The following is a 57,262-nucleotide window of genomic DNA, read 5'->3' on the forward strand; positions in this document are numbered from 1 at the left end:
GGACCCCAGAGTGGCTGAAGATATCTCCCAACGACCCGCAGGCAGGTGATGGCGCTGGCTGCCGAGCTGGACCCTGGTCGGTCGGGCTGAAGCCTGTTTCCTCCCCCCTTCTCCCCGGGAGCGCGATATGCCCGCGCCGACGATGCTCGCACGAGCAGTCATCGGGCCACCGCGTCCTGGCACGACAAAGATGACAGAGGCTGTGCTGCGGCGCCGTCTCACCATCCCTCCCTCACCCCGCCCGGCCCCGAGCGCCACCAGCGGGTCGTGCAGGCGAAAAAAAACCGGCCCCAGGGAGCCGGTTCGCACAGCGCAAGAAGCGCGGGCGCAGATCAGTAGCGACCGCCGCCGAAGCCGCCGTTGCCGTAGCCGACATCGGCGCGGCCGCTGGCGCGGTAGCCGTCGCCGCCGCCCGTGTTGGCTTCGCGGGGGCGGGCCAGGTTCACGACGATGGAGCGGCCGTCCACGGACATGCCGTTCAGGCCGGTGATGGCGGCCTGGGCGACCTCGGCCGAGACCATTTCCACGAAGCCGAAGCCCTTGGAACGGCCGGTTTCGCGGTCGATCATGACCTTGGCGGAAGAAACGCCGCCGAATTCGGAGAAGTTGCTGCGCAGGGCGTCGTCGTCAACGGAATAGGGCAGGTTGCCCACGTAGATTTTGGTGCTCATGGTGGAGTCTTTCTAAAGATGGTGCGCAACGCGGCGCGCCGTTGGAAACCGGCTGGCGGATGGCCCGCATGCCCCTGCCGAAGCAGGTGCGGTGCGGGCGCCGCAGCCCGTGGTGAAAGCGAAGGCCGGTGCTGTCAGGTGTTTCAGCACGCAGGCGGGTGGGCCATCGAGGTCTGCAGCCAGCCCTGGGTGACGGCGAAGAGCCGGGCGGCTTCGCGCGAGGCGAAGAATTTGTCGAAACGAAAGATGCGGCAGTAGCTGCCGTTGCCTTGGGATCGCTGGACCGAGAAGGAGGCGCGGAAGCGTCCGCAGTCGGTCGGGTGTGTCGTGGGCGAAACGACGTATCGGCCCATGGAGATGGCGAGAGAGGAAATCAGGGGCAATCAGGAGTCGCAGGCCGTTGGTGGCGAGCCGGCGTGAGCATCGAACAACTCGGCGGGCTGCAGCTCGGCAGTCCCGCAAGGCGGCCTGGGGCCGCGAAAAAGGCGTGGGGTGAAAGCCGGCGGGTCATCCCGCAAGGCCGCTCCACGCGGTAACGGCTGCGATCGCGTCGCTGCCGTCTGGGGCGGATTATATCACCCAGCAGAATTTAAGTCACCATCTATATACCGCATGGTTTTAATAGCGGCCTGGCATGGTGGCTCTGCCAGGAAGATCAGGCCGGCTTGTTCTTCAGTTTCCCCTTTGGCAGAACGGACGTCGTCGGCGGGGTGGGACGCGACGAGCCGGAAGACGCGCCAGGCAGCGCTGCGGGCAGGCTGGTGCCCTTCTTCGGTTTCTTGGTCATCTTGTTGCTGCGTTGATCGCCCTTGGCCATGGCTTGCTCCTGATGCGGGTGGTGGTGATCCCGGGAGTATGCGGGCTCGGCAGCGGGTGTGGCGGCTTCAGGCCTGTTGCGGCGCTGCCTGCCGCCGCCACAGCCGCCAGCCCAGGTAGGCCACCACGGCCGCATTGAGCAGCACCACGGCGCTGGCCGCCCAGGTCGGCCGGTGCAGCCAGTGCCACAGCTCGAACGGTATGTAGAGCCCGCCGGACAGGGCGCCCAGCCATTCGCCCCAGGCCTTGTCGCGCCAGAGCCCGTAGGCCTCGGCAAACCGCAGCGCCGCATAGGCGGTGGCCATGGCGGTCAGCAGCTGCCAGTCGCCATGGCCGGACCAGCGGTCGATGCCGGCCAGCAGCAGCGCCGGGTAGTGGGCGCCGGGGCTCAGGCCCACGTGGCCAATCAGGGCGGTGGCGATCTGGTGCAGGTCGCGGTGCAGCAGCCCCAGCACGCCCACGCCTGCGATCAGCGCGAGGCTGCCCTTGAGCGCCTCGAAAACGGCGATGGTGCGCAGCGTGCGGCGGGCGGCCGGCGTGTCGGTGGGTGCCGGGTCGGGACGGGCGGCGGTGGAGAGCATGGTTTCTTCGGCCGGAAAGGATGGAGCGCGGTTGGTGCTGGGGCGCAGTATCCACCGACTCCTGTGCCCCGCCGCGCCACGGCGCACCCAGACACCCTGGGCCCTGGCGTGCGCCGCTGGCGTCAGGCCCGCCCTTTGCGGCCGGTCAGCCAGAGCGTGCTGGCGACGATGAGCGCGCCCCCCAGCCATCCCGCGCTGCCCAGCGTTTCGCCCAGCCACAGCGTGGCGAAAAGCGCACCCCAGACGGGCTCGGTGCCCATCAACAGGCTGACCCGGCTGGGCGAGTGCAGCCGCAAGGCCCAGTTCTGCACGGCGAAGGCCAGCGCCGAGCAGCCCAGCACCAGGAACAGCGTGGCGCCCCAGAAAGCCGGTGCGCGCGGCAGCGGCGGCAAGTCCTGTATGGCGGCGGCCCAGGCCAGGCAACCCAGCCCCACGACGGCGGCCTGCACCGCCGTCAGGTGCAGCGTGGGCACCTGCGCATGGCGCCGGGTGAGCCGGCTGGTCACGCACACCATCATGGCGCGCAGCCCGGCGGCCGCCAGCATCAGCCATTCACCCAGGCCCCATCCCAGCCCGCCTGCGGCCCATTCGGAGGGCCAGCCGCCGGTCAGCAACGCTGCCCCCGCCAGCGACACGCCCGCAAAGCCGAACACCGCGCGCGCCGGGCGGCGGCCCAGCAGCAGCCATTCGGCGAACGGGGTGAACACCACGCAGAGGCTGATGAGCAGGGCCGCACGGCCCGCCGGCGTGTGCGCCACCCCATAGGTTTCGCAGACGAAGATCGCCATCAGCAGCCCGCCCAGCGGCAGGCCGACCGCCAGCGCCGCCGCCCACTGCGCCCGGCTGGCACCGCAGCAGGCCGGCGCCAGCAAGACCGCAGTCAGCAGAAAGCGCACCGCCAGGAACGCCAGTACCGGGTAGTAGGCCAGCGCGGACTGGGCCACGCCGTAGCTGGCGCCCCAGCAGGCGGCCACCAGCAGCAGGGCCGCATCGGCGGACGGGGCAAAGCGGGCGGCGGGCATGGCATGGGTGGTCATGAAGGGCAGTGTCCACTTGCGCTGGCCGATTGATAATCCGCCGCATGCGCACATCATCTGTTCCGCAATTGCACGAATGAACGACGCGTTGGACAGCCTGCACGACATGGCCCTGTTCGCCCGGGTGGTGGCCGCCGGCAGCTTTTCGGCGGCCGCGCGCGGCCTGGGCCTCACCCCCTCGGCCGTCAGCCGCCAGATCGCACGGCTGGAGGCGCGGCTGGGCGTGCGCCTGCTGGAGCGCACCACGCGCCAGCTGCGCCTGACCGCCGCCGGCCATGCCGCGCATGCGCGCTGCCAGGCGCTGGAAGCCGCTGCGCGCGAGGTGCTGCAGCTGGCGCAGGCGCACCGCCCCGGCGCCGAGCCCCGCGGCCGCGTGCGCATGAGCGTGCTGAAGGCCTACGGCGTGCAGCGCGTGCAGCCGCTGGTGGCGCCGTTCCTGGCCGCGCACCCCGGGGTGCAGCTGCAGCTGGTGGTGACCGACCGGGTGGTGGACCTGTTTGCCGAAGACATCGACCTGGCCCTGCGCGTGACGGATACGCCGCCGCCCGGCCTGGCCGCGCGCCCGCTGGAGGTGGTGGAGCACATCGTGTGCGCCAGCCCGGCCTACCTGGCCGAGCGGGGCGCGCCCACGGCGCCGGACGATCTGGCGCGCCACGACTGCCTGTGGCTGGGCGAGCATCCGCAGGACGCCCGCTGGCGCTTCACGCGGGGCCGGGGCGCGCAGGCCGAGGCGGTGACCGTTCCGGTGAACGGCCGCTACGCCGTGAACCACAGCGGCATGCGGTGCGAGGCGGCGCTGGCGGGGCTGGGCGTCGCCAGCCTGCCGGGCTTCATGGCCGATGAGGCCCTGTCGTGCGGCAGGCTGGTGCGCGTGCTGGCCGACTGGCGGCACGAGACGGCCTACTCGGGCACGGCCTGGCTGCTGTACCCGGCGCAGCGCTTTCTGCCGGCGGCGGTGCGGGCGTGGATCGACCATCTGGCCAGGGGGCTGGCGGGGGCCTGAGCCTGCGCTCCGCGCCAGCGACCCGCGCGCGCCCGCCTCCTGGCGGCCCCCGCCTGGATCAGTCCTCGTGCGTGTCGTGCGTGGCCGCGCTGCCCCGGCGCCAGTAGCCCGAGGCGCGGATCCATTTCGGGTGCACGCCGCGCTCGCCCACCAGGTGGGTGCGCAGCGCCTTGGCCACGGCCGATTCGCACGCCACCCAGGCGTGGATGTCGCCGGCGGGCAGCTCCAGCGGCCTCAGCGCGTCGAGCAGGACGGACGCCGTGCCGGGTTCGGCGCACTGGCGGTGCACCCAGTGGATGCGGGCATCGGCGGCAGTGGGCAGGGGCTGCTCGTCGGCCGGGCCGTCCACCTCGGCCAGTACCAGCACGGGCGTGCCGGCGGGCAGCTCGGCCAGCCGGCGCGCGATGGCGGGCAGCGCGGTGTCGTCGCCCACCAGCACATAGCCGTCGAAGGCCAGCGGAACGACCATGGAGCCGCGCGGGCCGGCCACGCCGATGGGCTGGCCAGGCGCGGCCTGCAGCGCCCAGGCGGTGGCGGGGCCGGCGTCGTGCAGGGCGAAGTCGATGACCAGCGTGCCGGCGGCTGCGTCGTAGGCCCGCGGCGTGTAGTCGCGCATCGTGGGGCGCGGCGCGGTGGGCGCCGGAGCGCCCGCTTCGTCCGCGCCGCCCGCTTCGCCAGGCCGCGAAAACGCGATGGCGCCGTCGGCGCCGGGCAGCACCAGCTTGACGTGGTCGTCGAAGCCGGCGCTGGTGAAGCCGTCCAGCTCGGCGCCTTCGAGCGTGACGCGGAGGCAATGCGGGGTGGCGCGCTCGGCGCTGCGCACGGTGAGCGTGCGCAGGCGCAACTCGTGCCGCACGCGCTGCGGTGCACGGGCGGCGAGCTGCTCGGCGGTGGGCGACGGCGTGGCGGCGGAATCGGGGAGGGAAGTCATGGCAAAAGGCTTTCTGCCGGCGCGGGCCGGCGGTGACGGAGCGACGTGGAGAGGTCGTGGGGCGTGCTCCGGAAAGGTCGGTGTGCGCCGGGCGGGTCAGAAGGTGTGAATCAATCCGGCACGCCCGAGCGGGCCGCACAAACGCGGCCCATCCAGGCGCAGAGCGCAGCCATGGCGCAGGCTATGGCGGGCACTGGCAGGGCAGAGGGGGCGCGTTTGTGCGGTGCGATCAGGCATGGCGGGTTCTCTCGCACCTTCTCAGATCCGCTCGATCTGCCGCGCCGCCGCATCGAGCGCATCGGCGATGGCGTGGATCTGTTCGGTCTGCAGCGGCTCGCCGGCCAGCCGCAGGTGCAGCGCATGGCGCAGGTTGTGCACCGCGCGTTCGATGGGCGCGGGACGCGTGGGGCGCGGTGCGGCCCCTTGCGCGGCGCGGGCGAGCAGCGCATCGACCTCGCCCTGGCGCTCCCGCAGGTGCGCGTGGCCGGCGTCGGTGGCGGTGTGCAGCTTGCGCCCGCCCTCGGCAGTGACGGTGACGTAGCCCAGCTCTTCCAGCAGGGTGAGCGCCGGGTAGATCACACCCGGGCTGGGGCTGTAGCTGCCGCCCAGCTGTTCCTCGATGGCCTTGATGAGTTCGTAGCCGTGGCGGGGTTTGCCGGCGATGAGGCGCAGCAGCACCAGCCGCAGGCCGCCATGGCCGAAGATGCGGGCGCCGCCGCCCCGGCGGTGACCGGGTGCGGGGTCGCGGGGTTCCCAGGAGTCGGTATCATTCATGCGATTTAGATATATCTGAATCGCCAAAGATATATCTTTTGCGGTCGGCGCTCTGGGGGTGGGCGAGAAGCCCATGCCGCCGACAGGGTCGGCGCTGCGTCAGGCGACGGCCAGCCCTGCGGCGTGCCCGCGCGTGAAGGCCTCCTCGAACACGGAGTAGCCCGACCAGTCGGCATGCGCGAAAGCCAGCCGGGAGGTGGCGGGCGTGGGCAGCGGCACCACGCGCTCTCCGTTGGATAGCACCCTGCGCTGGTCGGACAAGCGCTGGAGGCCGATTTGGCTCAAAAAAGCCTGCAAGCCCGGCGTGGGAATGGCCATGGCGTGCCCGTACCGCGTGATGTCCATCCGCGTGGCGCGCTCGGCAATGTCCGGGTGCGGCACGGCCAGGCTCTGCAGGATGCGGTCGCGCCACTGCGCCCACGGCTGCTCGGCCAGCTGGCGGCGGCCGTCCGGCACGTCGCCCAGCGCCTGGTAGTAGCTCAGCACCGTGGGCGCGGGGCGCGGGTCCAGCCGCTGGTGGCCGGCATCCACGTAGCCCAGGCCACCAGGGGTGGGGTCGGCGTAGAGCACGTTGTCCCAGGCGGGCGCTGCGCCTTCGCGGTCGGCCAGCGGCGCGTCGATGTGGAGGTTGGCGACCAGCCAGGGCGCCCACGTCAGGCGCTCGGCCGCGTTCCGCAGGAAGTCCGGCAGCGGCTGCACCACGCGCGCCGCCATGAACACGGGCAGCGCCACCACGCAGCGCCGGGCCTGCCAGCGCTCCACGCTGTCGCTGGCATGGTGGAACACGTCCACCTCCACGCCGTGCCGCGTCTCGGCGATGCGCAGCACGCTGCTGCCGGTGCGCAGCTGCCCGCCCTGGGCGAGCGGCGCGGCCAGTTGCTGCGTGAGCCAGCCATTGCCCTGGGGCCAGGTCAGCACGCCCTCGCGGTCGTCGGCGCCGCCCCCGCCGCCGCCGCTGGCGTCTCCCGGCGCATGGAAGCCGTGGCGGCTGGCGAAGTAGTGGATGCCGGCCCATGCCGAGACGCGCGCCAGGCCGGCGCCATAGTCGTCGCGGCAGCAGTAGTCCAGGTACCAGCGCAGATGGGCATCGTCCAGGCCCTCCTGGCGCAGCCATTCATCAAAAACCATAGCATCCAGCGCTTGATGGATGGGCGCGAGAGGCTGATTTCGCTTCCAAACGCTGAGCGCCGGCATGGCAAAGGGCGCCGCGCGCGACAGCTCGGCCACCCGGGCGGCGAAGCGGCGGTACTGCGCCAGCGTGGCATCGCCCACGCCCTGGGTGGGCAAGAGCCCTTCCTGCCAGGCACCCTGGAAGTACAGCCGCTCCTGCGGGCTGTGGCACAGGTGCCGCTCGTCGTAGCGCCAGCGGCCGGCCTCGCGCCGCCGCAGGCCCAGCTCTTCCAGCAGGTCCTGCACGGCGCGGGCATGGTCGCCCGGCACCGGCAGGTAGTGCGCGCCCAGCGGGCAGGCGATGCCGTTGACCTCGCCGCCCCGGCTGTTGCCGCCGGCCGTGTCCTCCATTTCCAGCACCACGCAGTCGTCGATGCCGGCCAGGCGCAGCGACCGCGCCGCCGCCAGCCCGGCCACGCCGCCCCCGGCAATGACGACCTGGGTGCGCCGCACCACGCTGGGCGCCAGCGCGTCGCCGCCGCGCGCCAGCCGATCGCGCAGCGCGTGGCCGCGCGCCATGTCGATGCCGGTGAAGCCGCCCGCCGCGCCCGGCGGCGGCTGGCAGCCGGCGGTGAGCAGGCCGCCCGCCGCGCCCAGCACGAAGCTGCGGCGGTTCAGGGACCGGTGGAGGGGGTCGGAAAGGAACGGATGGGACACGGGGCGACGCCAGGCGGAAGGCGGAAGGCGGAAGGCGGAAGGCGGAAGGCGCCCCGACTCTACGCCACTGCCTGCCGCGCACCGCGGGGCGCTGCCGGTGCTCGGTTCAATCGGCCCAGCGGGCCTGGATTGCCAGAATCTGCGGCTTCAGCGCCAGGAAAGGCGCGACCAGCGACGGATCGAAGTGCCGGCCGGACTGCGTGCGCAGGTAGTCGAACGCCTCTTCCAGGCTCCACGCCTGCTTGTACGGGCGCCGCGTGGTGAGCGCATCGAACACGTCGGCGATGGCGACGATGCGTGCCTCCAGCGGAATCGCCTCGCCGGCCAGCCCGAACGGGTAGCCGCTGCCGTCCCACTTCTCGTGATGCGCCAGCGCGATGGTGTGGGCGGTGCGCAGCAGGCCCGGGGGATGCTCGCCGATGATCTCGGCGCCGATCATGGGGTGCTTCTTCATCACCTCCCACTCGTCGGGGTCGAGCTTGCCGGGCTTGCGCAGCACAGCGTCGGGCACGCCGATCTTGCCCACGTCGTGCATCGGCGCGGCGTGCAGCAGCTCCTCGGCCCAGGCCTCGCCCATGCCCAGGGCCCGCGCCAGCATCTGCGCGTAGAGGCTCATGCGAATGACGTGCTTGCCGGTCTCGTCGTCCTTGTACTCGGCCGCCCGGCCCAGGCGCTGCACGATCTGCAGGCGCGACTCGCGCAGTGCCTCGGTGCGCACCAGCGACAGGTGGTTGCGCACGCGCGCGCGCACCACGGGCGCGCTCACGGGCTTGGTGATGTAGTCCACCGCACCCACCTCGAAGCCCTGGGTCTCGTCCACCACGTCGTTCAGCGCCGACACGAAGATCACCGGCATGCAGGCCAGCAGCGGATCGGCCTTGAGCTGGCGGCAGACGCTGTAGCCGTCCATGTCCGGCATCATCACGTCGAGCAGCACCAGGTCGGGCCGCTGCTGGCGGGCGATCTCGATCGCCTGGGCCCCGGCCGTGGTGAAAAGCAGGCGGTAGTCGTCCTGCAGCACCTGGCGCAGCACCTGCAGGTTGGTGGGTTCGTCGTCCACCAGCAGCAGGCGCGGGCGGCGGTCTTCGTGGGGCGAGGGAGTCATGGCTCGGCCGTTTCCTGGCGGGCGTGGGCAGCGCGCAGGTCCTGCAGGCAGGCGCGCGCCGCGACGAAGTCGAAGCGATTGAGGATGTCCTGCAGGCGGTCGGCGTCGGCGGCGGGCAGGGCCGCCAGCAACTGGCTGAGCGGCGCTTGCGCGATCTCGAACCGGGCGAGCGACTGCTCCAGCGCGTCGATCGCTTCTGCGGTCTGCGCCGGGTCGGCCGCCGCCGTGCGGGTTGGTGCGGCGTTGTCGGGCACTGCGGGCGGCAGCGCCTCGCGCACCGACTCCAGGGCGGGCGCGATGGCGGCGAGCGCATCGCGCGCCAGCTCCGCATCGCCGCTCTGCGCGGCCCGCTCCAGGCCCTCGGCCGCGGCCTGCAGGCGCACCAGGGCCAGGTTGGCGGCAGCACCGCGCAGCCGGTGGGCGACGGCGCTCAGCCGCGGCCAGTCGCCGGCCCGGTCGGCGGCCTGCAAGTCGGCAACGCCGTTCCAGGCGTCGGGCAGGAACCGGTCGATCGCCTGGCGCAGGGCCTGCGGCTGGGTCCACAGCCGCAGGCCGCGTTGCCAGTCGATGGCTGGCGCAGGGGTGGCGAGCGACAGGGGCCCCAGCGAGGGCAGCGACAGGGGCAGCGGCGGCGGCAACACGGGCGCCAGCGCCAGGGCCGCCGGCAGGGCCGAGCCGCCCGGTGGCCCCTCGGCCAGGCTCAGGACGCGCGCCATCTCCTGCAGCAGCCGCGGCGGCTCGACCGGCTTGCCGGCGAAGCCTTCCATGCCGGCGGCGCGCGCGTTGCGGCGGTCCTGGTCGAGCACGCTGGCCGACAGCGCGATCACCGGGGTGGGCCGCAGCCCGCGCTCCACGTCCTGGGCATGCAGCCGGCGGGTGGTTTCCAGGCCATCCATCTCGGGCATCTGCAGGTCCATGAGGGCGATGTCGAAGCGCTGCCGCGCGGCGGCCTGCAGCGCCTCGGCGCCGCTCGCCGCGCAGGTGACGGTGTGCCCGCCCTGGGCGAAAACGACCTGCAGCAGTTCGAGGTTGGCGGGCACGTCGTCCACCGCCAGGATGCGCAGCGCGGGCAGCTCCACCACCTCCTGGGTCAGCTGCACTTCCACGGCCGCGGTGGTGGCCTGCGCCAGCGGCAGCCGTACCGTGAACACGCTGCCCTGCCCCGGCGTGCTCTGCACGGCGATGCTGCCGCCCATGAGTTCGGCCAGCTGCCGCGCGATGGTGGTGCCCAGCCCCGAGCCGCCGTAGCGCCGCGTGGTCGAGGCATCGGCCTGCGCGAAGGGGTCGAAGATGTGGCTCAGCCGGTCCGCGTCGATGCCGATGCCGGTGTCCACCACCGCCAGCTCGACGCAGCCGTCGGCCTGCCGCACGCGCAGCGTCACGCCGCCCTGGTGGGTGAACTTGAGCGCGTTGCCGAGCAGGTTGAGCAGGATCTGCTGCACCCGGAAGGCGTCGCCATGCCAGAACTCGGGCACGTAGGGCGGATAGTCCGTGCGGAGCGCCAGCTGCTTTTGCTCCGCCTGGATGCGCAGCGAGCCGACGATCTGATCGCACAGCGCCCGCAGGCTGAAGTCGCTCTGCTCGAGCAGCACGGCGCCCTTTTCGAGCTTGGCGGTGTCCAGGATGTCGTTGAGCAGCCGCAGCATGGAACGGGCGGCGCGGTGCACGGTGGCCAGGTGGCGGCGCTGGGTGGCCTCCAGCGGGGTGTCGAGCAGCGCCTCGGTGAAGCCGATGATGGCGTTCATGGGCGTGCGGATCTCGTGGCTCATGTTGGCCAGGAAGGTCGCGCGCGCGAGGGCCGCCGCTTCGGCGGCTTCCTTGGCGGCGCGCAAGTCCTGCTCCATCGCCCGCCGCCCGGTCAGGTCGGTGGCGAACTTGACGATCTTGATGGTGCGGCCCTGCGCATCCAGGATGGGGTTGTACGTGGCCTGGATCCACACCTCGCGGCCGCTCTTGCCCACGCGCTGGTATTCGCCGGCATCCAGCTCGCCGCGCGCCAGGCGGTCCCACAGCGCGACATACGCGGGGTCCTGCACGTATTCCGGCGTGCAAAAGAGGGCGTGGTGCCGGCCCTGCACCTCCTCCAGCGTGTAGCCGAACAAGGTCAGGAAGTTGGCGTTCGCGGTGATCAGGCAGCCGCAGAGGTCGAATTCAGCTACGGCCTGTGCGCGGTCCAGCGCCCGCACCACGCCGGCGAATTCGGCATTGCGGGTCTTCAGCTCGGACACATTCATCACCACGCCATCGATGTAGTCCACCCGGCCCGGCGTGTCCGAGCCGCCGCGCCCGGTTTCCGACACCCACACCACCGCCCCGGAGCGTGCGATGAGGCGGTATTCGATCTGGTAGCTGCGGTTCTCGTGCATGGCGGCGGACACCTCGCTCCACACGTTGCCTGCGTCTTCCGGGTGGATCAGGCTGCCGAAGGTGGTGGGGCCGCTGACCAGTTCGTCCGCCGTCCAGCCGGTGAGGCTTTCCACCGCCTCGCTGATGAACAGCATGGCCCAGTCGCTCTGGAAACGGCAGCGGAAGGCGACGCCCGGAATGTTGCGCACCAGCGAGCGCAGCTGCGCCTCGCGCTGATGCCGCTCGGCCTCCAGCGCCCGGCGCTCGGTCAGATCGACCAGGAAGCCCACGTAGAGCGGCATGCCCGGCTGCTCCACGCGGCCCACGGCCAGGCGGATCATCACGGGGCTGCCGTCCTTGCGCTGCGCCTCCACCTCGCGGCTGCTGCCGGTCATGCGGCTGAAGGCCGTCTCGCCATGGCGTCGCCGGTACGCCTCGTGGTCCGCGCGGTAGGCCGGCGAAACGATCATGACGACGTCGCGCCCCAGGACCTCGTCCTCCCGCCATCCCAGCAGGCGCTCGGCGGCCTTGTTGTAGGAGCGGATCACGCCGTCCGCCCCGATGGTGATGATGCCGTCCACCGCGGTTTCCAGCACCGCGCGCAACCGCGATTCGTTGGCCATGGCCCGCCGGTACAGCAGCCGGTGGCGCAGCGCGGTGTTGGCGACGCCGACCACCACCATCAGCAGCACGGACACGGCCGCGATGGCGAGCGACAGGCGCCCCTTGAACGCAGCGATGTCGTGCGACGGCGCAGTGACCGCCCCGACCAGGCGCACCGCGTCGACGCTGATGTAGTGCATGCCGGCAATCGCCACCCCCAGAACGGCGCCGCCCGCCACGTCGGCCAGCCAGATGGACAGCCCGCGGCGCTGCTGCAGCCAGAGCCGCGCATGCAGCGCCGCCACGGACAGCACCAGCGCATACCCCAGCGACAGCAGGAAGCCCCAGACGTCGTAGCGGATCACCGGCGCCAGGGTGGAAGCGGACATGCCCAGGTAGTGCATGAGCCCGATACCCGACCCCATGAGCAAGCCGCCGAGCGTGGCGCCGCGTCGCCCGGTGCCGGGGCGCGCCATCACCGACAGCGCGACCCAGGCGGCCAGCACGCTGGGCACGATCGACAGCGCCGTCCTGCCGGAATGGAACGCCCCCTGCGAGCAGAACGCCGATGCCAGCATGCCGACGAAATGCATCGCCCATACGCCGCCGCCCAGCGCCAGGGCCGCCGACGCCACGGTCGCCCGGCGACCGAGGGTGGTGGACGCCATGCGCGCCAGGCCGGCCAGGTGCACCGCCATGACCGACGCCAGCACCGCCAGCCCCACCGACAGCGCGACCAGCCAAGCGTCATGGCCCCAGGCCACGTGGGGGTCTCGCGCCACCCCCACGACGAAATACGGATCGAACATTTATTAACGAAAAGTCATTTTTCGTTGCCAATTCTGCCTGACGGGCTCTTTTTGCGTGCGAGCGTGCGGTAGTGTCCTGCGGCGTCCAATGGCTTGGGCGGCAGCGTGCGGCAAGCAGCGCTCCCGTCCGAAAAAAGCAGGGCGCCCGTCGCAGCCGGCGGCTCAGTGCGCCACCCGGCCCCATTCCTGTTCGTAGGTGTGTACCAGCACCTGGTTGGACAGCCGGTTCACCTCGGCCGGCACCCGCGCCATGTCGAGCGGGAAGTCGAACAGCAACGGCAGCGTGGGTGCCGAGAGAAAGCGCAGCCCAGCAGGCAGCGCGCCGGGCAGCCGCCACGGCCGGCGGCTGGCGATGACGAAGCCCCATTCGCCGAAGCTGGGCACATGCGCGTGGTAGGGCGCCGCGGAAAGGCCCACCGATTCGATGGTCTGCACCACCGTCCAGAAGCTCTGGCGCGCCACCAGCGGCGAGGTGGTCTGCACCACCGCATAGCCGCTGGCCGCGAGCCGCTGGTCCAGCAGCGCGTAGAAGCTGTTGGTGTAGAGCTTGCCGATGGCGAAGTTGGTGGGGTCGGGAAAGTCCACCACGATCACGTCGAAGGTGTCCTTCCCCTGCTGCAGCCACTGGAAGGCGTCGGTGTTGACGATGTGCACACGCGGGTCAGCCAGCGCGTGGCCGTTGAGCTGCGTCAGCGTGGGGTTCTGGCTGAACAGCTGCGTCATGGCCGGGTCCAGCTCCACCAGCGTGACCGACTCGACCGACGGGTATTTCAGGATTTCGCGCACCGCCATGCCGTCGCCACCGCCCAGCACCGCCACCCGCTTCGGCGCGCCCTGCGCGGCCATCGCCGGGTGCACCAGCGCCTCGTGATAGCGATATTCGTCGCGCTCGGCGAACTGCAGGTTGCCGTTCAAGTACAGCCGGTGCCCCGCCTTGCCCTGCGTGACGACGATGCGCTGGTAGGGCGACGCGCTGCTCATCACGATGCGGTCCTGGTAGAACTTGTCTTCGGCAAAGCGCGTAATGTGCTCCGCGCCTGCCAGCCCTGCCAGCAGCGCGCCGGTGACCGCTGCGCAGGCGACGGCATGCGCCCGCCAGCGCCGCAGCTCATGCCGGAAGAGCCACAGCGCCCACACGGCCACGGCCGCGTTCATCACGCCGAACAGCAGCCCCGTGCGCACCAGCCCCAGATGCGGCACCAGCAGCAGCGGAAACGCCAGCGACACCGCCAGCGCGCCCAGGTAGTCGAAGGTGAGCACCTGGGAGACCAGGTCCTTGAGCTGGGCGTTGCGCTTCAGGATGCGCATGACCAGCGGAATCTCCAGCCCCACCAGCGTGCCCACGGCGAACACCATGCCGTAGAGCAGCACGCGGAACGCGCCGGGCACGTAGGCGTTCGCTACGAAAAGAATCGCAGGAAGCGCCCCACCGATCAGCGCCACCAGCAGTTCTATCCGCAGGAAGTGCGCCGGCAGCTGGCGCTCGAAGTACCGCGACAGCCACGAGCCCACGCCCATCGCGAACAGGTAGGTGCCGATGACGGTGCTGAACTGCAGCACCGAGTCGCCCAGCACATACGACGCCAGCGCCCCCGCCGCCAGTTCGTAGAGCAGCCCGCAGGCGGCGATGACGAAGACGCTGGCGAGCAGGGCGATGTCGATGGGGCGGGGGGTGGGGGCCGGCGCAGGGGAATGCAATGGAGCCGTCATGCTGTCCTCACCCTCTCAAACATAGTTGGTTCATGCCACCGGCCTCAGGGCGTTCCCGTCCTGTAAGCCTGCTGCTCATGGGTTGGGCGCGAGGGAAACGCCAGCTCCAGCACACCACTGCGCACCATGGGGCTGATGTGCGACTGGCGCAGCGCATCGGGGCTGCGGCCCAGGAGTTTGGCCAGCACGGCACGGGTGACATAGTGGCCCTGGCACACGGCGCAAATGACCTGCTGCATGCGATCGGCTCCCAAACGCCCGGATCGCGCCGGTGCGGCGAGCACCTGCAAATGCGCAAGGAAGTCTGGTGTGAGCACGCCCAAGTCGTCGATCACAGGTGCGTCGAGCAGGTTCGAAAGCAATCGCCCTTGGGCATCGCGCCGCCCCTGCTGCCGCTGCGAATGTTCGGAGCTGGGCTCCGAAGGTTCGGTGCCGAGCTCCGAAGGTTCAGCACGTCGCTGACTGGCAGCCCAGGTAAACGAAGGGAAGCGCCCGCGTTCGGGTATAGCGCTTTGCGGTTTGGCAGGCAGAAGCGGGCCGCTGAACACATCCTCGGGCGTCGGAAGGGCAGCGCCCGCCAGGTAGTACACCGTTCCCCTGGCTCGCCCGTCGGAAACCAGCATGCCCTGGCGCACCAGACGGGCCAGCAGGACGCTCAGGTCATGGGAATGGGCATCGCACAACTCCAGCAAACGGCTATGGCTGACGGTGCGCTCCATGGCGGCGGTCGCCAACACCAGGCGAGAGTGCGCATCGAGGGCATCGAAGCGCTCGCCCCACTGCGCACGGAGGCCTTGCACAACCTCGTCCGGCAGCAGATCCGCCATGTGCAGCGCCAACAGGGTTTGCTCAGGTTCCGACTTCTCGGACAGCAAGGGCGGCCGCCAATGCTGGCTGCGCCAGCCGCCATAAATACGAGGCATGCCGGAGCCACCCCGCTCACCCAGGCCGATGAGCAGGAACATCTGGTGCAGGATGCGGTTACGGCAGTCGCTCTCCCCACCACGAATCACCTGTTCGATGGGCAGGCGCAGGCCGCCCGGGTTGCGGAACCCGAACATGTCGGGCCGCTTGACCACCAGCACCGACACCCGGCCTGTGTAATCGGCGTGCACCAAGGCATTCACCAGCGCCTCGCGCAAGGCCTTGTGCACGGGGGTGTCGTCCTGTCGCTGCCCGTCTTTCACGGAAAAGGGCACTTTGAGATCCGCCACCAGCTTGCGGTAGACCCTTCGATAGAACTCGAACAGATTGCCAGTCCAGGAGCCATCGGGCACCAGCCGGTCCATCCAGGTGGGTTCTGCCCGGGCTTCGGGCCGCTCCTGGTAATCCAGAAAATAATGCGGCGCAGTCTCCTGAATGGCGGCCCATGTGCCGAACATCAGCAGGCCGGCCAACGTCAATCCTTCGCTGTCCGTCTGGCGGTCACGCCGCCAGCCGCGCAGGCTGGTCAAGAACTCGAAATCCTCCTGCTCCAGATAGGGATGCCCCGGCCGCTCGTCCTTGAGCATTTGCCGGTAGATGCGCAGGCTCTCGCCATCGATGTCGTCCATGCCGAAGCCCGGCAGGACGCGGGCGTCGCGTTCATCTTCCACCTGCTCGGCCAGCATGCGCTTGACGGTTTTTTCATCGCAAAGCCGGTCACCGTCGTTGAGCCGCCTGTAGGTGTGTCCCAGCGGCTGGCCGTTCAAGAACACCGGCCGTTGCTTGCGCGTGGCCTGCGGAATGCGCACCCGCAGCACCGTGCAGTCTTGCAGCACCAGTTCCTGCACGTCTGCATCGGTCAGCAGGTTGGCGCTGACCTTGCCGGGATTGTTCAGGGTGTTGAAGAGATCGGCCCGCACCTTTGCCGGATGGGGAATGCCCGCTACGGCGAACACGCCGTTCTTCTCTCGCACCCCCAGCAGCACCACGCCGCCGTAGGCATTGGCCATGGCGGAATAGATAGGCCAAAAATCCTTGGGTACCTCGCCCTGGCCATTTTGGCCGTGGGCCAGCTTGCACTCCAACTCCACCGTTTCGCGCAGCAGCGCCAAGTCTTCCAGAGAGGTGGGTAAAGCCATTGCACAGGTCCCGGAGCGGTTGGGGGGAAATTGAACACCAGCGCTTTACTTACACACAAACGCAGTCAGCTATGAACAACAGAGCATTCATCCCTGCGAAGAGCCGCGCCGAACGGTGTCGATGCTGGCTTTCACTCGGGCAGGCATACCTGGCCGGAAACCGAACGGGGAGCACCGGGCGACCCGCATCGGCAAGGGCCATGGGATATATAAAGCCCGCCATTGTGCCGCCTACTCGCGCGGCGCAGTGGCCTCTCGTCGCGGCGGCGCGGCAGCCACGACGCACGCCGCTGACGCTGTCGTCCGCCGCCGCGATGGAGCTGTCAGAACTGGTAGTTCGCACTCAGCAAGAAGCTGCGCGGCGCGCCGGGCATGGCGTTGGAGCGCCAGTACTCCTTGTCCAGCAGGTTCGACACGGCCAGCGTCACCGTCCACGGTGCGGCACGCCAGCCGACCAGGGCGTCCCAGCGGGTGTAGCCGGGGACGGTGGCGGTGTTGAGTGCATTGGTGTAGCGGCGGCTGGTGTGGGTGACCCCGACTTCGCCATACCAGGCGCCCGCCGGAGCGTAGCGCAGGAACAGGTTGCCGTTGCGCTTGGCGGTATTGGGCAGGTACTTGCCCACGTTGGCGGGCACGCTCGCGTCTTCGGTGACCTGGGCGCTCATCAGGCCGACGCCGCCGCGCACGTACCACGATGGCGCTACGCGGCCGGCGGCGCTGAATTCGAGCCCGCGGGAGCGCTCCTTGCCGCGCATGGCAAAGCGGTAGGGGTCCAGGTCGGGTTCCGGGCGGTAGCGGATGTTGTAGTGCTCCAGTTCGTAGACCGCCAGCTGGGTGGACAAGGCGCCGTCCAGCCAGTCGCTCTTGACGCCCAGCTCGATCTGGCGCGAGTGCTGCGGCGCTTCGTCCAGAACGGCGGCGGCGCTGGTATCCACGCTGAGTACGCCCCGGCCGCCGTAGGGCGAGAAGCTCTTGTTCCACGACGCGTAGAGGCTGTGGTCGCGCACCGGCTGCCACACCACGCCCACGCGCGGGCTGACGGAGTGGCCGTCGGTGTCGCGCTGAAAGCCGTTCAGGCGGTTGGTGCTCTCGAAGGTGTAGCTGTCGTAGCGCACGCCCAGCAGCGCCTTCCACTGCGGGGCGAGGTGGATCAGGTCCTGCGCGTAGAGGGCGTTGCCCTTGCCGATGTGCAGGTTGTGCTGGGTAGGAGCGCCCTGCGCGGGCCGCACGGCGTTGAACACCGGGTTGAACGGATCGACGTAGCCGTTGCTGGTGGCGGTGGAAAAAAGGCGCGGCGCGCGTTCTTCCTCGCTGTGTTCCACCCCGACCAGCAGCTCGTGCTGCATCCCGGCGACATGGACGCGGCCGGTCAGGTCCACCGTGTTGGAGGTGGTCTTGTTGGCCGTCTGCTGCCAGGCGTAGCTCTGGCGCACCTGGCCCCGGTAGCTGCAGGCGGCGCCCGCGGAGGTGCGGCCCTGGGCGTTGCAATAGGTGCCCAGGTAGTAGTGGTCGAAGTCCTGGTCGGCCTCACGGCGGCTGGCGACCCAGCGCACGCTCCAGGCGGAATTGAAGTCATAGCTCAGATCGGAGCGCCAGACGCGCAGGCGGTCTTCGACATAGTCGCCGGGCTGGGCGAAGCCCTGGCGGATCGACACGCCCGCCGGCATCTGGTCGTAAGCAGGGCTGCGGTCGGGCACGCGCCAGACGTTGTCATGGGTGTACTGCCCGGTCCAGCGCAGGCCCTGGCGGTTGTCCACCAAGATGCTGGGCGAGATCATCTCGTTCTTGTTGCGGATGCCGCTGCGGAAGCTGTGGGCCTGTTCGCGGTCGGCTGTCAGGCGCACGGCGACGTTGGAATTGATGACCTTGTTGATGTCGATGGTGCCGCCCACGTTGTCCCAGGAGCCGCCGCGCAGCGTGACGCTGCTCTTGGCGTCGAACCGCGCCTGCTTGCTGACGAGGTTGACGACGCCGCCGCCGGCGCTGCGGCCGTAGAGCACCGAGGCGGGGCCCTTGAGGATCTCGATGCGCTCCACATTGGCGGTGCTGCGGCGCACCTGGCCGCTTTCACGCACGCCGTCGCGGTAGATGTCGCCCGCGTCGGCCTGGAAGCCCCGGATCATCACGCCCTCCCCGCGCATGTCGTAGCTGGTGTTCACGCCCGGCACGCCGTCGAGCATGGTGGCCAGGTCGTTGATGCCGTAGCTCTTGTACTTGTTGACTTCCAGCGTATCGATGGTCTGCGGTATGTCCCTGGGTGCCATGTAGGTCTTGGTGGCGGTGGTCACCCCCTCGGGCCGCACGTCGTCGGGGTCGTACTGGCTACCGGAGACATGGACGGTCGGCATCACCTGGGCGGATACCGGGGTGGTCGCCGGGGCCGCAGCCGCCGGGTCTGCAGCCGGGACAGGTGGGGCGTCGGCCGCGGTGGCCGCGGCGGCCGCGGCGGCGCAGGCCAGCCCCGCCAGCAACGCCGTGGCGCGGGACACGGCCCGCAGTGGCACGGTGTGCGGTGCCGTCGGTAATAGGTTGTTGTTGCTCAAGATGCGCTCCTGCAAGTGCAACGGGCCGCTCAAGAGGAGCAGCCCGTATCAGAAAGCGCAGAATTGTAACTGCTAACGAGAACTATTCTTATTCATTTTCCTGTCTCGATCGGATGAGATGGAGCCGGCGCGGCGGTGTGCCGTGCGGCGGGCGAGGCCTCGGCCCTACCCGCCGTGGATCGCCGCCGCCACGATCACGCTGATGCCCAGGCACATGGCGGCCACCACCATCGCCAGCGCCTTGTTCTGCTTGACGACGATCTCGGCCCAGAGGTCGTAGGGGGTGATCTTGTCGATGATGATGAAGCTGATCCAGAACACCAGCACGCCGACCAGCGCGAACAGGATGGAGCCGAAAAACGCGGCGGGCCGCAGCCATTCAAGAGCCATGGTGGAAACCTCCTTCAGGTGAAGACGAACACAAAGACAGATGCCGACGCCGGCCCAGGCGCAGGCGCAGACAAAGAGGCACGCAGAGGCACGGCGCTGCCGGCAGGCCGCGGTGCCGGGGCGCGGTCACTTGTGCCCCCCGCCGCTGGAATAGCCACCGAACGAGCCGCCCGAGCTGCGGTAGCCGCCGCCCGATGAGCCCGAGCAGTTGCTCATGAGAACCAGCACGATGATCAGGATGACGGCGATGACGATGATGGTGCCGCAGCCGATGCCGCTGGCCGCGGCCAGGGGCGCCGCGTCGTCCCGGTCGAAGGCAGCCTTCTGGCCGTCCTGCTTGAAGGCCTGCGCCACGGTGGCGGCGTCGAGCTTGTTGCCGACCGACCAGGTGATCTCGCGCGGGGTTTGCTCCATCGACAGCACGCCGCGGCCGCTGCTGGCGAAATCGCGGTTGAACGTCTGCTGGCCGCGCTCGACCGGCCAGTAGAACTCGCCCAGCACATAGGTGGTTTCGGCGTTGTAGCCGTATTGCTGGTGGTAGGCGGTGCCCAGGTAGGTGGCGGTCTGCCCGCCCTGCGACAGCTGCGGCGCGCCGGTGGCGGGCCGCACCAGGCTCCAGCCGTCGGTCGCGTCGACCAGGAAGGCAAAGCCCCGCTTCTGGTGGTAGAGCAGGTATTCGCTCCAGCCGAAGTGTTCGTCATCGCCCGGCTCGACGCCCATGCGGTGCTGAAAGCCCACCACCTGCCAGTGCACGCCTTCGAGCTGGCCCACGCTGCCCAGAGGGATCAACAGGCGCACGGGCTCGTCCTGCTCGGCATGGCGCAGTTCGCCGCCGATGCCGCTCGTCAGGTCGATCAGGCTGCGGCAGGCCGGACAGGTGATGCTTTGGGTGGAGTCCAGCTTCACGCTCACCGGGGAGCCGCAATTCGGGCAGTTGAACTGCCGGCCCTGCTCGTTCCTGGCCGACTCGTCCTTCAGCCCCTGGAGCTGGAGGTCTTCCAGCCGCAAGGACCGGCCCCGCTCCACCCTGGGCGGCTGGCTGCCGTAGTCGATCGACAGCACCTCGCCGTCGTCGCTGCGCAGCTCGACCACGGTGAAGCCCTGGCCCAGCGGCGGCAGCTTGGGCAGCTCGCCCTGCGCCGAAACCAGCTGCGCCTGCACGTTGGCCGCCACGCTGAAGGGCTTGCCGGCGACGGCGGTGGTCATGCCGACGCGGAATTGATCGGCCGCCGGCACCTCACGTTCCAGATCGGCCGGGCGGGTGAACACATACGCGCCGTTGTCTTCGCCCAGCGTGGCCGTGGTGCCGTCTTCGAGCAACGCGTTCCACTCGGTCCAGGTGCCGGCGTCGCCACGATACTGCAGCCGGCCGATCAGCGTGAAGGGCAGCGTGGCGCCGCCCAGCGCCACACGGCCGGTGGCCATCAGCTGCAGCGGGCTGTGGTCGTCGAACAGCTCCGCCATCTTGCCGATGCGCGTCAGCACCTCGCCGCTGCGTACCACCGTGCTTTGGCAGTACGGGCAGACGGCGTAGGGGGACTGCGCGCTCTTGAATTCAACCGGCGCGCCGCAGCCCGGGCAAGGGGCGCGGTAGTGCCGCTGGGTGCCGCTTTCGGCCATGCGGAGAGGGTTCTTTGAAGTGTTTTGGCCTCTAGCGCCCGTGAATCAAGCGCCTTCAGCTATGTTTTTAATAGCAGACCGTGAGAGGGGTCAGACGAGCTTCTTGAGCAGCTCGGCTTTCTTGGCGTCGAACTCTTCCTGCGTGAGGATGCCCTTGGCCTTGAGTTCGCCCAGCTTTTCCAGCGTGGCCATCACGTCTTCGGGCTTGACGCCCTGCGCAGGCGCGCCGGCCAGGGCCGCGGCCTGCGCGCCTGCGGCTGGCTGACCCTGCAGGCCCTGCTGCAGGTTCTGCGCCAGCACCTGGCCCAGCGCCACGCCGGCGCCCAGGCCCATGGCGTCGCCCGCGATGCCGCTGCCGCCATTCGCCGAGCCTTCGGCGAACTTCGGAATGGCCTGCGCCGTCTGGTACTGCATGAACTTGCCCATGTCGCCCCCGACCATGCCCATGCCGATCTTCTGGTCCAGCACCTTCTGCAGCTCTTCGGGCAGCGAGACGTTCTGCACCGTCATGCTTTCCAGCTTCAGGCCGATCTTGGCGAAGGCCGGCTGCAGCTCCTGGGCCAGCGCATTGGCGAACATGACCTGGTTGGCCGCCAGGTCGAGGAACGGCAGCCCGCTGCCCGCGATGGCGTTGCTGATGTTCTGCAGCACCAGGCCGCGCAGCTGGCCGTCCAGGTCGGAGACGGGGTAGGACGCGCGCGTGCCCGAGATCTCGGTGTGGAACAGCTTGGGGTCTGCGACGCGGTAGGCGTAGTTGCCGAAGGCGCGCAGCCGCACGGCGCCAAAGTCCTTGTCGCGGATGGTGATGGGCTGGGGCGTGCCCCACTTCTGGTCGACCTGCTGGCGCGTGCTGAAGAAGTACACGTCGCTCTTGAACGGGGACTGGAAGAGCTTGTCCCAGTTCTTCAGGTAGGTCAGCACCGGCAGCGTCTGCGTGGTGAGCTTGTAGGTGCCGGGGCCGAACACGTCGGCCACCTGGCCTTCGTTGACGAAGATGGCCATCTGCGACTCGCGCACCACCAGCGTGCCGCCGTTCTGGATTTCCATGTCGGCCATCGGGAAGCGCCAGGCCAGCGTGCCGTCGCCCTCCTCCGTCCACTGGATGATGTCGATGAACTGCTTCTTGATGAAGTCCATGAGGGCCATGTGAACGCTCCCGGTCGTTGCGTGGATGGATGAAAAGAGGGGTGAGGCGGCAGAACCGGCAGCCATCATAGCGAGCCGGGTGGCGCGCCAGGGGGCCTCGCTATCGCGGCGTTGCAGGCAATCAATTGGCCGGATCAGATGCGAATCACTAGCATTCATCCATCTGTTTCACGCACCCATGATCTTGCCGGAGAGCCCCACGATGTCCCGCCTGCGCACCGCCACCCTCCAGAACCTGCCGACCCTGATGAAGACCGGCAGCTACTACCTCATCCACATCTGCGTGGCCGCGCTGGTGGCCTATGCGGTCACCGGCAACCTGGTCGCCTCGCTGACCCTCAGCCTGCTGGAGCCCACGGTGCAGGCCGTGGCGTATTTCTTCCATGAAAAGGCCTGGGCCCGGGCGGCGGAACGGCGGAACGGCGGCGTTCGGCACAGGCTGGCGCCCTGCCCGCCTGAGCCGGAGGTCAGGCCATGTCCTTCGGCCATTGGTTGATGGAACGGCTGGCCCGGCTGGCGAGCGCGGGCTGAGCGGCCCACCGCGCTGCCGCCGCGGGCGGGCGGGCTGGCTGGCTGGTCGCGCGCCCTTCGCTGTGGCCCCTCAGGCGCGCTCGTCCAGCAGCGCGCCTTTCATGCGGTCGTCGGTGCGCAGCACCTGCAGGCTGGCCTTGAACGCATAGGTCGCGGCGATCTGCTCCACCGCTTCGGCCTCCATCGACACACCGGGTTGCGCGGCACGCCCGATGCGGGCCGCCACCCCGCCCTGGCCGTCCACGGCTTCCGTGGTCACCGTCTGGCGCTGGAAACCGGGCGTGTTCAGGTTGGCGGTGTTGTGGGCTGCGGTGTCCATGCGCAACTGCGCCGCGCGCAGGCCGGAAGAGGCGACGCCGGTGACGGCGGTGATTGCGGTGACGGCAGGCATGGTGGAAATCCGCTGAAAAAGGAGCGAAGACGCAGGATTATGCGCAGAGCCTCGCACGTCCACGCGTCTGGCGTATCAGGTCGACTGAGCCCACCGCCGCATGAAGGCCAGCGCCACACCCGGCAGCCAGCCATGTTCCCAGCCCTGCACGTTGCGGCTGCAGATTTCCGCTCACCCCGGGCAGCTGGGCGGATAACGGCCGGATCGCGACGGATCGCGACGGCTCGCACGCACCAGAGCCACTAACGTGCAGTAACATCCTCACCATAAAAGATACAGGGGAGAGGGATGTGATGAGGAAATACGCTTTCCGAAGCGCCGCTGCGCGCGCCGAACGGGCTTCACAACGCAAACAGCGCGCCGGCACCGTGCTGTTCACCGCCGCGCTGCTGGTGACGGCGACAGGCTGCCAGACAACGCAGGGCGGCGGCGGCCTGCTCAAGGACACTTTCGCCAGCGACGATCCGTGCGCCAACAACGCTCGCAACATCGGGCTCATCGCCGGCACGCTCATCGGCGGCATCGTCGGGCACAAGATCGACAAGCGAGCCGGCACGCTGATCGGCGCAGCCGCAGGTGGATTGATCGGCGGGACGATCGGCCATGACATGGATCGCAGGCGCTGCGAGCTGGCTACCATCGCCAGAAACAACCGCCTCGATCTCGTCGTCCAGAACATTGCGGCCTCTCAGGTCGCCGCCACCCCCGAGTCCAGCGCCCAGGCGCGCGACAACACCGAAGCGGTGGGGATGAGCGTGACCGTCATCGACCGCGGCGAACAGTTCACGAGTGGCGCCGCCCGGCCGACCGCAGCCGGCATCAAGGCCTTCGGGGAAATGGCAGACGCCTACGGCCGCATCGAAGCCGGCCAGACGGCCGGCGAGTCTCGCAAGCGCCGTGATGCCATGCGCATCTTGCTGGTCGGTCACACCGATGACACCGGCTCATCGGCAGGCAATGCCGAGCTGTCCGAAGCACGGGCCCGGGAAGTCGCCCGCATCTTCGAAAGCAAGGGATTCTCCAGCGCCCAGATTTTCTATCAGGGCGCTGGGGAAACCTTGCCGATCGCGGACAACAAGGACGACGCCGGGCGAGCGAAGAATCGCCGCGTCGAAATCATCGACCTCAGCGATGACGCTGCGTTGGCGGCGTATCTGGCGAACCGGCGCCCCAACATGGCGTTCTACCGCCCGGCCGACGCCCCAGCCGGCTCCGCCGCCGTGGCGCACGCTCCTGCGGCATCGGACAAGCCAGTGCCCCCCTCGACCTCGGCCCGGCCGGCCAGCGGGCCAGTGCCAAAGAGCCAGGGCCGAAGCACCAGCAGCCCACCACCCGCCGCGCCGACGGCCCCGGCGGTCGCCTCGTCCGCACGAGCCATCACGGCCGACGCGGCCCCGGTCGCCAAGCCCGCTGCGGTGACCAGCCAGCGGGGCCCCGTGCTGAATTTCGGCGGCTCGCCGGTGACGAACCAAGCGATGCAGGTGGATATCGGAGGCATGAAGAAGGCAGCCTCGCCGCTGTCGTTGATTTCGAGCGCCTATGCCAACGACACGGCGCCACTGGGAAGCTGCCTGCAGGATCGCCCGCGGGTCGCCAACGGGGTGAAGTCGCTCAGCACCCAGCAATTGGCCAGCCTGCGCACTTCGGACTATCTACCCGGGGTCTACGACTCCAGTTGGACCGCATTCGTCAACGGCCATCTGGTGGCATTGAACAACGTCGCCGTATTGCGCGACGGCGGCTCGCCGGCTCGGAAACCCGATCTGCTGATCTACCAGGATTACAAGGGGGATGCCAAGGCCAAGGCTGACTTCAGGGCCAACCCCGACGTCAATACCTATCAAGGGGACAAGGCGCTTCTTTATCGGGTGTTTGTCGGCGGCCCGGTCCAGTGCATGGACATCGTCATTCCCAAAGACGCCCCGCGTGCGGCCCCGCAATCCAATCTGATCTACGTGCGCGCAGGCGACTATTACCAAGTGGCTTTTGCGCCCACTTTGGCCAAGTAAGCAAAACAGAATCAACACACAGAGAGAGGGGTGCACGATGGAATCCATCACCGAATTCGCAACAGCCAACCTGCAGATCATTGCCGGAATCATTGCCATCGCGGCACTGTGGTCTGCCTATATTTCAAACTACCGATTCCGACTCTGGCTGCGCGACTTCTGGGTGACCTTCCCGCTGATCGGCAGCATTGCGCGCCTGTCCAAGGACAGGACGCAGGGTTCAGCCGGCTGGCTGCGGGCAGAGGAAAAACTCTGCGGCATCTACAAGCCGTTCGTCGCGCTCATGAAGAGCGACATGTTCGATCAACGCATCGAATATCTGCGCAAGGCCGCCGACCTGGGCCGCACTCCGACTCCGATGTGGGTGTGGTTTCTGCTGATCGTGCTGGTGATTGCAGAGGGTCTCGGCTTTTCCTACCTTCTGGGTTCGTGGATGGCCCGCGAAGGCAGCGCCAACACACACACCCTGCTGATGTTCGCCATCGTGCTGGTGCTGTGCGTGATCCTCGTGGCCCTGACCCACTACGCTGGGCACCAGTACTACCGCACGTCGCTGCTGCGATCGTGCTTTGCGCGGTTCAAGGAAAAGGGCAGCCAGGAATACGCCGTAGAAACCATCTCGCTCAACAACAAGAACCAAGGACAGGACGACGGCTCGCCTGATTTCAAGCAGACCATCAACCGGGTCGCCAAGCATTCCCACGACGTCGGCAGCTACGCCGCCGGCATCATCGCCATCATCGCCATCGCATTCATCGCCATCGTTTCCACCTATATGCGGGTCAAGAACATGGAAGGCGAGATGATCCGCGAGTCCGCCACGCTCGAGCAGCCCGCCGCAGGCAACCCCTTCGCCCAGCCTGTTCTGCCGGACGAAGTCGCTGCGGCACAGGGCAAGGCAGACCGCAAGGCCAAGACGGAAGCCACCCAGGCCATGACGGACGAAGGGCTTGCCGCATTCGCCATGCTGGGCTTCATCTTCGTCGTGACCCAGATCGTCGGCATGGGCGCCGGCTACAAGTATGGTTTCGCGGGGCGAGAGTCCGGCGCGGCGCACAAGTCCCTCGGCGGTTTCTCCACCTACGAGGACTACCTCGCGTATTTCCAGCCCCTGCGCGACCTGGTCAACGGGCGCATGAAAGATCTCCAGCAGCGGTTGGAAAGGAATTCCCACACCAAGCTGGAGCTGCACAAGACCTTCGACGACTACCTGCTGGAACAGCAAGATCAGACCGGCCAGCTGATCCGCGGCATCAACACAGCGGTGGCGCCTCCTGCCAGCGCCGCCGTGAGCGCACCCGTCGCCATGCCCAGGCCCGAGGCCCCCACGCCCACGCAGGCGCTTGCGGCCGAACCCGCAGTGCCCGCAGCACCTGCAGCACCTGCAGCACCTGTGGTGCAAAGCCTGAGCACGGTGAAGGCAGAGTTCGAAAGGCTGGACGACGCGGAGGCGGAAAAGCAGTACTTCCTGTCGCTGCCCGCCGCCCTCAGAAGCGATGCGGGATTGCAGGCGTGGCTCAAGGACCGCAAGGCGCAGAGGGCCGCGGCGGCAACAGTCGCTGTCGACGAATTGTTTTGAGGAACGTACCCATGGCGAAATGGCTGCAATCGTGCGTGGCGGTCGCGGGGCTCTGCCTGGCCTCGGCGGCCATGGCGGGTGTGTCCAACGACATCCCCAGCTGCTATGGCTCCATCAAGGTCGGGGTCCCGGCCCCGCCCCTGTCCACCGAGCTTTTCGTGTTGATCGATCAGACGACACCGCTCGACGCCACCTTGAAAAACACGGTCCGGGAGAACGTCGGGCGCCTGGTCCAACCTGGCACGGCATTCGTCGTCGCGACTTTCTCGTCATTCGGCCAGGGCCGCTATCTGGAGGTGCTCAGCGCCGGAACGCTGGAGCCCGCGCTGCCCGCCAAGGTGCGCGACGACATCGGGGTCAAGCTTCTGCACAGCTTCGATGCCTGCCTGGCGAAGCAACGCGATTTCGGCCGCAATGCGGCGGCGGTGGCGTTGAACAAGGCTTTGTCCGGCATCAGCCCGGAATACGCGAAATCCGACGTCATGGGCAGCATGCGTGAGCTGTCCTACCGCATCCGGCAATCCGCAGCCCAGGACAAGATCCTCTTTCTGGTGTCCGACATGCTGGAGAACTCGGGCATCAGCAGCTTCTATGGCCATCGGAACGTCCGCCAACTGGACGTGCCGGCAGAAATCAAGAAGGCTGAAGCGGGGCAGATGCTCGCAGACTTGGGAGGCGCCCGGGTGTTCGTGCTGGGCGCCGGTCTGGTCCAGGAAAACTCCTCGGGCGCGGCCAAGGACAGTGGGGTGTACCGCGATCCGAAGACGATGACCGCCTTGCGTCAATTCTGGGAGCAGTACATAGCGCGCAGCCAGGGCAGGCTCATCGAATTCGGTGCACCCGCGCTGGTGGTGCCGGTGCAGTGAAGTGAAGTGAAGTGCAGCGAACTGAGTCAGGGCGGCCCGGGAGCAGATCGATCGGCTCACGGGGCAACGCCGTGCGCTTCGGCCAGGCTGCGCGCCACGGCCAGTGCCGCCCGCGTCGGCGCCGGTGACCGCCGCACCAGGCTGACGAACTGGCACCGATAGAAGAACGCCTCGGGCCGCACGGCCTGCAGGCGGCCGGTGCGCTCGAAGGCTTCGGCATAGTGGTCGGGCAGGAAGCCCAGGTAGCGGCCGGACAGCACCAGCGTGGCGATGGATTCCTGGTCGAACGCGGTGGCCGCGCGGGTCAGGTGGGCCTGGTGGCTCAGTTCCATGTTGGGCGAGTGGTAGCCCAGGCCGGCGAAAGGGTGCGTTCGCAGCGCGTCCCAGTCCAGGGCCGAATGGTCGGCGCCGAACAGCGGGTGGCCGGCGCCGCAATAGAGCAGCATGGTTTCGCCGAAGAGGTCGGTGTAGCGCAGGCTCTGCGATGCGCGGTGCGCCGGGATGATGCCGACCTGGTAGGTGCCGTCGATCACGCCGCGCTCGATGGCGTTGATCGAGGCGACGTGCATCTGCAAATGCACGTCGGGCGCCTGCCGGGTGAAAGCGGCGATGGCTTCGCTGATGCGGGCGGCCGGGTTGCTGGCCGTCTTGTCGAACACGGCCACGGCGAGTTGCCCGCCCATGCGCGAGTGGATGCCGTCCACGCTGTCGCGAAAGCCCTGCACGGCGGCCAGCAGGCACAGTGTTTCGTCATAGACCCGCTGGCCCTCGGGCGTCAGGGCGAAGCCGGCGCGGCCCCGGCGGCAGAGCGTCAGGCCCAGGCGCGTTTCCAGGTCTTTCACATGGCGGCTGACGGTGCTGGTGCCGATGTTCAGCTCCAGCTCGGCCGCGGCCATGCCGCCGCACTCCACCACGGCCTTGAACACCTGCAGCAGGCGCAGGTCCATGTCGGCGATCTGGCCCAGCACGGCGCGCTGGCGGGTAGAGGAAGGAGACGGGGCATTCACTTGCATGAAACCGCAAGTAAGCGGTGATATTGCTGCATTGGAAGCATTATCGGCCGCGCGAACAATAGGACACCGCTCGCCCTGGGTTGTGCCAGGGTGTTGGTTCGTCTGGCTCGTCCAGCCGGATTCGTTGCATGCTTTTCTCTCCCGCCCTCTCCCCTGTCTGTTTCGCTCCGGAGGTTCCATGAGTTTCGTATCCCTCGACACCCCCACGGCCGACGCGGCCGACGCCCCCCGCATGGATGCGGCCTGGCTCGACGCGCACTGGATGCCCTTCACGGCCAACCGGCAGTTCAAGGCGCAGCCGCGCATGATCGTCTCGGGCCAGGGCGCCTACTACACCGACGCGGAAGGCCGCAAGATCTTCGACGGCCTCTCGGGTCTGTGGTGCGCGGGCCTGGGCCATGGCCGGCGCGACATCGCCGAGGCGATCGGCCGTGCCGCCGCCACGCTGGACTACGCGCCGGCCTTCCAGTTCGGCCACCCGGCCTCGTTCGCGCTGGCCAACAAGGTCAAGGAACTGACGCCCGCCGGCCTCGACTACGTGTTCTTCACCGGCTCGGGTTCCGAGTCGGCCGACACCTCGCTGAAGATGGCGCGGGCGTACTGGCGCGCCAAGGGCCAGGGCAGCAAGACGCGCCTCATCGGCCGCGAGAAGGGCTACCACGGCGTGAATTTCGGCGGCATTTCGGTGGGCGGCATGGTGGGCAACCGCAAGACCTTCGGCCAGGGGATCGAGGCCGACCACCTGCCGCACACGCAGCCAGCGATGGGCTCGTTCGTGCGCGGCATGGCCGAGGACGGCGGCCGCGCGCTGGCCGACAAGCTGCTGGACGTGATCGCGCTGCACGACGCGAGCAACATCGCGGCGGTGATCGTGGAGCCGTTCTCGGGCTCGGCCGGCGTGGTCATTCCCCCGAAGGGCTACCTGGAGCGCATCCGCGAGATCTGCACGCAGAACAACATCCTGCTGATCTTCGACGAGGTCATCACCGGCTTCGGCCGCTGCGGCGCCTGGACGGGCGCGGAGGCCTTCGGCGTCACGCCGGACATCCTGAATTTCGCCAAGCAGGTCACCAACGGCGCGCAGCCGCTGGGCGGCGTGGTTGCAGCCAAGGAGATCTACGACACCTTCATGGCGCAGGGCGGGCCGGAATACATGCTCGAATTCCCGCACGGCTACACCTATTCGGCCCACCCGGTGGCCTGCGCGGCCGGACTGGCGGTGCTCGACATCCTGGAGAAGGAAGACATGCCCGGCCGCTCCAGGGCGATGGCGCCGTATTTCGAAAAAGCCGTGCATGGCCTCAAGGGCGCCAAGCATGTGCTGGACATCCGCAACTACGGCATGGCGGCGGGCTTCACCATCGCGCCGCTGCCGGGCGAGCCGGCACGCCGGCCTTACGAAGTCGCCATGAGCTGCTGGAAGAAGGGCTTCTACGTGCGCTACGGCGGCGACACGGTGCAGCTGGCGCCGCCCTTCATCAGCACGGAAGCCGAGATCGACCGGCTGGTGAGCGCCCTGGGCGACGCGCTGCACGAGACGGCCTGATCGCCGGGCAACGGTTCAGGGCGGGGCGCGCGAGGCACCCGCGCCCTGGCCCTGATCCCGGTCCTGGCCCGTTCATAGGCCGGCCGCGCTGGCGGGGCATGAAAGCTCCGCATGTCCGGCTCTCTTCATTCGCTATATATTTGATAGCTAACTGCGTAATATCCATCAGCGCCAGTGGCACTTTTCATTCATAAAACCATGCACAACGACAAGTCCGTCACCTCCACCGTCGGCCACCTGATCGACGGCCAGATCGTGGCCGATACGGCCCGCACCCAGCCGGTCTTCAACCCCGCCACGGGCCAGTCCACCACCAGCGTGGCGCTGGCGCCGCAGGCCACCGTGGAGCAGGCCATCGCCTCGGCCGAGGCGGCCTTCCCGGCCTGGCGCAACACGCCGCCGCTCAAGCGCGCGCGGGTGATGGGCAAGCTCAAGGTGCTGCTGGAAGAGCATGCCGACGAGATCGCAGCGCTCATCACCGCCGAGCACGGCAAGGTGCTGAGCGACGCGCACGGCGAGCTGCAGCGCGGCATCGAGAACGTGGAGTACGCCAGCTACGCGCCCGAGCTGCTCAAGGGCGAGCACAGCCGCAACGTGGGCCCGAACATCGACAGCTGGAGCGAGTTCCAGGCGCTGGGCGTCACCGCCGGCATCACGCCGTTCAACTTCCCGGCGATGGTGCCGCTCTGGATGTGGCCTATGGCCGTGGCCTGCGGCAACACCTTCGTGCTCAAGCCCTCCGAGCGCGACCCGAGCAGCACGCTCTTCATCGCCCAGCTGGCGCTGGAAGCCGGCCTGCCGCCCGGCGTGCTGAACGTGGTCAACGGCGACAAGACGGCGGTGGACACGCTGCTGCGCGACCCCCGCGTGAAGGCGGTGAGCTTCGTCGGCTCCACACCCATCGCCGAATACATCTACAGCGAAGGCTGCAAGCATGGCAAGCGCGTGCAGGCCCTGGGCGGCGCCAAGAACCATGCCGTGCTGATGCCCGACGCAGACGTGGGCAACGCCGTCAGCGCGCTGATGGGCGCGGCGTATGGCTCGTGCGGCGAACGCTGCATGGCCATCCCGCTGCTGGTGGCCGTGGGCGACGAAGTGGGCGACGCGGTGATCGCCGGCCTGCAGGCCGAGATCGCCAAGATGAAGGTCGGCCCTGGAACGGACAACGGCAACGACATGGGTCCGCTGGTCACCCGGCAGCACTTCGAGAAGGTGAAGGCCTACGTGGACAGCGGCGTGGCCGAAGGCGCCACGCTGGTGGTGGATGGCCGCACGGTCCAGGTCGCAGGACATGAAGAAGGCTACTTCCTCGGCGCCTGCCTGTTCGACAACGTGGAGCCCGGCATGAAGATCTACCAGGAAGAGATCTTCGGCCCCGTGCTGGGCGTGGTGCGCGTGAAGACGCTGCAGGAAGCCATGCAGCTCATCAACGACCACGAATACGGCAACGGCACCTGCATCTTCACGCGCGACGGCGAGGCGGCGCGCTACTTCACCGACCACATCCAGGTCGGCATGGTGGGCGTGAACGTGCCCCTGCCGGTGCCGGTGGCCTACCACTCGTTCGGTGGCTGGAAGCGCAGCCTGTTCGGCGACCTGCACGCCTACGGCCCCGATGCCGTGCGCTTCTACACCAAGCGCAAGACCATCACGCAGCGCTGGCCCTCGGCCGGCGTGCGCGAGGGCGCGGTGTTCGCCTTCCCCAGCAGCCGCTGAAGACTGGCCACGGCCGGCCGGCATGCCCCGGGCAGCCGGGTCGGCCCGGCCTGCGCCGTTCGGGCTGCGCCTGTCGAGGCCAGGGCGCGCCTGAACGCGCTCCGGGCGCTCCCAGCGGGAGCCTCAGCGCTTGGCAGCCGGGCGCGGCGCGGCCGCTGGCGCCGCCGCCTTGGCGGGTGCGGGTGCGGGCGCAGGCGCCTCGGTCCGCGCGCCTTCGGCCGTCTGCGGCAGCACCGTCACCGCCTCGCGTGCTTCCTCGGTGCTGTATTTCACGCGCAGGTTCTGCGCTGGCACGCCCCGCGCCACCAGCTCCTTGCGCACGGCCAGCGCGCGGGCCAGCGCCACCTCGCGCGCCGTCTTGTTCACCTGGCGCTCGCTGTAGCCCTTGATCTCCCAGCGCGCGCGCTTGTCCTGCGCCAGCTGGTCCAGCAACGCGGCCGTGGCGGCTGGCAGCTGGGTGGCAGTGCCCACGAAGCGGGCGACCGTGCCGTCGGCGGGCACCGTGGGCGCTGGCGCGACGGGCGGGGCCGGCGGTGCGGCGGGGGCGGCTGCGGGCATGACCGCCGGGGCGGTGGCGAAGGCGGGCGGCGCTGGCTCCTCCGCCGCAGGGCTGGCGCACCCAGCCACCAGCGCCGCGGCGCCCAGCCAGGCCAGCAGGGGCTTGGCGGCGAGAGACGCTGCGGGCCGCACAGGATGGACCGACCCGGGGCCCGCCGTCGAAAACGATGAGAAGGAAGTGTCAGCAGCACGTGCAGGGCACGGCGAAAGAGCGCGGTCTGAACGCATGGTCGTCGGATCGGATGGGTGGAACGGAAGGAAGAGGGATGCCGGCGTCGGCAGGGGCCGGACGGGCCGGATGCGGCCGAAGCCGTGGCCCAAAAGGGGAGATTGTGCGCCGATCGTCAACGGCCTGTACATCCTGCCGGCGCGGTGGAAAAAAAACCCGGGCCTGCTGCTAAAGTGACCCGGCCCGCCCGCCCGCCCGCCCGCCCGCCCGCCCGCCGCCTCCCCGCTCGCCCGTATTCTTGCTGCCGCCGATGTCCGCCCCCGTATCCGACGATTCCGTCGCCGCCACCGCCGCCACCGCCGGCCGTCCGCAGCGCTCGGTGCACTGGCTGGTGCGCATGAACTGGCGCAACCGCACTTCCTTCTACGCCATGCTGGGACTGGCCGTGGCCTCGCACCTGGGGTTCACGGGGACCGGCCCGTGGGCCTTCGCGCTGGTGGCGGTGCAGTTCCTTGGCTTCCCGCACATCGCCTACTGGCGCGCCCTGCGCTCGCCACGCCAGCGCCACACCGAGATGCAGAACCTCTGGCTCGACGTCGTGTTCGGTGGCCTTTGGGCCGGCGGGCTGGGCCTGCCCCTGTGGCTGACCTTCTCGCTGATGATCGGCAACTGCATCAACATGGTCGTGTTCTACGACCTGCGCGGCCTGCCCCGGCTGCTGCTGGCCGGGGGCGGTGGCGTCGCGGCCTCTGCGGCGGGCTGGCTGGCGGCCACCGGCCGCTGGCCGCTGAACCTCGAAACGCACAACGTGACCGCGTTGCTCTGCATTGCCGCGCTGACGGTGTATTTCGTCGCCTTCGCCCACGACGGCTACATGCGGGCCATGGCGCAGCACCGCACCAACGAAAAGCTTCGCCAGCAGTTCGACGAGATCCAGTCGCTGCAGACCCGGCTGCGCGACCAGGCCCTGCGCGACCCCCTCACCGGCCTCTTCAATCGCCGCCAGCTCGACGCGGTGCTGGCCGCCGAACTGCAGCGCAGCCAGGCGCAGCACCAGCCGCTTTCGCTGCTGATGATCGACATCGACCACTTCAAGCGCATCAACGACACGCACGGCCATGCCGCCGGGGACGCCGTGCTGCAGTCGCTGGCGCAGCTGCTGCAGCGCCATGTGCGCCCGCAGGACCTGGCCTGCCGCCATGGCGGCGAGGAATTCGTGCTGCTGCTGGCGGAGACGCCCCTGGCCACGGCCAGCGAAAGGGCCGAGGCGCTGCGCCGGGCGTTCGAGTCGGTGCTGGTGGAGTTCGAGGGCGAGGTGCTGTCGGCCACCCTGTCATGCGGGGTGGCGGCCTTTCCGCAGCATGCCGACCAGCCCCACACGCTCACGGCCTGCGCGGACCAGGCGCTCTACGCCGCCAAGCTGCAGGGCCGCAACCGGGTGAAGGTGTTCGGGCCGGAACAGCGGGCGGCCGCAGCGGCGGAGCCTGCCTGAGCAGCCTGCGGCCGGTCGTCCGGCCGTCCGGCCGTCCGGCGCGATGACGCAGCCTAGGGTCGCCCGCGCACGGGCGCAGCGCGCGGCCCCCGCAGCGTCTCGGCATCCAGGATCAGCCGGCCCTGGATGCGTCCCTTCATGCGCTTGACGCTGCTGGCGGCGTCCAGCATGTGCCGCGCCATCAGGTCACGCACCAGAGCCGCGTCGCGCGCCCGCGCGGCCTGCACGATCTCGCGGTGGAACTGCGCGTTGGTCTCGCCGAACCGGCGGTGTTCGGACTTCGGCGTGCGGTTGCCGTAGACGATGAGCTGGCGCAGCATCTCGTTGATCAGCTCGCAGGTGAAGCGCAGGAACGGGTTGGGGTTGGCCGCCGCCAGGATGTCGTGGAAGTTCACGTCCTCGCGGCGCTGGGAGAGCAGGTCTTCGCTGCTGGAATGCGGGTCGCAGCAGGCGATGCTGTGCTCCAGCGCCTCGAAGTCGGCGTCCGTCAGGTGCGGCACGGCGCCAGCGGCCAGCTCCGGCTCCAGGAACTGCCGCACGGCGTAGATGTTGTCGATGGTGACGTCCTGGAAGAACAGGTAGTTCTGCAAGAACTGCAGCGTGCGGTCCAGCGGCACTTCGGCGATGGTGCCGCCGCCCGACGGGCCGGTGGAGATGGTCACCAGCCCCTGCACCTCCAGCGACTTGAGCGCCTCGCGGATGGTGCCCTTGCTTACGCCGAACTGCGCCTGCAGCTCGACCTCGCGCGGCAGGCGGTCGCCCGGGCTCAGGTTCTTTTCGGTGATGAGCCGCTTGATTTCCTGCGCCACCAGGTCGGGGCGCTTGAGGGTCTTGATCGGCTTGCCGGCGGGCGGTTTCGTGGCCATGGTGCGTTGCGGTTGAAAACAGGGGGAGCGCGGCGGGTTGCAGGGCCGCACGGACTGGCGCTCCGGGACGCAGTGTATGCACCAGCAGCGGGCGCTGCGGTGCCATGCAGGGTTTACGTGCACTGCATTTGTTCTATTTATCACTATAAATAGAACAAACACGTGGCACGCCATGTGCTTTGCATATCGCTGTGCCAGGCCCCCATGGCCAGCCGAACCACCCCCACAGGAGCTTCCCCATGCAACGTCGTCACCTCTTGCAACTCTCCGCCCTGGGCGCCCTGCCCGCGTCGCTGGGCCTCGCGCGCAGCGCCTGGGCACAGTCCACGGGCGCGATCCAGTTCGGCTGCCCCGTGCCCATGTCGGGGGCCTTCGCTGCGAACGGCAAGTTCGCCGACCTGGGCATGAAGCTGGCCATCGAGCAGTACGGCAAGGCGCTGGGCCGCCCGCTGGCCTACACCGTGCTGGACACCGAAGGCAAGCCCGCGACTGCGGTGCGCAAGGTGCAGGAGGCATCGCAGCAGCAGGGCACGCGCTTCTTCGCGGGCGGCATCCTGTCGTCCGAATCGCTGGCCATGGGCAAGGAAGCCGAGAAGGCCGGCGGCATCTTCATCACCACCGCGGGCGCGGACGAGATCACCGGCAAGGACTGCAACGCCGCCACGTTCCGCTGGTCGGTACCCACCTTCGGCGCGATCGAGCAGACCGTGCGCCCGCTGGCCGAGGCGCTGCCCAAGGCCAAGCGCTGGTACACCATCACGCCGCAATACGTGTTCGGCGACGGCCTGCTGTCGGCGGCCAAGAACGTCTTCAAGGAAAAAGGCCTGGAGCACGTGGGCAACAGCTACCACTCGCTCACCGAGAAGGAATTCAGCGGCTACCTCACCAACGCCATGGCCGCCAAGCCCGACGTGCTGCTGCTGCTCAACTTCGGCTCCCAGTCGTCGGACGCGCTGCGCCAGGCCGTGAGCTTCGGCATGCACAAGAACATGACCATCCTGATCGCCTGGGCCTCGGGGCTGGAGCAGTTCGAGTCGCTGGGCGCGGACCTGTGCGACGGCATCTACTTCGGCGCGCAGTACTGGCACACCGTGGACGCGCCGCTGAACCTGGAGCTGGTCAGGCGCAGCCAGGAGAAGTTCAAGTCCAACCCCAACTACAGCCTGGCGGGCTCCTACATCTGCACCAAGCTCATGATCGACGGGATCATCAAGGCCGGCACGGTGGAGCCGAAGGCGGTGGTCGCGGCGATGGAGGGCATGAAGTACGCGGGACTCACGGGCGAGGAGGAAGTCCGCCGTGGCGACCACCAGGTGCTCAAGAACTACTACCTGCTCAAGGGCAAGCCCAAGGCCAAGATGGCCAACAAGGACGACTACGTGGACGTGATCAGCTCCGGCAAGTCGTTCCTGCCGGTGGACCAGACCGGCTGCAAGCTCGGCTGACCCGCTCCGGCTTTCGCGCCTTCGCACCTTCCCGCCCCGCACGTCCGTGCCGGGGCCTTCCCCCTTCATGCGTCCTGCCTCCACTCCATGAGCATCTACCTGCTACAGGTCATCAACGGGATCGGCATCGGCATGCTGTATTTCCTGCTGGCCGTGGGCCTGTCCATCGTGTTCGGCCTGCTGCGCTTCGTGAACTTCGCGCACGGCGCCTTCTACCTGCTGGGCGCGTATTTCTGCTACCAGCTGACGCGCTGGGGCCTGAGCTTCTGGCTCACCCTGGTGGTGGTGCCGCTGGTGGTGGGCGCCCTGGGCTGGCTCACCGAAAAGCTGGTGCTGCGCCACGTGTATGCCAAGCCGCACGAGTTCCACATCCTCGTCACCGTGGGCCTGGCGCTCGCGGTGCAGGAACTGGTGATCCTGCAGTGGGGGCCGCTGGGCGACAGCGTGGCCGTGCCCGATCTGCTGCAGGGCGTGGTGATGTGGGGCAGCTTCGTCTACCCCAAGTACCGGCTCTTCGTGATCGGCTTCACCGCCGTGCTGGCCGTGGGCCTGTGGTGGGTGCTCGAAGGCACGCGCCTGGGCAGCGCGGTGCGCGCGGGCAGCGAATCGACCGAGATGGTGTCGCTGCTGGGCATCAACGTGTTCCGCATCTTCAGCCTGGTGTTCGCGCTGGGTGCGGCCACCGCCGCCATCGCGGGCGTGCTGGCCGCGCCCATCCGCGGCGCCGAGCCCTTCATGGGCATCGAGGCGCTGGGCGTGGCCTTCGTGGTCGTCGTGGTGGGCGGCATGGGCAGCTTCGGTGGTGCGCTGGTCGGGGGGCTCTTGATCGGCATCGTGCAGAGCGTGATGAGCACCGTCTGGCCCGAAGGGGCACGCCTGATGATCTACGTCGCCATGGCCGCCGTGCTGCTGCTGCGCCCGCATGGCCTGCTGGGCCGCAAAGGATGAACACCGCCATGACGACGATCTTGCGCAAACACTTCCACCTGCTGCTGGCGCTGGCCTTCGTGCTGGCGATGCCGCTCACCATGCAGTCCGGCTCCCTCGCCAGCGAGGTGCTGATCTACGGCCTCGCGGCTATGGGTTGCAACCTGCTGCTGGGGCACACGGGGCTGCTCTCCTTCGGCCAGGGCATCTTCTTCGGGCTGGGCAGCTACACCATCGCCCTTACGCTCACGCGCTGGCCCCTGCCGATGCCGCTGGCCCTGGCGCTCGCCGTGGTGGCGGGCGCGGTGGGCGCGGCGCTGGTGGGCTGGGTCGCCATCCGGCAGCGCGGCACCTACTTCGTGATGCTGACGCTCGCCTTCGCGCAGATGTTCTACTTTCTCGCCTATTCGATGCCCGGCCTCACGGGCGGCGACAACGGCCTGATGGACATCCCGCGCCCGTCCCTGGCCGTGGGCGGGTTCACGCTCTGGCCGCTCACCTCGCCCTGGCAGTACTACGGCTTCGTCGCCGTGGTGTTCCTGGTGGCCTTCTGGCTGCTGCAGAAGGTGTCGGCCTCCGTCTTCGGCCGCACCCTGCTGGCCGTGCGCGACAACGAGGAGCGCGCGGGTGCCATCGGCTACGACCTGAAGCTGCTGAAGCTGCAGGCCTTCGTGATCTCCGGCGCCGTCACGGGCCTGGCCGGCGCGCTGCACGCCATGATGACCGGCATCGCCCCGCTGGCGAACGCCGAATACCACACGAGCGAGATGATCCTTGTGATGACCGTGATCGGCGGCACCGGCAACCTGCTGGCCTCGCTGCTGGGCTCGGCCTTCTACCTGATCGTGGGCGACTGGCTTTCCACCCTCTGGCCGCGTTGGCTGCTGCTGCTGGGCGTGGTGCTGATGGTCATCAGCTTAGGCATGCAGCGCGGCCTCTGGGGCCTGTTCGAATCGGTCTGGGACCGCCTGCGCGGCGCCAAGCACGCGAAGCACGCCACGGACGCCACCCCTGCCGGCACGGGAGACAAAGCATGAGCACGGCATCACCCATCCTGCTGGAAGCCGTCGGCGTCGAGAAGCGCTACGACAAGTTCGCCGCGCTCTCGGGCGTCGACCTGAAGGTGCGCGCCAACACCGTGCATTCGGTGATCGGCCCCAACGGCGCAGGCAAGACCACGCTGTTCCACATGCTCACCGGCACCAAGGCGGTGAGCGGCGGGCGCATCGTGTTCGACGGCCACGACGTGACCCGCGAGCCGGACCACCGCCGCGTGCAGCGCGGCATGGCGCGCTCGTTCCAGGTGACCAGCCTGTTCCTCACGCTGCCGGTGCGCGAGAACCTGCGGCTGGCCGCGCAGGGCACGGCGCCCGCGCAGGCGCTCAACTGCTGGAGCCCGCCCGTGGGCGCCCGCTCCCGCGCCGACGTGGTGGCGCGCGTGCTGGCCCGGCTGGGCCTGGAGCGCCATGCCGACACGCCCGTCGGCAACCTCTCGCACGGCCAGCAGCGCCGGCTGGAAGTGGGCATGGCGCTGGCGGCGGGCCCGAAGGCGATCTTCCTGGACGAGCCCACTTCGGGCATGGGCATCGACGACCTGGACGACATGAAGCGGCTGATCCAGGGGCTGAAGGACGAGCACACCGTGGTGCTCATCGAGCACAACATGAACATCGTGATGGACATCTCCGACACCGTCACCGTCATGCAGCAGGGCCGCGTGCTGGCCGAAGGCCATCCGCACGCGATCCGCAGCGACGAGCGCGTGCGCAGCGCCTACCTGGGCAACATGATCACCGGAGGCAAGGCATGACGAGCATCCTGCAGATCGAGGGGCTGCACGCCCACTACGGCAAGAGCCACGTGCTGCAGGGCGTGGACCTGCACGTGGACGACGGCGAACTGGTCACGCTGCTCGGGCGCAACGGCGCGGGCAAGACCACCACGCTCAAGAGCATCTGCGGCGTGGTGCAGCCCAGCGCGGGGCGCGTGCGCTTCCAGGGCGACGACGTGCAGGGCCTGCCCGCGCACCGCATCGCCCAGCGCGGCGTGTGCCTGGTGCCCGAGCACCGCGGCATCTTCCGGCTGCTCACGGTAGAAGAGAACCTGCTGCTGGGCCAGCGCAAGCAGTCGCCCTGGCAACTGGCCGACATCTACCGCATCTTCCCGCGGCTGAAGGAGCGCCGCAGCAACGGCGGCGGGCAGCTCTCGGGCGGCGAGCAGCAGATGCTGGCCATCGGCCGCGCGCTGATGAACGCACCGCGCCTGCTCATGCTGGACGAGCCCGTGGAGGGCCTCGCGCCCGTGATCGTCGAGGAGATCGTGTCCCAGCTGCAGGCGATCAAGGCCGCGGGCGTGGCCATTTTGCTGGTGGAGCAGAACCTCGAAGTCTGCACCCAGCTGGCCGACCGCCACTACATCATCGAGCAGGGCGCGGTCGTGCACGAGGCCCGCAACGACGCCTTCCTGGCCGATGAGGCGACCAAGGACCGCTACCTCGGCGTCGGCCTGGCATGACACCCCCACCCCATTCAGGATCACCCACCGTGGACATGAAGACTTCCCCCTCTGCGCTGCAGGCCCGCGTGAACGGCGCGCGCCTCTGGCAATCGCTAATGGACCTGGCGCGCATCGGCGCCACGCCGAAAGGCGGCGTGTGCCGGCTGGCGCTCACCGCGCTGGACGGCGAGGGCCGCGACCTGTTCGTGCGCTGGGCGCGCGAGGCCGGCTGCAGCGTGCGCATCGACGCCATCGGCAACATCTTCGCGCGCCGCGCCGGGCGCGACGACAGCCTGCCGCCCGTCATGACCGGCAGCCACATCGACACCCAGCCCACGGGCGGCAAGTTCGACGGCAACTACGGCGTGCTGGCCGGCCTGGAGGTGGTGCGCAGCCTGAACGACGCGGGCATCGAGACGGAGGCCCCGATCGAGGTCGCGGTGTGGACCAACGAGGAAGGCTCGCGTTTCGTGCCCGTGATGATGGGATCGGGCGTGTTCGCCGGGGCCTTCACGCTGGAGCATGCGCTGCAGCAGCGCGACAGCCAGGGCACCTGCGTGGCCGAGGCGCTCGCCGCCATCGGCTATGCCGGCGAGGCTGTCCCCACGCCTGCGGTGGGCGCGTATTTCGAGGCGCACATCGAACAGGGCCCGGTGCTGGAGGCCAACGGCTGCGTGATCGGCGTGGTGCAGGGCGCCCTCGGCCAGCGTTGGTACGACGTGACCGTGCAGGGCATGGAAGCCCACGCCGGCCCGACGCCCATGGACCTGCGCCGCGATGCGCTGCTGGCGGCGAGCAGCCTGGTGGAAGAAGTGAACCGCATCGCGCTGGAACACGCGCCGCACGCCCGCGGCACCGTGGGCGTGCTGGAGGTGTTCCCCAGTTCCCGCAACGTGATTCCCGGCAGCGTGCGCATGACGGTGGACCTGCGCGCCGCCGACGACGCGGTACTGCTACAGATGGACGCCGCCCTGCGCGCGGCCTGCGAACGCATCGGCACGGCGCGCCGCACGCCCATGGCGGTGGAGCAGGTGGTGTACTTCCCGCCGCAGCCCTTCACCCCCGAACTGGTGGAAGGCGTGCGCAGCGACGCGGCCACGCTGGGCTACAGCGCCATGGACGTGGTGAGCGGCGCCGGGCACGACGCCGTGTACCTGGCACGCCTGGCGCCCACGGCCATGGTCTTCGTGCCGTGCGCGGACGGCATCAGCCACAACGAGATCGAAGACGCCGAGCCCGAGCACCTGGAGGCCGGCTGCAACGTACTGCTGCACGCCATGCTGCGCAGCGCGGGGGTGGCGGCATGACCATGAAGTTCCTGATCGCCCGGCTCAACCACGAGACCAACACCTTCTCGCCGGTGCCCACACCGCTGGGAGCCTTCTCGCCCCGCTACGGGCAGGAGGCGCTGCAGGACAACCTGGGCATGCGCACCGCCATGGCGGCGTTCATCGACCTGGCCCGCAGCCTGAACGCCGAGATGGTGACGCCCGTGTCGGCCATGGCCAACCCCAGCGGCCCGGTGCATGCCGCTGCCTACGACGAGCTCACCCGCCGCATCGTGGAGGCCGCGCCCGGCTGCGACGCCATCCTGCTGGACCTGCACGGCGCCATGGTGGCCGAGAACAGCCCCGACGGCGAAGGCGACCTGCTGGAGCGCGTGCGCGCCGCCGCGCCGGGCGTGCCCGTGGCCGTGGCGCTGGACCTGCACGGCAACATCTCGCCCAAGATGGTCGCCCACGCCGACGTGATGGTGGGCTTCAAGACCTATCCGCACATCGACATGTACGAAACCGGCGAGCACGCCGGCCGCCTGCTGCTGGACATGCTGCAGGGCCGGGCGCGCTACACCGTGCGCTGGCATCCGCTGCCGATGATGGGCCACACGCTGCGCAGCACCACGCTGCAGGGCGCGATGCTGCGCGCGGTGGACGCGGCGCGTGCGGCCGAGGCCGAAGGCATTCCCGCCGCCACGGTGTTCGCGGGCTTCTCGCTCGCCGACATCGAGGCGCCGTGCATGAGCGTGGTCGTCACCGCCGATGCCGACGACCCCGCGCCGGCCCAGGCCGCCGCCGACCGCATCGCCGCCGCCATGTGGAAGGAGCGCACGGAGTTCGTCTACGACAGCGAGCCGCTGGACGCCTCCCTGCGGCGCGCCCAGGCGCTGGCCCAGGGCGCAGGCCGCCCGGTGCTGCTGCTGGACCACAGCGACAACTGCATGTCCGGCGGCACCTGCGACTCCATGGACGTGCTGCAGGCCGCCCTGGCCGAAGGCCTGGAAGACATCGCCGTGGGCCCGCTGTGCGACCCGGAGGCCGTCGCCGCACTGATTGCGGCCGGCAGGGGTGCCCGCGCCACCGTGCGCCTGGGCAACAAGGTGCCGCTCACTCAGCTCGGCGTGGCCAAGGAACCGGTGCCCGTCGAAGGCACCGTGGTGGCCATCAGCGACGGCGAATACACCGTCACCGGCCCCATCTACACCGGCCAGCGATGCGCCATGGGCCGCACGGTGCTGTTCGACACGGGCCGGGCGCGCATCGTGGTCACCGAGCGCACGCACGAGCCCTGGGACCTGGGCGTGTTCTCCTGCGTGGGCATGGACCCGACGGCCCACCGCTTCGTGCTGCTCAAGTCGCGCATGTACTGCCGGCCGGTGTTCGTGCCGCTCTCGCATGCGCTGGTCGAGTGCGACAGCCCGACCGGGGTGACGAGCTCCAACTACGCGCTGTTCCCCTTCAGGAACGTGCGAAGGCCGGTGTTCCCGCTGGATCCGGCTTAAAAACTTCCGCTGTCAAATTTTTCATGCAAATTGGCGTTGGCCTGACAGCCAAAACGGGTCACCGGAAACGCCTTTGATTTGCTGGGCGAAAGACACCTCGGACAATCGGATACATCCACGAGCGCATCAAGCTCCGGCTGCAGGGGCTCAGCCCGGTGGGGTGCCGGCTGACAAGCACCTCCTGATCGGCGGAATCGTGACCGTCCAACTTCTGGGGGTCAGGCCATTTTGAGGAGGCTCAACACTCTGAGAGGATTGAGCCATGAGCAAGTCGAATAAGTTCTCACCCGAAGTGAGCGAGCTCGCGGTGAAGATGGTGTAAGAACATCCGCGCCAGCAGATTGCCCAGGTCCAGCGACGTGACTGAAAGACTTTTCGCGATGTCCCCTTTCTCCCTCCGCATCTTCGTAGCCGACGGCGACCCCGACGGCCTGCGCATCGTCGAAAAATCCAACTGGATCGGCAAGACGCTGGTGTTCCCGCGTGCGCTGTTGCCACAGGTTAAAGCCCGGCTTGAGCTGGCGCAGACCGGCGTCTATCTTTTGATAGGGCCGCGCCCGGACGGCGAGGGCGACATGCTCTACGTGGGCGAGGGCGACCCCATCCGCCCTCGGCTGGAGAGCCACTATGCGCAAAAGGATTTCTGGACCCGCGCCATTGGCTTCACCACCACAACAGCCGGGCAGCTCAACAAGGCGCACGTGCAGTTTCTGGAGTCGCGTCTCATCGCCTTGGCCCGCGCCGCCAAACGTGTGCCGCTGGACAACGCAAACCTGCCCGCCGAGCCCAGCCTGAGCGAGGCTGACCGGGCCGACATGGAAGTTTTTTTGGGCCACATGCTGGGCATGCTGCCGGTGCTGGGTGTGCATGCGTTTGAGAAAGCGCAGCGTTTTGCTGTTGCACCGGCATTTGAAACCCTCGCCTCGCCCGCACTTGAACCAGCCGAACTCTCGACTCCGAATGCACCATTCGTTGCGACCCCAGTCGAGCTGGTTTGCCAAGGGAAAGGCTATGAAGCCCACGGCAGCGACACCGCACAAGGCTTCTTGGTATTTGCCGGTTCAACTGCTACGAATGAAATTGGTAGCTCACTCTCCTTCAGCCAACGGAAGCTACGAGAAGACCTGCTGACGAATGGCGTCATAAAGGTCGATGGCGCTGTGCTTCGTTTTAACTTGGACTACGTCTTTTCTTCACCGAGCACGGCGGCTAGTCTGATCCACGGCAGAAGCGCTAACGGGCGAATCGAATGGAAAGACAGCAACGGTAAAACTCTCAAGGCGCGGCAGGAGGCCGAAGCGGCTCAGTGATCAATTAACTACAAATTTGATAGCTGCTTATGCTTGATACACGGGAGGTATGAGCCATTTTCACTCCAACTCATATCCTTCGCGCTATTTCTACACCACTCACTCGACTTAAAAACCCATTTTGGGCATTAAAATACCCAAAATGGGCACGCAGTCAACACCCCCCGTCAAAATACAGCGCACCAGCTTGGCTGGTGCGCTGTTTTCTGGCACGCAGCAGCGTGTGCTGGGCCTGCTGTTCGGGCAGCCGGACCGCAGCTTCTACGCCACCGAGCTGATCAACCTGGCAGGCGTAGGCTCGGGAGCGGTGCAGCGGGAGTTGGCGCGCTTGGCCCAAACTGGCCTGGTCAAGGTCAGACCCGTGGGCAACCAGAAGCACTACCAAGCCAACCCGGATTCGCCCATCTACGACGAGCTGTGCAGCCTGGTGCGCAAGACAGTGGGCATGGCCGAACCCTTGCGCGCTACGCTGGCGCCGCTGGCGGCACAGATCAAGGTGGCGTTTGTGTATGGCTCCATCGCCAAGCAACAAGATACGGCACGCAGCGATATTGACCTGCTGCTGGTGAGCGACACCCTGACCTATGGCGACGCCATTCTGGCGCTGCAAGACTTGAGCGCGCAGTTGGGGCGCGAGGTCAACCCCAACATTTTTACGCCACAAGACTTCGCCCAGCGGCTGCGGGAAGGTGGCGCTTTTGTGTCGCGGGTCATGGCGCAACCCAAGGTCTGGCTGATTGGAGGACCGGATGACCTCGCCCTTTGACAACCTGGCTGGGCCGGGCAAGGCCCTGCGCGCAGAGTCGCCCGATGCGAATGAATTTGCCGGCCTGCAGCGCATGGGGCTGGCTCGCCTTCAAGACGCCCAAAAGCCAGACCTGGCGATTGAGAGCCGGTTTGACCTGGCCTACAACGCTGCGCACGCGCTATGCCTCGCGGCGTTGCGCTGGCATGGCTACCGCTCGGCCAACCGATTCATTGTTTTTCAACTGCTGCCCCACACGCTGGGCCTGGGCCCCGAGGTGTGGCGCGTTCTGTCCAAGTGCCATGACGCCCGCAACCTGGGCGAGTACGAAGGCATGCTCGAAGTCGATACACGACTCGTCACCGACCTGATTACGGCCTGCGAACGGGTAGCAGCCAAGCTTGGCGCCTTGCCGCCTATCACGCCCACATGAAACGCTCCCTCGTCCAGAAGCCCTGGAACTACCGCAACGTGCTGCGCGACGACGGCACGAGCCATGGCGACTACGTGGAGCATCTGACCTACCTGCCGTTCCTGAAGATGGCTGACGAGCGCCCTCGGCCACCGTACAACCAGCCCACTCGTCTAGGCGTAGCTGCAAGCCAAGGATGGCGACGAGTCGTTTGCCTGCACCAGCACCGAAAAAAACATCTCGAGCGCCAAGACTTCTGGGCCACACCAGTAACAAGCAGCTTAACTTTGTACAGGCCATTAAACAGCGCCAGGCGACTTGGTCACCAGAAAATCCAGATGGTGGCTAGCGCGCGTACCGGTACGCGCAGTTTCCGTTCAGGAACGTGCGGCGGCCGGTGTTTCCGCTCGATCCGGCTTGAACGGCTGGCGGGGCGGTGGGTGTCTGGAGGTCAGGGGTGCTTCGCTTGGATTAAGACGAATTACTTACCAGGGTTTCTACTGCGGGCTGACTACAATCGCACTCCCCCAAGACCCCGACCCGCCCTGGAGCGCTCTGTTGGCGCGGTCTGGCAGACTTTCACAGAGCTGGAGACCCCTTGATGTCCGATAACTCCCCGGTCAGCGCCACGCCAGACAAACGCGCCCTGCTGCGCCAAGCAGCCCTCGAATACCACGAGTTTCCAAAGCCGGGAAAGATCGCCATCGCGGCCACCAAGCAGATGGTCAACCAGCACGATCTGGCGCTGGCCTACTCGCCGGGCGTGGCCGCTCCGTGCGAGGAGATCGTCAAGGACCCCGCCGCCGCCTTCCGCTACACCTCGCGCGGCAACCTGGTGGGCGTGATCTCCAACGGCACGGCCGTGCTGGGCCTGGGCGACATCGGTGCGCTGGCCTCCAAGCCGGTCATGGAAGGCAAGGCGGTTCTGTTCAAGAAGTTCGCCGGCGTCGACGTGTTCGACATCGAGATCAACGAGAAGGACCCGGCCAAGCTGGTCGAGGTCATTGCCGCGCTGGAGCCCACCTTCGGCGCCATCAACCTGGAAGACATCAAGGCGCCCGAGTGCTTCTACGTCGAGCGCGAGCTGCGCAAGCGCCTGAACATTCCGGTGTTCCACGACGACCAGCACGGCACCGCCATCACGGTGGCCGCCGCCATGCTCAACGCCCTGAAGGTGGTGAACAAGGACATCGGCTCCGTGCGCCTGGTGGCCTCCGGTGCGGGCGCTGCCGCCCTCGCCTGCCTGAACCTGCTGCTGAAGGTGGGCCTGAAGCGCGAGAACGTGTTCGTCACCGACCTGGCCGGCGTGGTCTATGAGGGCCGCACCGAACTAATGGACGAGGACAAGATCCAGTTCGCCCAGAAGACCGACCTGCGCACCCTGGGCGAGGTCATCGAAGGCGCCGACGTGTTCCTGGGCCTGTCGGCCGGCGGCGTGCTCAAGCCCGCCATGGTGGCCAAGATGGCCGCGCGCCCCGTCATCTTCGCGCTGGCCAACCCCAACCCCGAGATCACCCCCGAGGACGCCCATGCCGTGCGCGGCGACGTGGTGATGGCCACCGGCCGCACCGACTACCCGAACCAGGTCAACAACGTCCTGTGCTTCCCGTACATCTTCCGCGGTGCGCTCGATTGCGGCGCGACGACCATCACGCTGGAGATGGAGATCGCCGCGGTGCACGCCATCGCCGAGCTGGCCCAGGCCGAGCAGAGCGAAGTGGTGGCCGCCGCCTACGTGGGCGAGCCGCTGGCCTTCGGCCCCGAATACCTGATCCCCAAGCCGTTCGATCCGCGCCTGATGATCAAGATCGCGCCGGCGGTGGCCCAGGCCGCCGCCGACAGCGGCGTGGCCCAGCGCCCGATCGCCGACATGGACGCCTACCGCGACCACCTGCAGACCTTCGTCTATGCCTCCGGCACGATGATGAAGCCCATCGTCAGCGCCGCCAAGCTGGCTTCCAAGAAGCGCGTGGCCTATGCCGAGGGCGAGGAAGAACGCGTGCTGCGCGCCGCGCAGATCGTGGTGGACGAGAAGATCGCCCGCCCGACGCTGATCGGCCGCCCCGCCATCATCGCCCAGCGCGTCGAGAAGTTCGGCCTGCGCCTGAAGGAAGGCGTCGACTACGACGTGGTGAACGTCGAGAACGACCACCGCTACCGCGACTTCTGGCAGACCTACCACCGCATGACCGAGCGCAAGGGCATCACCGTGCCCATCGCCAAGATCGAGATGCGCCGCCGCCTGGCGCTGATCGCCGCCATGCTGCTGCACAAGGGCGAAGTGGACGGCATGATCTGCGGCACCTGGGGCCACACCGCGCACCACCTGAACTACATCGACCAGGTGATCGGCAAGCGCGCGGGCGTGAACACCTACGCCTGCATGAACGGCCTGCTGCTGCCCGACCGCCAGGTGTTCCTGGTGGACACGCACGTCAACTACGACCCCACGGCCGAGCAGCTGGCGGAGATCACCGTGATGGCGGCCGAGGAAATGATGCGCTTCGGCATCAAGCCCAAGGCCGCGCTGCTGTCGCATTCCAACTTCGGCTCCAGCAACCAGCCCAGCGCCGTGAAGATGCGCCAGACCCTGGACCTGCTGCGCGTGCAGGCCCCCTGGCTGGAAGTGGACGGCGAGATGCACGGCGACGTGGCCCTGGATGCCGCGCTGCGCACCCAGGTCATGCCGCACAGCACGCTGGCCGGCAGCGCCAACCTGCTGGTGCTGCCCAACATCGACGCGGCCAACATCTCCTACAACCTGCTGAAGACGGCGGCCGGCGGCGGCATCGCCATCGGCCCGGTGCTGCTGGGCGCGGCCGAACCGGTGCACGTGCTGACGGCCAGCGCCACCGTGCGCCGCATCGTCAACATGACGGCGTTGACCGTGGCCGACGCCAACGTGGCGCGATAAGCGCCTTCCGCCGAGCAAGCGCTAACTTTTATCCACCTTTGAACCGCCGAGCGCCTGCCCAATCTTTGGGCAGGCGCTTGCTTTTTGGGCACCTTTCCGTCACACTTGCGGCTCGAAATTTCGGGTTAACCCGTAGTTTCTGAAAGGTGTCGTTGATGTTGAAGGCTGTCGCCCTGCAGGCGTACAAAGCAAGTTGCAAGGCAGTTTGGGGAAGCGCACTGGGCCTGGCGTTGACGCTGTCGCCCCTGGCGGCATCGGCCCGCAATGCCCCCGAAGCCACCGTCTCTCCCCCGATCGCGCTGGCCGAATTGCCGCCGCAGGGCCGCAGCACCTACGCGCTGATCCGTGAAGGCGGCCCCTTCCCCCATGACAAGGACGGAACGGTGTTCGGCAACCGGGAACGTTTGCTGCCCGCCAACCGGCGCGGTTACTACCGCGAATACACCGTCAGGACACCGGGTGCCCGCAATCGGGGCGCCAGGCGCATCGTCTGCGGAGGCCCGCCCCGCACGCCGGACGCCTGTTTCTATACCGCCGACCACTACGCGAGCTTCCGTGAGATCAAGGAATGACGGAATGACTCGGCGATGAACGCCCACCGGCGTTCACGGTTGCGCCACGGCGCACCGAGCGTGGATGAATGGGATTTTTTCCTCCGTCAGATCCTCCCACCGGTCTTGCGGAACTTCTTTTTTGTAGACATCTGAATGAAAGAGCGCGGAGATGGAAACGCCACTTCGTAGAGACCAGGACAACCCCTTGCGCGGTGTGCGCGGCAATATCGTGCAGTCGATCCGGGCCTTCCGGGTGCAGGACCTGCAGAATGCCGCCAGCACCCTGGGGCAGCATTTCCTGTATGCCAACCTGGCCCATGCACAGACCAAGCAGGACGTGCTCGACCTGATTGCCGCGCAGTTCACCTTCCCGGCGCACTTCGGCAAGAACTTCGACGCGCTGTACGACTGCATGACGGACCCGTTGCACAAATCGGGCCCGCAGCCAGGCTTTATCGTGGTGCTGGAACAGATTCCCGCCACCGTGAAGTTCGACAAGGAAGCGCGCGAACAACTGCTCGACATCTTCCGCGACGCCGCCGACTACTGGGGCGACCGCAAGATCCCGTTCCGCTGTTTCTATTCTTTTCTGTAGCCCGTTCTGCAACCACCGGCCAGGCAGAACGGGCCAGCGAGGCTAGCGACACCGCCGCAGTCTCGGCACCGGCCATCGGTATCGTGATCGAGCCCGCCACGGGCGAGAAGATGCCCACCGACAAGCTGGTGGACGTCTCTCCGCTGGCGCTGCGGATGAGCAGTCCGTTCAACGCCGGCTACTGGCTGGCGGCGGCGTAGCATTCGGCACTACCCCCTGAGGCGCTTACGCGCCTTCCCCCTTCTCTCCACGCGCTTCGCGCTACGGGAAGGGGGACGACACCAGCGCGGCGGGGCGGCCCTTGCGCTGTGTCCCTGGCCCGGGCCGTGGTCGGTTCGAGCGCAGTGACGGCATCTTGCTGCGGAGTCAGGTGAACAAAGTACAGTTCAGCTCCCCCGCTGCCTCTGATGGGATGGCTTGCTCAGGCATGCCGGTTCAGTGGCAAATCCTCTGCCCGGATGCGATTGGCAGGCAACGGCAGCAACGTTCTACGTGTTCCGTTCAGGCCCCACTCAGCAGCACGCCTGTGCCAGCGCCACATATTCGGCGACCGGCACTTCCTCGGCGCGGCGCTGGGTGTCGAAGGTGCCGGCGAACTGGCGTGCCTCCAGCCAGCGGCCCAGGGTGTGGCGCAGCAGCTTGCGGCGCTGGCTGAAGGCCACCTGCACCAGTTCTTCCAGCAGCTTGGGCTCCAGCGGGGCGGGCTCGGCGCGGGGCACCATGCGCACGACGGCGCTGTCCACGCGCGGGGGCGGGTCGAAGCTTTCCGGCGGCACGAACAGCACGTCTTCCATGGCGTAGCGCCACTGCAGCATCACCGACAGGCGGCCGTAGTCGTTGGTGGCGGGCGATGCGACCATGCGGTCGATCACCTCTTTTTGCAGCATGAAGTGCTGGTCTTCGATCACATCCACAGACTCCAGCAAGTGGAACAGGATGGGCGTGGAGATGTTGTAGGGCAGATTGCCCACCACTCTGATTTTCGGAGCAGCCAACCCTTGTGCCACCTGCGCGAAGTCCACTTTCAGCACGTCGGATTCGATCACGTCCAGCTGGCCGTGCTGACGCAGGCGCACGGCCAGGTCGCGGTCCAGCTCGATGACGGTGAGCCGCCCGAGGCGCTCGACCAGCGGCTGGGTGAGCGCCGCCAGGCCCGGGCCGATTTCCACCATGGGCTGGCCGGGGCGCGGATCGATGGCGCGGACGATGGCATCGATGATGCCGCCGTCGCTCAGGAAATGCTGGCCGAAGCGCTTGCGCGCGATGTGTTTGCCGCCGCCGCTCATTGGGGAGGGTCGCGGAATTCGACGTAGGCGCGGCCCCGGATCTCCTGCAGCCAGTTGGCGTAGGCTTCGTCGAGCTTCTTCTCGCGCACCACGTCGCGCACTGCATCGCGCTGTTCGCGCTGCGTGAGCTTGGCTTCGCGACGGTCCAGCAGCTGGATCAGGTGGACGCCGAAGCGCGACACCACCGGCTGGCTGATCTCGCCGGGCTTGAGGTTGTTGAGGGCCTCTTCGAATTCCGGCACGTAGCGGCCGGGGCCGGCCCAGCCCAGGTCGCCGCCCTCCTTGGCGCTGCCGTCCTGCGAATGTTCGCGCGCCAGCGTGGCGAAGTCGGCGGTGCCGGCCTGGATGCGGCTGCGGTAGTCGGCCAGGCGCTCTGCGGCGGCCGCCTCGGACAGCTGCGGGCTGGCGCGCAGCAGGATGTGGCGGGCGTGCGTCTGGATGGCCGTGGCGGCCACGCCAGGGCGCGTCTTCTCGATCACCTTGAGCACGTGGAAGCCGGCCGGCGAGCGCACCGGCCCGACGACGCCGCCCACCGCCGTGCGGGCCGTGGCGTTGAGGAACAGCTCGGGGTAGCGGTCGGCCGGGCGCAGGCCCAGCTCGCCGCCCGTCGCGCCCTCCGGAGCTTCCGACACGTCGCGCGCGACCTTGGCGAAGTCTTCGCCGGCCCGCACGCGGTCAGCCGCAGCCTGGGCGCGCGCCCGGCGCTGCTCCGCCACCTCGGGAGTGGAGCCTTCGGGCACGACCACCAGGATGTGGCCCAGGTTGATCTCGAACTTGGACGGATCGGCGCTGCCTTGCTGGTCCCGCAGGTACTGGTCGATTTCCAGGTCGCTCACCTTGACGCGGGATTCGACCTCGCGCTCGCGCAGGCGCTGCATCAGCAGCTGGCTGCGCAGCTCCTGCATGAAGCGGTCGCGGCTGATGCCGTCCTGCGCCAGGCGGCGGTACATCTCGTCGGTGCTGACGTTGTTCTGGCGCGCGACCGACTGCGCGGCCTGCGTCACGGCGAGATCGTCCACCTTGATGCCGCCCTCGGCCGCCAGCTGCAGCTGGATCTTCTCGAGCACCAGGCGGTCCATCACCTCTTTGGCGATGCGCGCCTGCGAAGGCCGCTCGCCGCCCTGGGCGGCGAGCTGCGCCTCCATGCGGGCCTGGCGGGTGCGCACTTCGTTGTTGGTGATGGGCTCGGAATTGACCACGGCCACGATGTAGTCGGCCTGGCGCGGCAGTGCGCCGGCGTTGCCGCCGCCCCCCGGCGCCGGCAGGGTGACGGCCGGCGTGCTGCGCGGAAAGCCGCCCGCGCCGGAACCCGCGGAGCCGGCGCTCAGGCCGGTGCCGGAAGAAGGCCGCAGGCCCTGCGCTTGGACGGCCGGTGGCACGGTGCCTGCCACGGCGGTCAGGCAGGCCAGGCCGAAGGTGATGGCGCGTTGTTTCATGGCGTGTTCAGAGTGTGAAGGCGGGAAGGCGGTTCCCATCGGCCCGCCGGCGCCAGCGCGCGGCGTGCGGGACCGGGGGCATCAATCGTAGTTGGAGAAGCGGCTGGGCACCGTGGTGTTCTGTTGCAGCACCTGGTAGCCAGGCACGTTCTTCTGCAGGCTGGTCAGCGGGTTGGCGCCGAGCGACAGGCGCGAGAAGCCGGAGAACTCGATCTGGAACAGCAGGCGCGTGTTGGCGGAGGTGATCGTGTTCTGCAGGCGCTCCAGCACCACGCGGCCGATCCAGCAGCAGCCCTGGTATTCCACGCCCACCACGGTGTCCACCAGGCGGCGGTCCTTCAGGCTGTAGTTGAGCCGGCCCACGCTGTACCAGCGGCCCCCGTCGCGGCCGGCGGCCGGGTCGGCGCTGACGCTGCCGCCCCAGGGCAGGGCCAGCGGCCACTGCCAGCCGAAGTCCATCTGTTCGCTGGGTTCGGTGATCACGTCGGTCACGCGCTGCAGGCGGTATGCGGCGGTGAGGGTGCGGTACTTGCCCGGCATGTAGCGCGCTCCCACGGTGGTGCGCAGCGAGCGGCCGGTCTTGGGGTTGTACTGCACCAGCGAATCGAGCGCCCACTCCCGCGTCCAGTTGATGCCGGCACCCAGCAGCACGTCCGACAGCCGGTCGCTCACGGGTGTGCCGCCCGGCATGGTCACGTCCTGGTCGGAAAAGCGCAGGCGCTGGGCGATGCCGGCGCGCACGACCTCGGCGCCGGTGTCGGGGTCGAGCAGGCGGCTGGTGACGCCCAGCGTCAGCAGGTTGTTGTCGGCCAGGCGGTCGTTGCCGCCGAATGCGTTCTCCGTGTAGATGGAGGCGAAGTTGAAGTCGTTGGGCGCGGTGTCGTACACCGGCAGCATGCTCTGGTCGCGGAAGGGCGTGTAGGTGTAGAAGGCGCGCGGCTCCAGCGTCTGCAGGAAGTTGCGGCCGAAGAACTGGGTGTCGCGTTCGAACACCAGGCCGCTGTCCAGACTGAAGGTGGGCAGCGTGCGCTGGTAGCTGCGCTGGCCATTGGCGAGCGGCGCGTCGAATTCATACTGCGACGTGTGCAGCTGCACGCGCGGGGTGATGAAGCCGGCCGGCGCCAGGAAGGGCCGGCTGATCTGCGCCATGGCATAGCTGCGCCGTGCGTTGGGCTGTCCGGTGAGCGCCCGGTCGGCATGGAAGTCGGTGTAGTCGGCGTCCACGCTGGCGTCGAAGCCGCCCGCCAGCTGCACGGGCGAGTAGCGCCAGTGCAGCTGCGGCAGCCGGTCATAGGGCGGCAGGATGGGCGAATCGACGTCCTGCAGCGTCTGCCACTTGACGATGCGCGCACTCAGCGAATGGTCGCCGCCGGCCCACGACAGCGAGGCCTCGCCGGGCAGCAGGCGCTGGTTCAGCCGATCGGCGGCGGTGGTGCCGCCCGCGCCGCGCAGGCTGAAGTCGCGCCAGTACTGGTCGTCGCTCACGCGTCGCAGGTTCACGTTCAGCCCCAGCCCGCCGATGGGGCTGTCGATGGTGCCGCGGTGCTTGATGCCGTAGGCCCAGCGGTCGCGGTCGCGCAGGCGGTCGGCGGGCAGGTAGTCGCCGAACAGCTCGCCGCTGTAGGTGGGCTCCAGGTAGCGGAATTCGCCAGCCAGGTTCACGCCGCGCTTGCTCAGCACGGTGGGAGTGATGGTGGCGTCGCGGTTCGGCGCGATGTTCCAGTAGTAAGGCTGCGAATACTCGATGCCGCTCACGCTGTCGATGCCGATGGTGGGCGGCAGCAGGCCGGACTTGCGGCGGTCGGACAGCGGGAAGCTGATGCGCGGCACGGGCAGGATCGGCACGCCCTTGAATTCGAGCACGGCGTTCTCGGCGGTGCCCACGTCCTCGGACTTGTCCAGCCGGATGGTGCGTGCCCGCAGGATCCAGTCCGGCTGCCAGGTGGCTTCGTCGGTGCGCTGGCAGGTGGTGTAGTTGCCGCCATGCACCACGGTGCGGTCGCGGTCGATGAAGTCCACCCGCGTGGCCTCGCCATGGGCGGAATTGGCCAGCAGCCGGTAGTTGACGTCGTCGAAGTACCCATTGAACGCGTCGACCCGCAGCTGCAGCTGCGAGCCCTGGTACACGTTGCCCGCACTGTTGATGCGCACGTTGCCGGTGCCGGTGGCCAGGTCCTCCGGCATGTCGTAGTCCATGCGGTCGGCGCGGATGACGGTGTCGGCGCGGCGCAGTTCGGCGTGGCCGTCCAGCGTGGCCTTGATGTCGGGCTGAACGACCAGCTGGTCGCCCATCAGGAAGGTGGGCAGCTGGCTGCGCGTGCCTTCGGGAATGGTTTCCTGCAGCACCGGGCTGTTGCGCAGCTGCGGTGCGGGGCCGGCGGGGCTGTCGGTGGCGGACTGCAGGGGGGCCGCAGCCGGTGCGGCTGGCGGCGCCCCATCGCCCGGGGCGATTTGCGCCAGCACGCTGAGCGGCACGCCGCAGAGCATCCAGGCGGCGAGCTGGGCCAACCGGCGGCGCTCGAAGCGCGGCGCATCGGCGCGGCGCCGCCGCGCTGCCTTGAGAGGCGACGGCGATGCAGTGGCAGCGGTCGGCAGGGAAGTCGGCGGTGAAAGCAGGTCGGGCAAGGCGAGGCGGTCCATGGAATCAGCCGTTCGGCGGGGCGGCGCGGGCGCAGCGGGCCACCCGGCGGGGGGCGGGCCGGGTTCTAAAATCGGATTATCCATGAGCCACCCACCCTCTACCCCAGCCCTGGGCGCGGCCGCGCCCGCACCCGGCACCGCCGCCGCCACCGGCACCGCCGCCGTCGCCTGGGCCGACCCGGCCCGCCACGCCGCCTTCGACGCCTGGCTGGCGCCCCTGGCCGCCGCGCACGGCGTGCTGCCGCAGACGCTGCGCCCTGCCTCCGCCGATGCCAGCTTTCGCCGCTACCTGCGGCTGGACCGCGCTGGCGGCGGCAGCTGCATCGTCATGGACGCTCCGCCGGACAAGGAAGACTGCCGCCCTTTCGCCCACGTGCAGGGGCTGATGCAGGCCGCGGGCATGCGCGTGCCGGACATCCTGGCCTGGGACGAGGCGCATGGTTTCATGCTGCTGAGCGACCTGGGGCACCAGACGGTGATCGAGCGGCTGGACCCGGCCCGGCCGGACGCTGCCCACGCCTGGTACATGCAGGCGGCCGACACGCTGCTGCAGTGGCAGCTGGCTTCCCGGCCCGGCGTGCTGCCGGCCTACGACGAGCCGCTGCTGCGCCGTGAGCTGGCCCTCTTCCCCGACTGGTACGTGGCGCGCCACCGCGGCGGCGTGGTGCTGGACGACACGCAGCAGGCCACGCTCCAGCGCGCGTTCGATGCCATCGTGCGGGAGAACCTTTCGGCCCCGCAGGTGTTCGTGCACCGCGACTTCATGACCCGCAACCTGATGGCCCACCCCGATGGCGATCGCGCACCGCTCGGCGTGCTCGACTTCCAGGACGCGGTCTACGGCCCCATCACCTACGACGTCGCCAGCCTGCTGCGCGACGCCTTCATCTCCTGGGACGAGGAATTCGTCATCGACATTACCGTGCGTTACTGGGAGAAGGCGCGCCGTGCCGGCCTGCTGGGCGCGGGCAGCGCCAGCGGCTGGGGCGACGACTTCGGCGAGTTCTACCGCGGCGTGGAATGGATGGGCCTGCAGCGCCACCTGAAGGTGGCCGGCATCTTCGCGCGCCTGACCCTGCGCGACGGCAAGCCGCGCTACCTGGCCGACGCGCCCCGGTTCATCGGCTACATCCGCTCGACGGCCGACCGCTACCGCGAGCTGGGGCCGCTGCTCAAGGTGATCGACCACATCGAAGGCATGCACACCCCCACGGGCTACGCCTTCGGCCGGGTCTGAGCGTCGGCACATCCAGAATCACAGCCAAATCGGCCGCCAGCGCTCTATTTATCATCGCATGCAGCTATCAAATCAATAGTAATGCCTCGTTTCCACTGCCCCTTGCCGCTGGCGCCTGGCGCCGCCATCGCGCTGCCCCCCACCGCTGCCCGCCATGTGCAGGTGCTGCGACTGCAGCCGGGCGACGCCATCACCCTGTTCGACGGGCGCGGCGGCGAGCACGCCGCCACGGTGACGCGCATGGGGCGCTCCGACGTCGAGGTGGAAGTGGGCGCGCACGACCCCGTCGAGCGGGAGGCGGCGCGCCCGGTGCATCTGCTGGTGGGCATGCCCGCCAACGAGCGCATGGACTGGCTGGTCGAGAAGGCGACCGAACTGGGCGCCGCCAGCATCCAGCCCGTGGCCGCCGCCCGCAGCGTGCTCAAGCTCTCGGGCGAGCGCGCCACCAAGCGCCAGGCGCACTGGCAGGCGATCGCCGTGGCCGCCTGCGAGCAATGCGGCCGCAACCGCGTGCCGCTGGTGCATCCGCCCCTGCCATTGGCCGACGCGCTGCGCGGCGCGCAGGGCGCCACCGGGGCTGGGCCGGCAGCGCGGCTGGTGCTGTCGCTGCGCCCGGGCACGAGGCCGTTGCGGGACGCCGCTGGCACGGGAGACGCGCCCGTGTGGGTGCTGCATGGCCCCGAGGGCGGTTTGACATCGCAGGAGGAAGATGCCGCGCTCGCCGCCGGCTTCCTGCCCGCCAGCCTGGGCGCGCGCGTGCTGCGGGCCGAAACAGCGTCGGTGGCGGCCCTGGCGCAACTGGTGTTCGGCTGACCGGCCCCGACCCCGGCCCCCCCGCACGAGCGCGACGCCGCGCCGCCCGGCGGCAGCCAGCGGAGGCGCTGACGCCGGGGCCCCACGCACGGGCCGGACCAGGGCGTGATACCGGCTGGCGGCACGCCGCTGACTGCCGGCATTCACCTACGCGGTGGCCCGCGCAGGCCCGCCACGATGTTGCCGACTACCCCCCGCAGCCTGCGCTCTACTGCCGCCCACTCGCCGCCCATCGTCCACAGGTGCGGACCGGCGACACCTGAGAGCGGCACTTGGCGGAATGCGGCGGGAAGCAGGGTTTGCTCTGCGTGGGCGGGGCTGACGCCGCGGCGTCGCCGAACCTAGAATGCGCCCCACGGCCCCCCCGATGCAGCAGCCCCGCCGAGGCCCACATTCTGATGAAAGGACGCTGCTTGCACGAGGCCGATTCGCCCGCCGCCTGGCACCCCGGCCAGGCCCAGGACCAGCACCATGGCGAAGACTGTGCGCTGGCCAGCGGGCATGCATCCCCCCGACACCGGAGCTTTCGGCAGCGCCTGCACGACTGGGTGCTGACCGACGACCGGCGCCAGCGCCAGCGGCTGACCATGGCCGGCCTGGCGGCGCTGCTGATGCTCTGCTGCATGCTGTCCATGCACATCGTGGCGGCGGTCGGGCTGGCGGATGCGCGGCTGGTGAATGCCTGGACGGTGATGTGCGTGGCCGGCCTGCTGATCGTGTATGCGCTGATCCGCAGCGGCTATTCGCTGCGCTTCCCCGACCCGTCGCTCACCCATGCGCAGATCCTCTACGCCATCGCCTGCAACGCGGTGGCCTACGTCATCGCCGGGCCGGCGCGCGGCATTGCGCTGCCCATCCTCGCGGTGGTGATGATGTTCGGCATGTTCGGGCTCACCCCGCGCCAGATGATCGGCGTGATGGTCTACGCGCTGGTCATGTTCGGCATTGCCGGCGCGGTGGTC

The 57,262-nt window shown here is 68.6% G+C and carries 48 protein-coding genes (2 of these 48 only partly in view); 25 read left to right on the forward strand and 23 right to left on the reverse strand.

The features are described 5' to 3' along the window. A protein-coding gene (locus ASF94_RS03280; RefSeq protein ID WP_056661741.1) for a LysR family transcriptional regulator crosses the window boundary here: on the forward strand, positions 1-18 show its 3' portion. It extends 936 nt beyond the left edge of the window; 18 of the gene's 954 nt are visible here — the last part of the coding sequence; its start codon lies off the left edge, out of view; the stop codon is at positions 16-18. A gap of 314 nt (positions 19-332) precedes the next feature. Here the strand turns inward: ASF94_RS03280 and ASF94_RS03285 are convergent, their stop codons facing one another. From ASF94_RS03285 to ASF94_RS03300, 5 genes are all read right to left on the reverse strand, one after another. Then, positions 333-671, reverse strand: coding sequence for an RNA-binding protein (locus tag ASF94_RS03285; RefSeq protein ID WP_056661523.1), 339 nt, complete (start codon positions 669-671; stop codon positions 333-335). Positions 672-814: 143 nt separating this feature from the next. Beyond that, complete coding sequence (locus tag ASF94_RS03290) at positions 815-1,024, reverse strand: hypothetical protein (protein ID WP_056661526.1); 210 nt, start codon at positions 1,022-1,024, stop codon at positions 815-817. A gap of 302 nt (positions 1,025-1,326) precedes the next feature. Further along, the gene (locus ASF94_RS21525) at positions 1,327-1,488 is read right to left on the reverse strand and encodes a hypothetical protein (RefSeq protein WP_200933004.1); all 162 of its coding nucleotides are present in this window, start codon (positions 1,486-1,488) and stop codon (positions 1,327-1,329) included. Positions 1,489-1,555: 67 nt separating this feature from the next. Next, a complete protein-coding gene (locus ASF94_RS03295; RefSeq protein WP_056661529.1) occupies positions 1,556-2,068 on the reverse strand; it encodes a DUF2127 domain-containing protein in 513 nt (170 codons plus the stop codon). 122 nt (positions 2,069-2,190) lie between these two features. Further along, on the reverse strand, positions 2,191-3,105 hold the full coding sequence (locus ASF94_RS03300) for a DMT family transporter (protein ID WP_056661532.1): 915 nt from the start codon (positions 3,103-3,105) through the stop codon (positions 2,191-2,193). Between the two features lie 76 nt (positions 3,106-3,181). Here ASF94_RS03300 and ASF94_RS03305 point away from each other — a divergent pair, with 76 nt between their 5' ends. Then, positions 3,182-4,108 (forward strand): LysR family transcriptional regulator, encoded by a 927-nt coding sequence (locus ASF94_RS03305; protein WP_200933005.1) that lies wholly within the window; start codon positions 3,182-3,184, stop codon positions 4,106-4,108. A 58-nt stretch (positions 4,109-4,166) separates the two neighbouring features. Here the strand turns inward: ASF94_RS03305 and ASF94_RS03310 are convergent, their stop codons facing one another. The 11 genes from ASF94_RS03310 to ASF94_RS03360 form a co-directional block, all read right to left on the reverse strand. Then, positions 4,167-5,039, reverse strand: a complete 873-nt coding sequence (locus ASF94_RS03310) for a siderophore-interacting protein (protein WP_056661534.1) — start codon at positions 5,037-5,039, stop codon at positions 4,167-4,169. Positions 5,040-5,297: 258 nt separating this feature from the next. After that, entirely contained in the window at positions 5,298-5,813 is a 516-nt protein-coding gene (locus ASF94_RS03315; RefSeq protein WP_056661537.1) for a PadR family transcriptional regulator, read from the reverse strand. Positions 5,814-5,912: 99 nt separating this feature from the next. After that, complete coding sequence (locus ASF94_RS03320) at positions 5,913-7,601, reverse strand: FAD-dependent oxidoreductase (protein WP_056661746.1); 1,689 nt, start codon at positions 7,599-7,601, stop codon at positions 5,913-5,915. Positions 7,602-7,746: 145 nt separating this feature from the next. Then, entirely contained in the window at positions 7,747-8,745 is a 999-nt protein-coding gene (locus ASF94_RS03325; protein ID WP_056661540.1) for a two-component system response regulator, read from the reverse strand. Further along, positions 8,742-12,503, reverse strand: coding sequence for a PAS domain S-box protein (locus tag ASF94_RS03330; RefSeq protein WP_056661543.1), 3,762 nt, complete (start codon positions 12,501-12,503; stop codon positions 8,742-8,744). The genes ASF94_RS03325 and ASF94_RS03330 overlap by 4 nt, the downstream gene beginning before the upstream one ends. A gap of 162 nt (positions 12,504-12,665) precedes the next feature. Then, positions 12,666-14,213, reverse strand: a complete 1,548-nt coding sequence (locus ASF94_RS03335; protein WP_056661546.1) for a polyamine aminopropyltransferase — start codon at positions 14,211-14,213, stop codon at positions 12,666-12,668. A 44-nt stretch (positions 14,214-14,257) separates the two neighbouring features. After that, positions 14,258-16,276 (reverse strand): RNA-binding domain-containing protein, encoded by a 2,019-nt coding sequence (locus tag ASF94_RS03340; protein ID WP_056661549.1) that lies wholly within the window; start codon positions 16,274-16,276, stop codon positions 14,258-14,260. 323 nt (positions 16,277-16,599) lie between these two features. Continuing rightward, positions 16,600-18,819 (reverse strand): TonB-dependent siderophore receptor, encoded by a 2,220-nt coding sequence (locus ASF94_RS03345; protein ID WP_235505245.1) that lies wholly within the window; start codon positions 18,817-18,819, stop codon positions 16,600-16,602. 165 nt (positions 18,820-18,984) lie between these two features. Then, positions 18,985-19,209, reverse strand: a complete 225-nt coding sequence (locus ASF94_RS03350; protein WP_056661552.1) for a DUF350 domain-containing protein — start codon at positions 19,207-19,209, stop codon at positions 18,985-18,987. Between the two features lie 126 nt (positions 19,210-19,335). After that, positions 19,336-20,829: a DUF4178 domain-containing protein gene (locus tag ASF94_RS03355; RefSeq protein ID WP_056661555.1), complete on the reverse strand. Its 1,494-nt coding sequence runs from the start codon at positions 20,827-20,829 to the stop codon at positions 19,336-19,338. 90 nt (positions 20,830-20,919) lie between these two features. Then, entirely contained in the window at positions 20,920-21,975 is a 1,056-nt protein-coding gene (locus tag ASF94_RS03360) for an SPFH domain-containing protein (RefSeq protein WP_056661558.1), read from the reverse strand. Positions 21,976-22,177: 202 nt separating this feature from the next. Between ASF94_RS03360 and ASF94_RS03365 the strand changes: the two genes are divergently transcribed. After that, a complete protein-coding gene (locus tag ASF94_RS03365; protein ID WP_082492962.1) occupies positions 22,178-22,471 on the forward strand; it encodes a DUF2061 domain-containing protein in 294 nt (97 codons plus the stop codon). A 105-nt stretch (positions 22,472-22,576) separates the two neighbouring features. Here the strand turns inward: ASF94_RS03365 and ASF94_RS03370 are convergent, their stop codons facing one another. Next, a complete protein-coding gene (locus tag ASF94_RS03370) occupies positions 22,577-22,897 on the reverse strand; it encodes a flagellar basal body protein (RefSeq protein WP_082492957.1) in 321 nt (106 codons plus the stop codon). A 293-nt stretch (positions 22,898-23,190) separates the two neighbouring features. On the opposite strand from ASF94_RS03370, the gene ASF94_RS03375 reads away from it, so the two are divergent. Genes ASF94_RS03375 through ASF94_RS03385 form a run of 3 tightly spaced genes read left to right on the forward strand, consistent with a single transcriptional unit; the run spans position 23,191 to position 27,351 of the window. After that, positions 23,191-24,906: an OmpA family protein gene (locus ASF94_RS03375; RefSeq protein ID WP_082492958.1), complete on the forward strand. Its 1,716-nt coding sequence runs from the start codon at positions 23,191-23,193 to the stop codon at positions 24,904-24,906. Then, positions 24,884-26,485, forward strand: a complete 1,602-nt coding sequence (locus tag ASF94_RS21530) for a hypothetical protein (RefSeq protein ID WP_200933006.1) — start codon at positions 24,884-24,886, stop codon at positions 26,483-26,485. Before ASF94_RS03375 ends, ASF94_RS21530 begins: the two co-directional genes overlap by 23 nt. 11 nt (positions 26,486-26,496) lie before the next feature. Beyond that, positions 26,497-27,351: a hypothetical protein gene (locus tag ASF94_RS03385; protein ID WP_056661566.1), complete on the forward strand. Its 855-nt coding sequence runs from the start codon at positions 26,497-26,499 to the stop codon at positions 27,349-27,351. Between the two features lie 56 nt (positions 27,352-27,407). Here the strand turns inward: ASF94_RS03385 and ASF94_RS03390 are convergent, their stop codons facing one another. After that, the gene (locus ASF94_RS03390) at positions 27,408-28,364 is read right to left on the reverse strand and encodes a LysR family transcriptional regulator (RefSeq protein ID WP_056661570.1); all 957 of its coding nucleotides are present in this window, start codon (positions 28,362-28,364) and stop codon (positions 27,408-27,410) included. Between the two features lie 178 nt (positions 28,365-28,542). Here ASF94_RS03390 and ASF94_RS03395 point away from each other — a divergent pair, with 178 nt between their 5' ends. Both ASF94_RS03395 and ASF94_RS03400 read left to right on the forward strand, forming a co-directional pair. Further along, positions 28,543-29,910, forward strand: a complete 1,368-nt coding sequence (locus ASF94_RS03395; protein WP_056661573.1) for an aspartate aminotransferase family protein — start codon at positions 28,543-28,545, stop codon at positions 29,908-29,910. A 198-nt stretch (positions 29,911-30,108) separates the two neighbouring features. Continuing rightward, positions 30,109-31,626 (forward strand): CoA-acylating methylmalonate-semialdehyde dehydrogenase, encoded by a 1,518-nt coding sequence (locus tag ASF94_RS03400; protein WP_056661576.1) that lies wholly within the window; start codon positions 30,109-30,111, stop codon positions 31,624-31,626. 123 nt (positions 31,627-31,749) lie between these two features. Here the strand turns inward: ASF94_RS03400 and ASF94_RS03405 are convergent, their stop codons facing one another. Then, on the reverse strand, positions 31,750-32,316 hold the full coding sequence (locus ASF94_RS03405; protein WP_200933007.1) for an OmpA family protein: 567 nt from the start codon (positions 32,314-32,316) through the stop codon (positions 31,750-31,752). Positions 32,317-32,663: 347 nt separating this feature from the next. Here ASF94_RS03405 and ASF94_RS03410 point away from each other — a divergent pair, with 347 nt between their 5' ends. Beyond that, positions 32,664-33,845, forward strand: a complete 1,182-nt coding sequence (locus ASF94_RS03410; protein WP_235505246.1) for a sensor domain-containing diguanylate cyclase — start codon at positions 32,664-32,666, stop codon at positions 33,843-33,845. 53 nt (positions 33,846-33,898) lie between these two features. On the opposite strand, the gene ASF94_RS03415 is transcribed toward ASF94_RS03410, so the two are convergent. Then, positions 33,899-34,711 carry a FadR/GntR family transcriptional regulator gene (locus tag ASF94_RS03415; protein ID WP_056661579.1) on the reverse strand — a complete coding sequence of 271 codons (813 nt, stop codon included), beginning with the start codon at positions 34,709-34,711 and terminating at the stop codon, positions 33,899-33,901. Positions 34,712-34,950: 239 nt separating this feature from the next. Between ASF94_RS03415 and ASF94_RS03420 the strand changes: the two genes are divergently transcribed. The 13 genes from ASF94_RS03420 (at position 34,951) to ASF94_RS03480 (ending at position 48,888) form a co-directional block, all read left to right on the forward strand. Next, complete coding sequence (locus ASF94_RS03420) at positions 34,951-36,156, forward strand: ABC transporter substrate-binding protein (protein WP_056661581.1); 1,206 nt, start codon at positions 34,951-34,953, stop codon at positions 36,154-36,156. Positions 36,157-36,243: 87 nt separating this feature from the next. Beyond that, entirely contained in the window at positions 36,244-37,104 is an 861-nt protein-coding gene (locus ASF94_RS03425; RefSeq protein ID WP_056661584.1) for a branched-chain amino acid ABC transporter permease, read from the forward strand. Between the two features lie 8 nt (positions 37,105-37,112). Then, positions 37,113-38,120, forward strand: a complete 1,008-nt coding sequence (locus ASF94_RS03430) for a branched-chain amino acid ABC transporter permease (protein WP_056661759.1) — start codon at positions 37,113-37,115, stop codon at positions 38,118-38,120. Then, positions 38,117-38,893 carry an ABC transporter ATP-binding protein gene (locus ASF94_RS03435; RefSeq protein ID WP_056661587.1) on the forward strand — a complete coding sequence of 259 codons (777 nt, stop codon included), beginning with the start codon at positions 38,117-38,119 and terminating at the stop codon, positions 38,891-38,893. The genes ASF94_RS03430 and ASF94_RS03435 overlap by 4 nt, the downstream gene beginning before the upstream one ends. Continuing rightward, positions 38,890-39,597, forward strand: a complete 708-nt coding sequence (locus tag ASF94_RS03440; RefSeq protein ID WP_056661590.1) for an ABC transporter ATP-binding protein — start codon at positions 38,890-38,892, stop codon at positions 39,595-39,597. Before ASF94_RS03435 ends, ASF94_RS03440 begins: the two co-directional genes overlap by 4 nt. 35 nt (positions 39,598-39,632) lie before the next feature. Continuing rightward, entirely contained in the window at positions 39,633-40,886 is a 1,254-nt protein-coding gene (locus ASF94_RS03445) for a Zn-dependent hydrolase (RefSeq protein ID WP_056661593.1), read from the forward strand. A gap of 2 nt (positions 40,887-40,888) precedes the next feature. After that, positions 40,889-42,358, forward strand: coding sequence for a M81 family metallopeptidase (locus tag ASF94_RS03450; protein WP_056661762.1), 1,470 nt, complete (start codon positions 40,889-40,891; stop codon positions 42,356-42,358). Between the two features lie 380 nt (positions 42,359-42,738). After that, complete coding sequence (locus ASF94_RS03455; protein ID WP_056661596.1) at positions 42,739-43,668, forward strand: GIY-YIG nuclease family protein; 930 nt, start codon at positions 42,739-42,741, stop codon at positions 43,666-43,668. Positions 43,669-43,810: 142 nt separating this feature from the next. After that, entirely contained in the window at positions 43,811-44,434 is a 624-nt protein-coding gene (locus ASF94_RS03460; protein ID WP_056661598.1) for a hypothetical protein, read from the forward strand. Then, positions 44,418-44,846, forward strand: a complete 429-nt coding sequence (locus ASF94_RS03465) for a hypothetical protein (protein WP_056661601.1) — start codon at positions 44,418-44,420, stop codon at positions 44,844-44,846. Before ASF94_RS03460 ends, ASF94_RS03465 begins: the two co-directional genes overlap by 17 nt. 580 nt (positions 44,847-45,426) lie before the next feature. Then, entirely contained in the window at positions 45,427-47,739 is a 2,313-nt protein-coding gene (locus ASF94_RS03470; RefSeq protein ID WP_056661603.1) for an NADP-dependent malic enzyme, read from the forward strand. A gap of 155 nt (positions 47,740-47,894) precedes the next feature. After that, entirely contained in the window at positions 47,895-48,311 is a 417-nt protein-coding gene (locus tag ASF94_RS03475; protein ID WP_056661606.1) for a ribonuclease domain-containing protein, read from the forward strand. A 151-nt stretch (positions 48,312-48,462) separates the two neighbouring features. After that, a complete protein-coding gene (locus tag ASF94_RS03480; RefSeq protein ID WP_056661609.1) occupies positions 48,463-48,888 on the forward strand; it encodes a barstar family protein in 426 nt (141 codons plus the stop codon). A gap of 512 nt (positions 48,889-49,400) precedes the next feature. On the opposite strand, the gene rsmA is transcribed toward ASF94_RS03480, so the two are convergent. The 3 genes from rsmA to ASF94_RS03495 form a co-directional block, all read right to left on the reverse strand. Then, a complete protein-coding gene (gene rsmA, locus ASF94_RS03485) occupies positions 49,401-50,174 on the reverse strand; it encodes a 16S rRNA (adenine(1518)-N(6)/adenine(1519)-N(6))-dimethyltransferase RsmA (RefSeq protein ID WP_056661612.1) in 774 nt (257 codons plus the stop codon). Beyond that, positions 50,171-51,610, reverse strand: a complete 1,440-nt coding sequence (locus ASF94_RS03490; RefSeq protein ID WP_056661615.1) for a peptidylprolyl isomerase — start codon at positions 51,608-51,610, stop codon at positions 50,171-50,173. Before ASF94_RS03490 ends, rsmA begins: the two co-directional genes overlap by 4 nt. Positions 51,611-51,691: 81 nt before the next feature. Then, complete coding sequence (locus tag ASF94_RS03495) at positions 51,692-54,250, reverse strand: LPS-assembly protein LptD (RefSeq protein WP_056661617.1); 2,559 nt, start codon at positions 54,248-54,250, stop codon at positions 51,692-51,694. Positions 54,251-54,332: 82 nt separating this feature from the next. Between ASF94_RS03495 and ASF94_RS03500 the strand changes: the two genes are divergently transcribed. From ASF94_RS03500 to ASF94_RS03510, 3 genes are all read left to right on the forward strand, one after another. Continuing rightward, positions 54,333-55,487 (forward strand): aminoglycoside phosphotransferase family protein, encoded by a 1,155-nt coding sequence (locus ASF94_RS03500; RefSeq protein ID WP_056661618.1) that lies wholly within the window; start codon positions 54,333-54,335, stop codon positions 55,485-55,487. 81 nt (positions 55,488-55,568) lie between these two features. Beyond that, positions 55,569-56,300, forward strand: coding sequence for a 16S rRNA (uracil(1498)-N(3))-methyltransferase (locus ASF94_RS03505; RefSeq protein ID WP_056661621.1), 732 nt, complete (start codon positions 55,569-55,571; stop codon positions 56,298-56,300). A gap of 398 nt (positions 56,301-56,698) precedes the next feature. Further along, positions 56,699-57,262, forward strand: the 5' portion of a protein-coding gene (locus tag ASF94_RS03510) for a GGDEF domain-containing protein (RefSeq protein WP_369818627.1). 666 nt of this gene lie beyond the right edge of the window; the window shows 564 of its 1,230 coding nt (coding positions 1-564); it begins with the start codon at positions 56,699-56,701; the stop codon falls past the right edge of the window.

The organism is Acidovorax sp. Leaf160, assembly GCF_001424265.1.
Taxonomy (GTDB): Bacteria; Pseudomonadota; Gammaproteobacteria; order Burkholderiales; family Burkholderiaceae_C; genus Paracidovorax.

Coding starts and splice junctions, on each gene's coding strand:
- ASF94_RS03400 (WP_056661576.1), top strand. CDS start 30,109: ATGCACAACGACAAGTCCGTCACCTCCACCGTCGGCCACCTGATCGAC.
- ASF94_RS03290 (WP_056661526.1), bottom strand. CDS start 1,024: ATGGGCCGATACGTCGTTTCGCCCACGACACACCCGACCGACTGCGGA.
- ASF94_RS03285 (WP_056661523.1), bottom strand. CDS start 671: ATGAGCACCAAAATCTACGTGGGCAACCTGCCCTATTCCGTTGACGAC.
- ASF94_RS03385 (WP_056661566.1), top strand. CDS start 26,497: ATGGCGAAATGGCTGCAATCGTGCGTGGCGGTCGCGGGGCTCTGCCTG.
- ASF94_RS03440 (WP_056661590.1), top strand. CDS start 38,890: ATGACGAGCATCCTGCAGATCGAGGGGCTGCACGCCCACTACGGCAAG.
- ASF94_RS03455 (WP_056661596.1), top strand. CDS start 42,739: ATGTCCCCTTTCTCCCTCCGCATCTTCGTAGCCGACGGCGACCCCGAC.
- ASF94_RS03340 (WP_056661549.1), bottom strand. CDS start 16,276: ATGGCTTTACCCACCTCTCTGGAAGACTTGGCGCTGCTGCGCGAAACG.
- ASF94_RS03445 (WP_056661593.1), top strand. CDS start 39,633: ATGAAGACTTCCCCCTCTGCGCTGCAGGCCCGCGTGAACGGCGCGCGC.
- ASF94_RS03490 (WP_056661615.1), bottom strand. CDS start 51,610: ATGAAACAACGCGCCATCACCTTCGGCCTGGCCTGCCTGACCGCCGTG.
- ASF94_RS03420 (WP_056661581.1), top strand. CDS start 34,951: ATGCAACGTCGTCACCTCTTGCAACTCTCCGCCCTGGGCGCCCTGCCC.
- ASF94_RS03330 (WP_056661543.1), bottom strand. CDS start 12,503: ATGTTCGATCCGTATTTCGTCGTGGGGGTGGCGCGAGACCCCCACGTG.
- ASF94_RS03305 (WP_200933005.1), top strand. CDS start 3,182: ATGAACGACGCGTTGGACAGCCTGCACGACATGGCCCTGTTCGCCCGG.
- ASF94_RS03355 (WP_056661555.1), bottom strand. CDS start 20,829: ATGGCCGAAAGCGGCACCCAGCGGCACTACCGCGCCCCTTGCCCGGGC.
- ASF94_RS03370 (WP_082492957.1), bottom strand. CDS start 22,897: ATGCCTGCCGTCACCGCAATCACCGCCGTCACCGGCGTCGCCTCTTCC.
- ASF94_RS03395 (WP_056661573.1), top strand. CDS start 28,543: ATGAGTTTCGTATCCCTCGACACCCCCACGGCCGACGCGGCCGACGCC.
- ASF94_RS03425 (WP_056661584.1), top strand. CDS start 36,244: ATGAGCATCTACCTGCTACAGGTCATCAACGGGATCGGCATCGGCATG.
- ASF94_RS21525 (WP_200933004.1), bottom strand. CDS start 1,488: ATGGCCAAGGGCGATCAACGCAGCAACAAGATGACCAAGAAACCGAAG.
- rsmA (WP_056661612.1), bottom strand. CDS start 50,174: ATGAGCGGCGGCGGCAAACACATCGCGCGCAAGCGCTTCGGCCAGCAT.
- ASF94_RS03475 (WP_056661606.1), top strand. CDS start 47,895: ATGTTGAAGGCTGTCGCCCTGCAGGCGTACAAAGCAAGTTGCAAGGCA.
- ASF94_RS03300 (WP_056661532.1), bottom strand. CDS start 3,105: ATGACCACCCATGCCATGCCCGCCGCCCGCTTTGCCCCGTCCGCCGAT.
- ASF94_RS03480 (WP_056661609.1), top strand. CDS start 48,463: ATGGAAACGCCACTTCGTAGAGACCAGGACAACCCCTTGCGCGGTGTG.
- ASF94_RS03430 (WP_056661759.1), top strand. CDS start 37,113: ATGACGACGATCTTGCGCAAACACTTCCACCTGCTGCTGGCGCTGGCC.
- ASF94_RS03410 (WP_235505246.1), top strand. CDS start 32,664: ATGTCCGCCCCCGTATCCGACGATTCCGTCGCCGCCACCGCCGCCACC.
- ASF94_RS03500 (WP_056661618.1), top strand. CDS start 54,333: ATGAGCCACCCACCCTCTACCCCAGCCCTGGGCGCGGCCGCGCCCGCA.
- ASF94_RS03505 (WP_056661621.1), top strand. CDS start 55,569: ATGCCTCGTTTCCACTGCCCCTTGCCGCTGGCGCCTGGCGCCGCCATC.
- ASF94_RS03450 (WP_056661762.1), top strand. CDS start 40,889: ATGAAGTTCCTGATCGCCCGGCTCAACCACGAGACCAACACCTTCTCG.
- ASF94_RS03315 (WP_056661537.1), bottom strand. CDS start 5,813: ATGAATGATACCGACTCCTGGGAACCCCGCGACCCCGCACCCGGTCAC.
- ASF94_RS03325 (WP_056661540.1), bottom strand. CDS start 8,745: ATGACTCCCTCGCCCCACGAAGACCGCCGCCCGCGCCTGCTGCTGGTG.
- ASF94_RS03375 (WP_082492958.1), top strand. CDS start 23,191: ATGAGGAAATACGCTTTCCGAAGCGCCGCTGCGCGCGCCGAACGGGCT.
- ASF94_RS03360 (WP_056661558.1), bottom strand. CDS start 21,975: ATGGCCCTCATGGACTTCATCAAGAAGCAGTTCATCGACATCATCCAG.
- ASF94_RS03415 (WP_056661579.1), bottom strand. CDS start 34,711: ATGGCCACGAAACCGCCCGCCGGCAAGCCGATCAAGACCCTCAAGCGC.
- ASF94_RS03470 (WP_056661603.1), top strand. CDS start 45,427: ATGTCCGATAACTCCCCGGTCAGCGCCACGCCAGACAAACGCGCCCTG.
- ASF94_RS03335 (WP_056661546.1), bottom strand. CDS start 14,213: ATGACGGCTCCATTGCATTCCCCTGCGCCGGCCCCCACCCCCCGCCCC.
- ASF94_RS03495 (WP_056661617.1), bottom strand. CDS start 54,250: ATGGACCGCCTCGCCTTGCCCGACCTGCTTTCACCGCCGACTTCCCTG.
- ASF94_RS03295 (WP_056661529.1), bottom strand. CDS start 2,068: ATGCTCTCCACCGCCGCCCGTCCCGACCCGGCACCCACCGACACGCCG.
- ASF94_RS03365 (WP_082492962.1), top strand. CDS start 22,178: ATGTCCCGCCTGCGCACCGCCACCCTCCAGAACCTGCCGACCCTGATG.
- ASF94_RS03435 (WP_056661587.1), top strand. CDS start 38,117: ATGAGCACGGCATCACCCATCCTGCTGGAAGCCGTCGGCGTCGAGAAG.
- ASF94_RS03350 (WP_056661552.1), bottom strand. CDS start 19,209: ATGGCTCTTGAATGGCTGCGGCCCGCCGCGTTTTTCGGCTCCATCCTG.
- ASF94_RS03310 (WP_056661534.1), bottom strand. CDS start 5,039: ATGACTTCCCTCCCCGATTCCGCCGCCACGCCGTCGCCCACCGCCGAG.
- ASF94_RS03460 (WP_056661598.1), top strand. CDS start 43,811: ATGGGCACGCAGTCAACACCCCCCGTCAAAATACAGCGCACCAGCTTG.
- ASF94_RS03465 (WP_056661601.1), top strand. CDS start 44,418: ATGACCTCGCCCTTTGACAACCTGGCTGGGCCGGGCAAGGCCCTGCGC.
- ASF94_RS03390 (WP_056661570.1), bottom strand. CDS start 28,364: ATGCAAGTGAATGCCCCGTCTCCTTCCTCTACCCGCCAGCGCGCCGTG.